Source organism: Tabrizicola sp., from assembly GCF_034366665.1.
In the GTDB taxonomy this organism is placed as follows: domain Bacteria; phylum Pseudomonadota; class Alphaproteobacteria; order Rhodobacterales; family Rhodobacteraceae; genus Tabrizicola.
On the sequence record NZ_JAXMMF010000096.1, the window covers coordinates 1 to 54326 of the forward strand.

The following is a 54326-nucleotide window of genomic DNA, read 5'->3' on the forward strand; positions in this document are numbered from 1 at the left end:
GAAGCCGGGGTCGGAAACCACGGGCCAGCGGGTCCAGACGTTGCCATGCATCATCTGGTAGGGGTTTTTGTGGAAACCGCCGCCGTTCACCGTGGCAAGCCCGATCGCGGTCAGGAAGCGCTGCTGCACCATCGAGACGCCCTCGGGCGCGTCAGGCCGGGCGGGGAACAGGAAGACGCCGGTCGGGAAGGTGATGTGGGTCGAGGGCGACAGCACCCGGCTGACATTCCGCAGTCGCGCGATGTAGTTGACCGAAACCGCATCGTCGTCGTCCAGCCGGAAATGCACCGAACTGCCCCGCCCCTTGTAGCCGGCAGCTTCCAGGACGAACTTGTGGAAAGCCTGGTCGCCGTGTCGATGGGACGAGAATTCGACCACCGCGCCGGGCAATTGCTCGGCCAGCCGGGTCAGCCGGTCCTTGAACCGGTCCGGCATCACGTCCGACGACATGAGGACCGTCTTGAACGCACGGTCGGTCTGGTGGATCAGGCTGGGCAGCGTCAGGTTCTCGAACAGGAAGAACCGGCGCGCCATGCGGGTTTCGTCGTAAAGCCGGGCAAGGGCAGCGCCTTCGTCATCGGGACGTTCGCGCGTGTCGGTGAACCCGTAGAAGGAAAAGCGGATATGGCCGTAGATGGGCCGATCTTCGAACACGCAGGCACCTTTCTGGTTTTGGACAAAAGGGGCAAAGCCCGGGGCCAAGTCAAGCGGGACAGGAGGCGCGAGGTCGGCCTTCTGGCGAGGCAAGCCAGCGATTGATGGCGGCGGCGCTCACTTCGACACTGCTGTCCGAGCATTGGATCTTGGACAGGGGAACCGGCCCGGACCGTGTCGAAAGCATGCTCCGGTGTTTGATGCTGGTGGGGCGACTGCCGTCATTGAAGGTGGGGTGGAGCGCGAGATCTCGACCTCGGCCTTGGTGGCCTCTGAAAGGGGAAGGGTCCGAACCCGCCGTCGGATAAGGTTGGGGACCGGATGACCAGGGCCACGGCGGCGCGGCCGAAGATCACGATTGCCGTGATCATCAAGCTTGTCGCAATAGGCTTTGCCCTTGCAAATCGGCCCTCAAGAGGGGTTCATGTGCATGAATGCACCAAAGGAGGTCGGAATGGAGAACTGGGACGAAATCCGCACGGCATTCCAGGTGGCGCGGCTGGGCACCGTCTCGGGCGCGGCAGAGGTCCTGGGGGTTCACCATGCGACCGTGATCCGCCATATCGACGCGCTGGAGAAACGCCTGGGCGTGAAGCTGTTCCAGCGCCATGCGCGGGGCTACACGCCGACGGAATCGGGCCGCGACCTTCTGGCGGTGGCGCAGACGACAGAAGAGCAGTTCGCCCACCTGGTCAGCCGGATCAAGGGCCAGGGCGAGACCGTCTCGGGCGAGCTGGTGGTGACGTCGATCTCGGGAATCGGGGATCTGCTGACGCCGGTGATGGTGGGGTTCCAGGACAAGTTCCCGGATGTGCGGGTGCGGTTTCTGACCGACATGCGGGTGTTCCGGCTGGACTATGGCGAGGCGCATATAGCAATCCGCGCGGGCAACGGACCCGAGGAGCCGGACAATGTCGTCCAGCCCCTGACGCGGATGAAGGCGGCGCTTTATGCCTCTCGCGCCTATGTGGACCGCTACGGTCGCCCGGCATCGGAGGCCGAGTTTGCCGGGCATCGATTTGTCTGCACCGATGCCGAGGTCACCCGCGCGCCTTTCCACCGCTGGCTGCGGGCAACGGTGCAACCCGACCAGATCGCCTATGCCGCGACAGAAGCCACAGCTCTGGAACAGGCGGTTCGGCACGGCGCGGGGATCGGCTTCATGATGAGCTTCCGCGCCTCGGAGGACCCGGATCTTATTGAAATCCTGCCCGCCCGCGCCGAGTGGGAGTCACAGTTGCGCATCGTGACCCATGTCGACCTGCACCGGACCCGCAAGGTACAGGCGTTCCTGGCGCATCTGAAGGACGCGGCGAAGGACTGGAAATCCTGCGCCTGATGCTGGGCGGCCAGATCCTGTCAGGCCTGTCGCAGCCCGCGCGCGGGCATCTGGCGATGCTGGCCTTCTCGGCGCTGGTCGCGGGGTCCTTCTCGCTGGGCGTGCTGGCCGCGCCGCACATCGACCCAGGGGCACTGTCGGTGGTCCGGTTCATCCTTGCGGGCGTGCTGGTCGGGACGGCGGCGGCGCTGACGACGGGATTGCCGCGCAGTGCCTGGGTGTCTCCCTGGCGCTACTTGGTGCTGGGCGGGCTTCTGGGCGCCTATTTCGTGCTGATGTTCGAGGGGCTGAAGACCGCGCCCCCGGTGTCGGCGGCGGCGGTGTTCACGCTGACGCCGGTGATGGCGGCCGGGTTCGGGTGGGTCTTCCTGCGGCAGCGCCTGACCGGGCGGATGGCGCTGGCACTGGCCATCGGAGGAGTCGGCGCGCTGTGGGTGATCTTCCGCGCCGATCTTGGGGCGCTGGCGCGGCTGGAGATCGGGCGGGGCGAAGTGATCTACTTCGTCGGCTGCGTCGCCCATGCGGCCTACGCTCCGCTGGTGCGCAAGCTGAACCGGGGCGAGCCGGCGGTGGTTTTCACCTTCGGGATGATGGTGGCGGGGACGGCTCTGCTGGCGCTTTACGCCTGGCCTGCGGTGCTGGCGACGGACTGGCCAGCGCTGCCGGGGATCGTCTGGGTGACGCTGGTCTATGTGGCGGTGGCGGCCAGCGCGATGACCTTCGTGCTGCTGCAATACGCCACCCTGCGGCTGCCTGCGGCGAAGGTGATGGCCTATACCTACCTGGTTCCCAGCTGGGTCGCCCTGTGGGAGCTGGTCCTGCACGGGGTCGTTCAGCCCGGCCTGGTGCTGGTCGGCGTGGCGCTGACGGTGCTGGCTCTGGCGCTGCTGTTGAAGGAATGAACTGGGCCGCTCGTCGATGACTTCGTCACTCCTCGCTTGCGACGAGGAGACGAAGTCGAACGAGGAGCGGTCAGGGAAGGAACGCCGCCAGCCCGTCGGAGAGGTAGCGGTCCGCCAGATCCAGCGTGCCTTGCGTATAGGCCGGACCGCCCAGCGCCAGCGCGGTGTCGCTGTCGGCGCGGGTGGCAAGCCAGGCGGTCAGCAGAACCCGGCGCAGAAAGATCAGCGCGGGAATCATCGCGCGGTCGTCTGGTCCCAAAGGGGCGATGCGGCTGTAGCCGTTGACCCAGGCCGCAATCAGTTCGGGCAGGCGCGGGTCAGTTTCGATGAAACTGAGGGCGGCGGCAAGGTCGTAGACCCACCAGCCAAAGCCGCAGTCGTCGAAGTCGATGGCGGTGAGGGTGTCGCCCGCAACCATCAGGTTGGCCAGCCGCAGGTCGGCGTGGATCAGCCCGAAGACCGTGGGCCCGGTGCCATAGGCCTGCAACTGTGCCGAAAGCGCGTCGGTGGCGCGGGCCATCAGCATCTCACCATCCCGGTCCAGACCCTGTGCCAGACGCCAGTGGCCCCAGTGCGGCTGTGGGCCAAGGATCGTCTCGACGTCCCAGCGCTTGCGGGTGAAGCCGGGCGGCGGGGTCCATTGGCGGGCGTGAAGGTGCAGCCGGGCGGTGATCTCTCCCAGCGGCGCGAACCAGCGGGCCAGATCGTCGCCGGGCTGAAGCTCTTGCCCCTCGATGGGGGCGAAGGCGACGATGTGGCGACCTTCGATCTCGGTCACCAGACCCTGCGCACCGGGGATCGGACGAGTGGTGGTCAGGCCGGGCAGGTCCTGCAAGGCAGTGAGCCAGGCCAGTTCCGCGGCAATCTCGGGCCCGGTGTGATAGCCCTGCCGATGCAGGCGCAGGATCAGGTCCCCCGCGCGCCACGTCTCGTTCTCCGAGCGGTTGAGCAGGGTCAGGGGCGTGTCATCGGACAGACCGTAGACTGCAAGCGCCCGGCGCAAGAGGTCAGACATCGCCGCCCCGGCGCAGCAGGTAGATGTCCATGATCCAGCCGTGTTCGGCCCGAAGCTTCGCCCGTGTCGCAATGATCTCGTCCGAGACCTCGGCCAGTGTGCCGTGGATCAGCGTCTCTTCCGGCATGCCGACATAGGCGCCCCACCAGATTTCGGTGTCGGAGGGCAGCACGGTGAAGGCCCCGCCCTTGTCCAGCATGACAGCAAGAGTGGTCGCCCCCACAGGCCAGCCGTGGTCGCGCAGCTGGCGGCCGGTCGTGATGGTGACGGGGGCGGCCAGAGTGTTCAGCGGGATGGCGTGGGCCGCCGTCAGGACCTGCAGGCTGGTGATGCCGGGGATCACCTTGACCTTGATCCCCGGCAGCCGCGCCGCAATCCGCAGGGTGCTGTCATACAGCGAGGGGTCGCCCCAGACCATCAGCGCCACATTCCGCGCCACATTCCGCGCCTGGGGCTGTCGGGCGGCAATGGTCTCGGCCCAGACCCGCGCGATGGCGTCGTGCCAGTCGTTCACGGCGCCAAGGTAGTCATCCTGGTCGGCGCGCACAGGCACGTCGTAGTCCGCGACGGGGACTGGCGCGGTCAGAACCTGGGACAGGATCTGACCGCGCAGGTCGGCAAGGTCGGATTTCGCCTCGCCCTTCCTTGGGATCAGGATCAGATCGGCCCCGTTCAAGGCTCGGATGGCCTGACCAGTGACGTGGTCGGGGTTCCCCGTGCCAATCCCGATCAGCCAGAGGGTGATCATGCGCTTGTCGCCAGGTTGCCGACCAGGATCAGGCCCGGCAGCGGGCTGCGATCCTCGGCCAGCGTCCGGGCGAGGTCGGCAACGGTGGAACGGTGAAGCACCTGTTCGGGTGTGCTGACGGCTTCCGCCAGCAGCGCCGGGGTGTCGGGCGGCAGGCCGTGGGCGATCAGCGCCTTTGCCAGCGCGGGAAAGGTGCGCTTGCCCATGTAGATGACGGTCGTGGCGCCCGGGTCGGCCAGCGCGGGCAGGTTCAGGCCGGGCGGCAGGTTGCCGGACGTATCGGCGGCAGTGATGAACTGGACGCGCTGCGCGTGCTGGCGGCGGGTCAGGGGGATGCCCGCTGCGGCAGCGGCAGCCGAGGCCGAGGTGACGCCGGGAATGATCTCGCAGGGGATGCCGGCGGCACGGACGGCAGTCAGTTCCTCCTCCAGCCGCCCGAAGATGCCGCTGTCGCCGGATTTCAGGCGGACGACATGGACCCCGGTCAGGGCATAGTCGACCAGCAACCGGCTGACATGGTCCTGCTTGGGCGAGGCCCTTCCGGCGCGTTTGCCGACGCCCACCAGATCCGCGCCAGGCTTTGCCAGCGCCAGGATCGGACCCGAGGAGAGGTCGTCGAAGAGGACGGCATCGGCGCGCTGCAGTGCCTTCACCGCCTTGACGGTCAGCAGGTCCGGGTCGCCGGGTCCGGCCGAAACGAATGTGACAAAGCCGGTCATCCCTGACCCCGAATTCTTCGAAGAATTCGGACCGGAGCCTTTGAAGGCTCCGAACCGGAGCTTTCGAAAACTCCGGGTGCGGGCGGGACAGGTCGGATCATGGGGCTGGCGCTATCAGGTGGAAGAAGGTGCCGGTCGATAGCCCGCCGCCCGGCTGGAGTCGAGTGCTGCCGGTTTCCTCGACCGGGGCTCCGGTGGCATCAGTGACGTTCGCCAGCTGTGCGTCGGGCTGGGAGAGGATGGTGGAGTAATGGAACTCGTGCCCCCGCAAGAGACTGCCTGCGGCATGACCGGGGATGGTCTGCGCCAGCGTCGCGCAGCGGTAGCCAAGGTGCATCTTCCGCTTCTCGAAACTGGTGACCAGGCCCAGCAGCCCCGCCATCCGGTGTCGGTTGCCGTCCTTGTCGACGATCGCCTCGCCCATCGCCATGTAGCCCCCACATTCGCCGTGGACGGGTTTCGTCTCGGCAAAGGCGCGCAGTCCATTGCGGAAACGGTCGGCCTGAGCCAGCGTCGCGCCGTGCAGTTCGGGGTAGCCGCCCGGCAGCCAGCAGACATCGGCCAAGGGGTCGGGGGCTTCATCCCCAAGTGGGGAAAAGGGCAGCACTTCGGCCCCGGCCGCGCGCCAGCCGTGCAGAAGATGCGGGTAAACGAAGCTGAACGCCGCGTCCCGCGCCAGGGCAATGCGCTGGCCGGGGGGGATGATCTTCTGCTCGGGTGCCGACTTGGCGCCTGTCGTGGCGGCGGCCAGAAGCGCATCCAGGTCCACCCCCTCGCGCATCAGCGCCGCGGCCTCGGCAATCAGGGCCTGCAGCGCGGGCTGCTCTTCGGCCTGCACCAGGCCCAGGTGCCGCTCGGGCATGGCAATGCCCGCGCGCTTGGGCAGGACGCCCAGCACGGTGATCCCCGCCTCGGCCATTCCCGTGCGCACCAGCGCCTCGTGCCGGGGCGAGGCGATGCGGTTCAGGATCACGCCTGCCACCGTCACTTCAGGCCGGAACCGCGCCAGGCCCAGCGCCACCGCCGCCGCCGTCTGCGCCTGACCGCTGGCGTCGATCACCAGAACCACCGGCCAGCCCATCCGCGCGGCAAGGTCGGCGCTGGCCCCGTTGCCCGTCGCCCCCGGGGCAGCCACGCCGTCGAAAAGGCCCATCGAGCCTTCGGCCAGCACCAGGTCCGCGCCTTCGGCCACCGCAAGCATCCCGTCCAGCATGGCCTCCGGCATCGCCCAGGTATCCAGGTTGAACGACCAGCGCCCCGAGGCCGCCCGATGGAACGCCGGATCGATGTAATCCGGCCCGTTCTTGAACGGCTGCACCTGCAGACCCCGTTCCCGCAGGGCAGCCAGAAGCCCCAGCATGACCGTGGTCTTGCCGGTACCACTTGCGGGTGCCGCGATAAGAAGCCCGGGAGTCTGAGGACTTAGACTCATCCGCCGGTCCCCGGAAAGCGTGGATGAGTGCCGACCGGCCGGTAGCGGCGATCATAGTCCCCGGCGTAAAGACGGCTTTCCTCGAACCCCTCCTGCGCCAGTGCCGGGCCAACCAGGATCAGGGCGGTACGCTCCACCTCTTCGGGGACCGAGGCCTTCAGCGTCGCAAGCGTTGCCCGGATGATCCGCTGATCTGGCCACGAGGCGCGCCAGACCACCGCCACCGGGCACTCCGCGCCATAATGCGGGATCAGGTCAGCGGTCAGCTTGTCGATCAGGTGGATCGACAGATGCAGCGCCAGCGTCGCCCCTGTGGCGGCAAAGGCGGGCAGAGTTTCCCGCGCCGGCATCTGCGTCGCCCGTCCCTCGGTCCGGGTCAGGACCACCGACTGCGCCAGGCCCGGCAGCGTCAGCTCCACCCCCAGGGCCGCCGCCGCCGCCGCAAAGGACGGAACCCCCGGCGTCACGTCATAGGGGATGCCAAGCTCCCGCAGCCGCCGCAGCTGCTCACCCATCGCCGACCAGACCGACAGGTCCCCGGAATGCAGCCGCGCGACGTCCTGTCCCGCCTCATGCGCCGCGACGATCTCGACCATGATCTCCTCCAGCGACAGGGGCGCGGTGTTCACCAGCCGCACACCCGGCGGGCAATGCGACAGCACCCCCTCGGGCACCAGCGACCCCGCGTAAAGACAGACGGGGGAGACCGCGATCAGGTCCCGCCCCCGCAGCGTCAGAAGATCCGGCGCACCCGGCCCCGCACCGATGAAATGGACGGTCATGCCGCACCTTTGCAGGGACGAACCCCTGCCCTTTCACATTTGCCCAAATATCCCCTGCGGAGCACGCCCGAGCCGGTTGCGCGCCCTTCGCGCGCAGAGGCGAGACAAAAGGCTTGCGCCGCAAGGCGCTCAATCTGATAGCCGTCCGTCACCCCAGGCCCTCCGCAATGGCCGCTGTCGCTGTCCCGTCCGCCGATACGGCCCGCGGCCCCCGCAGCCGCGCCCCCGGCCCTGCCGCCGCAAGCGCGGCGGCTTCGGCGATCGAGCCGGTGCCGAACAGCGCCGCCACCCGGTCGGACCGGGTCGGAGTCGGAACACCCCGCAGAAGCTCCGCCCCTATCGCGACGACCGGCAGGTCCAGCGACCGTCCCAATGCCTCCAGCCCCTGGGCCTTCGTCGCAAGCGTCGCCAGATGCGTAACACCCTCGGCGCCCCCGGCCTTGTGCAAGGCGTCCTGCAGGGCGGCAAGCGTCGCGCCGGACCGGAAGCCGAAACCCGCGACGATCATCGCGTCACGCTCCACTGCAGGATCGGCAGCGCCGATTTCCAGCCGCGCTTGCGGCCGATGGCGGCGGGCTCGGAAAGTTCGATCTTCAAAAGCGATCCGCCAAGTCGCGCGGACCAGTCCAGGACAAGCGCCTCGGTCTCCAGCGTGACGGCATTCATCACCAGCCGCGCGCCGGACGGGATCAAGTCCCAGACTGCAGTCAACACCGCCGCAGAAGCACCGCCGCCGATGAAGACCGCGTCGGGCGCAGCCAACCCGCCCAGCCCTTCGGGCGCACGCGCCTCGGTCAACCGGTGGCGATGCGACAGGCCGAAGCCCTCGACATTCCCGCGGGCACGAGCGGCGCGGGTGGGATCGGCCTCCAGCGCCTCGACCCGTGCCCCCCCGGCCAGCAGCCATTCGATACCGACCGAGCCAGAGCCTGCGCCGATGTCCCAAAGCACCTCGCCGGGGCGCGGGGCAAGGGCGGACAGGGTCAGCGCACGGACCGGGCGTTTGGTGATCTGGCCGTCGTGCTGGAACAGCTCGTCCGGCAGGCCACTGGCCCGCGGCAGCCCGGGATCGGTGGCCTCGATGGCCGCCGAGACCGGGGCCCCGATGGGGTCGGCCCCGACAGGCTTGGTCGGAAGGGCACGCGAAATCCGCTCCTGCGGTCCTCCCAGACGTTCCAGCACGGTCAGCCAGGCATTGGGATGGCCGTTCTCTGCCAGCCAGCGGGCCAGCTCAGCAGCCGCCGCACCGTCGCGCAGGGTGCAGATCACTCGAACGCCCCGGCCCAGGAGCGGGCGCAGGCGGGCGAAGGGCGCGGCATGAAGGCCAAGGCACAGCGTCTCCTCCAGCTTCCAGCCCATACGGTTCGCGGACAGCTGGAAGGTCGAGGGCGCGGGGTGGGACAGCCATTCTCCCGGGGAAAGATGCGTCATCAGGCTGCCGCCCGCGCCGAACCAGAACGGATCGCCCGAGGCGAGAACCACGGTCGGCTTGCCGCGATGCGCAAGCACGGGCGTCGGGTCGAAGGGCACGGGCCAGGGACGGCCCTTGCCCCCTGCTGCGATCAGGTCCAGATGCCGGGGGCCGCCGAAGATCACCTCGGCGGCGGCCAGCGCGGCGTGGCTTGCGGGCGACAGGCCCTCCGGTCCATCTTCGCCCAGGCCGATGATCGTCAGCCATGCATCGGATTTGGGATCACGCATGACACGGATACTTCTTCTGGGCGGCACAACCGAGGCGAACCTCGTGGCGCAGGCGCTTGCCAAGGCCGGTCTTGCGGCGGTCTATTCCTATGCCGGACGCACCGAGGCGCCGATGGGCCAGCCGATCCACATGCGGGTTGGCGGCTTCGGCGGGGTCGAGGGGCTGCAGGCCTACCTGAAGGCCGAAGGGGTCACTCATGTGATCGACGCGACCCACCCCTTCGCAGCGCAGATGAGCACGAACGCCGTCGCTGCCTGCAAGGCCGAAGGCGTGCCTCTCATCGCACTGGAACGCGCGCTCTGGGTGGCCGGTGAGGGCGACCGCTGGACCCATGTGCCGGACCTTCCGGCGGCCGTCGCAGCCCTTGCGGGGCCGCCGCAGCGCGTGTTCCTCGCCATCGGCCGCCAGCACATCGACGCCTTTGCGGCGCAACCGCAGCACAGCTACCTCCTCCGGCTGGTGGACCAACCGACCGGCCCCCTGCCCTTCCCGGCCGAGGTCGTCGTGGCGCGCGGTCCGTTCGATGTGGCGGGCGATACCGCCCTGATGCAAGAGCATGGGACCGAGGTCGTTGTCGCCAAGAACGCCGGTGGCAAGGGCGCCGTGGCCAAGATCGCCGCTGCCCGGGCGCTTGGTCTGCCGGTGGTGATGATCGACCGCCCCGTCCTTCCGCCCCGCGCGGTCGTCCACAGCGTCGCCGGGGTCATGGCCTGGCTCGGCGCCTAGGGCAACGCTCGTCGAGCACTTTGTGCACTCCTCGCTGCCGACCTCCGAGGAGGACACGAAGTGAACGACGAGGGTCATCCCGCGCTCCTGGGGGAATAGACGAAGCGTCCAACCCTGCGGGTGGCAGAGTTGCCGACGATGACCACGGTCCGCATGTCGGCCATCTCGGGCGTGGCCTCGCCCAGCGTGACGGTGGTCAGGCGTTGCTCGGGGGTACTGACGGCGCGGGCGAAGGTGATCAGGCGATCCGGTCCGCATTCTTCGCGCAGGGTTTGCAGGGCTTTCACGAAGCCCTCGGGGCGGCTGGCCGAACGGGGGTTGTAGAAGGCCATCGCGAAATCGGCGCGGGCGGCGTGGCGGAGGCGGGTCTCGATCACCTCCCAGGGCTTCAGATTGTCGCTGAGGTTGATGCAAGCGAAGTCGTGACCCAAAGGCGCACCCGCAGCGGCGGCGGCGGCAAGCATCGCGGTGATGCCGGGCAGGACGCGGATGTCCAGGGCCTGCCAGTCCGCGCGACCTTCCAGCGCCTCGAAGACGGCCGAGGCCATCGCAAAGACACCGGGGTCGCCGGAGGAGACGACGACGACCTTGTGCCCGGCGGCAGCCATCTCCAGCGCGGCGCGGGCGCGGTCCAACTCGACCCGGTTGTCGGAGGGGTGCAGCGTCAGGCCCGGCCGCGGGGCGACGCGGGCGACATAGGGGATGTAGCCGACCACGTCGGTCGCTTGGGAAAGTGCTTCGGTGACTTCGGGAGTGACCAGGCGATCATCCCCCGGCCCGAGGCCTGCGATGGCAAGCCAACCCGTCATTCGGGAAGCTCCGGGCGGCGACCGTGGCCGTGGACGAGGACGATGGCGAAGTAGGGGCAGTCGTTGGGATCGACATCGGCCAGCCGGGCGACCTTCTGCCCCGGCATCGTGCCGCGTTCCACGATCCATGCGGCGTGGAGGCGCCCCGTCCGCTCTAGCGCGCGTCGGACGCGGGGCAGGTTGCGGCCGGTCTTCATCACCACCAGGGCGTCGGCCTGTTCCATGTGGCGGACAAGGTCATCCTCGGGCAGGGTGCCCATGAGGACGGTGAGCACGTCATCGCCCCAGGTGATCGGGGTGTCCGTTGCGTTCCAGCAGCCGGTCATCCCAGTGATGCCGGGGATCACCTCGACCGGGACCCGGCCCTGCAGACGGGAATGGAGGTGCATGAAGCTGCCGTAGAAGAACGGGTCGCCTTCGCAGAGGACGACGACATCTTCCGTGGCAGCAAGGGTCGCCAGACGGTTGGCCCAGTCATCGTAGAAATGCGCCAGCGCGTCGATGTAGCCCGGGCTGTCGAACGGAAGCTCGGTGGTGACCGGGTATTCCATCGGGTATTCGATTGCCTGCGGGTTCAGCATGCCTTCCACGATCCGTCGCGCCTGCCCCGCGCGGCCTTCCTTGCGGAAATAGGCGATGTGTTTCGCCTGTCCGATGGTGCGGGCGGCCTTGAGGCTCATCAACTCCGGGTCGCCGGGGCCGAGGCCCGCACAGATGACGCGGCCCATGGTCATTCCTTCCGCGAGGCGAGGGCGTTGACCGCGGCCACCGTGATTGCCGATCCGCCGAGGCGGCCCTTGACGATGACCGATGGCACGGGGGGTGCCTCCATCAGCGCGTCCTTGGATTCCGCCGCGCCGACGAAGCCGACGGGGCAGCCGATGATGGCGGCGGGGCGGGGGCAGGCGGGGTCTTCCAGCATGTTCAGCAGGTGGAACAGCGCGGTGGGCGCGTTGCCGATGGCGACCACGGCCCCGGCGAGGTGGGGTCGCCAAAGTTCCACGGCAGCGGCAGAGCGGGTGTTCTGCATCCGGGCGGCGAGGGCGGGCACGTCCGGGTGCTGAAGCGTGCAGATGATGTCGTTGTTCGCGGGCAGGCGCTTCTTGGTGATCCCTTCGCTGACCATGCGGACGTCGCAGAGAATGGGCGCTCCGGCCTCAAGTGCTGCACGGGCGGCAATGGCCATGCCGGGGGAGAAGTGGATGTGGGTGGCGAGGTCAACCATTCCGGCGGCGTGGATCATGCGGACGGCGACGATCTCTTCCTCGGGCGTGAAGCGGGCGAGGTCTGCCTCGGCCCGGATCATGGCGAAGGACGCGAGGTAGATCGCGGCGCCGTCGGTTTCATAGATGTGGGGCATTCGGGGCCTTCAGGTGGTCGAGGATCGCTTGCGGGGTGAGGCCGCGCAGGCTGGGGGTGTCAGAGGCGGTGCCGTTCCGGATCAGGTCGTAGCCTGCGCCGGTGGCGGTGAGGGTGGTCGCGGCGGCGGATGGATGGGCGCAGCCCTTGGGGCAGCCGGAGAGGTGGAGGGTTTGAGTGGCCGCGAGATGCGGGGCAAGGTGTCTCGCAAGCTGTCGCGTGTCGCCAAGTGCCTGCGGGCAGGCGGGCGCGCCGGTGCAGGCGGTGATGCGGAGGATTGCGTCGGCGGGGTCGGTGATGAGGCCGGGGATAGTCGGCAGCGTGGTTGCGCCGACAAGGAGGAGCATCCTCCAGGGGGTCGGGCGGATTTCGTGGTTCAGGGCGGCGAGGGCGTGGAGCGTCTCGGCGCGCATCTGGCCGAAGGCGAGAGCGATGAGCGCCCCGGCGGGGTGGAGACCGGGTAGCGGGGTTGGGAGAGGTTGGGCGGGGGCGAGGGTGCAGTTGGGCGGGATGTGGCCCTTGGCGATCAGGGCGGCCATGCGGCCCCGGCCATTGGAGATGCCGCCGTGGGCGACAAACCATTCGGCGAGCGCGCTGACGTCCTGGGCGAGGTCGGTGACGGGCTGGCCAAGGGGGTGGCCTTCGGGGCGCAGGATCAGGCGGCCATCGGCGGTGCGTTCGACGCGGATGTCGGCGGAGGCCTGGGTCAGGACCAGGCAGGGGCCGGTGTCGAGGGCGAAGCCGAATTTGCCGGGGAGTTTGGGCATTTTTGCCAGCGCAGCGGTTAGGGTAGCTGCGAGCGCGGAGGTCTCGGCGTCGCGGAAGGGCGTGACGATGAGGTTGCGGAGGGACTCGGTTTCGATATCCGGGTCGATGAGGCATTGGGCGCGAAGGTCGTCGATGAGGCGCGGGTGGGAGGTCTCGGTCACGCCGCGCAGTTGCAGGTTGGCGCGGGCGGAGAGGTCGATGATGCCGTTGCCGTGGGTCTTTGCGGCTTTCGCGATGGCTTGGGCTTGTTGTGGGGTGAGGCGGCCCAAGGGGGGGCGGATGCGGGTGACGAGGCCGTCGCCGGATTGCATTGGGCGCAGGGCTCCTGGGCACCAGCCTTTGATCTCCCAGGCGGTCATGCGGTGCGCCCTTGGGTTGGGGCGGTTTTCGAAATGAGCGCTGACGCGCAAGCCTTTTGTCTCGCCTTTTGCGCGTGAAGAACGCGCAACGGCTCGGGTGAAGAGCCTCCGGCGGGGATATTTGGGGACAGATGAAAGGGCGTGGTCATGCGGCACCGTCCAGCCGCGCGGCGATGGAGTTGCGGCGGGTCTGCCAGAGGCCCGCGTCGCGGAGGCGGCGGAAGAGGTCTTCCATGGCTTGCAGGGCTTGGGGATTTTCCTTTGCGAGGAAGTCGCGGACCTCATCGCGGCCGAGCGTGGCGTCGTGGTAGAGGTCGAAGAGGTGCGGGGGCACGACCTGCGCGAGGTGCGCGAAGGCGGCCATGTGGTCGAGGGTTGCGGCGATCTCGGCGGCGCCCCGGTAGCCGTGGTTCATCATGCCTTCCGCCCACTGCGGGTTGGCGGCGCGGGCGCGGGTGACGCGGGCGATTTCCTCGGTCAGGGTTCTTGCGTGCGGGGTGTCGGGGCGGGTGGCGTCGAGGTGGTAGAGGGTGGGTTTGGCCCCGCCCAGTTTGGCCACGGCGGCGGCGAAACCGGCTTCGTGAGCGGCGTAGTCGGCGGCGATGAGGACGTCGGTTTCGGGAAGGTCCTGGGCGTGGACGAAGCTGTCGGCGCTCAGGACGCGCTGTTCGAGGGCGGCGCGGGCCTCATGGGACTGGCCGTCGGCGCCGATGGCCCAGCTGGAGGCGTTCAGCCAGGCTTCGCCTGCGGCTGCGCGGGCCTCGTCCGTGAAGGTGTCGGCGGCGGTGCCCATGCCGAGGCCGTAGAGGCCGGGTTTTGGGCCGAAGACGCGGGATTGCCGGGTGGTGTAGGGGTTGTCTTCGGGGGATTCATCTCTGTGGGACAGGGCTTCGGCCCCGGCCTCGAAAAGCTGGGCGAGGGTGGGGAAGACGTCGCGGAAGAGGCCGGAGACGCGGAGGGTGACGTCGATGCGGGGCCGTCCGAGGATTGCGAGCGGGAGGATTTCGAAGCCGGAGACCCTTGCGGAGCCGTCGTCCCATTTCGGGGCGAGGCCGGCGAGGTGGAGGGCCATAGCGAATTCCTCGCCCGCGGTGCGCATGGTGGCGCTGCCCCAGAGGTCGACGACAAGGCCGCGTGGGTAGTCGCCGTGGTCTTGCAGGTGGCGGCGGATCAGTTCCTCGGCCAGTTTGACGCCCTGGGCATGGGCGTTGCGCGAGGGGACGGCGCGGGGGTCGACGCTGTAGAGGTTGCGCCCGGTGGGCAGCACGTCGCTGCGGCCCCGGTTGGGGGAGCCTGCGGGGCCGGGGGGGACGCGGTGGCCGTTCAGGGCGGTGAGGAGGCCTTGGGTCTCGCCTTCGCCGTCGCCGAAGATGTGGAGGCCCTGGCCGAACTGGCTTTCCTTAAGGTCGCAGACGAAGCGGTCGATCCTCGTGATCGCTTCGGCGGGGGTGGCGTTGGGGGAGACGCCGAGGTCTTGCGCCACGCCCGAAGCTGCGGCCTCGTCGCGGATGCTGGAGATCAGGCGGGTGCGGCGGGCGGGGTCTAACCCGTCGGCCGTGGAGTATTCGTCGAGGAGGCGTTCGAGGCGCTGCAGCTCGGGGGGGACCACGCTTTGCGCCAGGGGGGGCGGCAGGTGGCCGAGGGTCACGGCGCCGATGCGGCGCTTGGCCTGGGCAGCCTCGCCGGGGTCGTTGACGATGAAGGGGTAGATGACTGGCAGGGGGCCGATCAGGGCCTCGGGCCAGCAGGTGTCACTGAGGGCGACGGATTTGCCGGGGAGCCATTCCAGCGTGCCGTGCGCGCCCATGTGGATCAGGGCGTGGAGGCCTTGGGACCGGAGCCAGAGGTAGAAGGCGACATAGGCGTGGCGCGGGGTGCGGGAGAGGTCGTGGTAGCTGTCGTCGCGGGTTTGGACGTCGCCGCGTTCGGGTTGCAGGGCGATGAGGGTGTGGCCCCGGCGAGTGGCGGGGAAGTGGAACGCGCCGTCGTGGAACGAGGGGTCGGTGGCGGGGTTGCCCCAGGCCTCGGTCAGGTCCTGGCGGAGGGGTTCGGGGAGGGTTGCGAGGGCGGCCTCATAGGCGGCGAGGGGCCAGGTGAGGGTTTCTGTCAGGGCCTCTGGCAGGGCTTGGCCTTCGGTGATGCGGTAGCCCTCGGTCGCAAGGGTTTCGAGGAGGCGGTCGGTGGACGCGAGGGCGTCGAGGCCGACGGCATGGGCCATCTGGTGCGCGCGGCCGGGGTAGGTGGAGAGGATGATCGCCAGTTGCCGGTCTGGCGCGGGGGTGGTGGCGAGGTGGTGCCAGTGGGTGATCCGGTCCACGACAGCGGCGATGCGGGCGTCGTCGGCGCGGTGGGCGAAGCGGGAGAACTGGAGCTCGGGGTGACGCTTGCCGGGGGATTTGTGGCTGATGAGGCCCGCGAAGAGGCGACCGTCGACCTCGGGCAGGACGACGTGCATGGCGAGGTCGGCGGGGGAGAGGCCACGGTCGGACGCCTGCCAGTCGCGGCGGCGGGCGGTGGAGAGGGCGACCTGGAAGACGGGGCATTGGGCCGCGTCGAAGGGGGTCGCGCCGGTGTCGGATTTGGCGGAGAAGGCGGTGGCGTTGATCACGACCACGGCCGGGGTTGCCGTGAGGTGGGCTGAGAGCCAGTCGGCGACGCCGGGGGCCTTCAGGCTGGGGGCGAAGGCTCCGTAGGCGGTGAAGCCTGCCGCGCGGAGGGCGAGGATAAGCGCGTCGACGGGGGCGGTGTCACCCGAGGTCAGGTAGCTGCGGTAGAAGGTGACGAGGACGGGGCCTTTGGACTGCTGGACGGTCGTGGAGAGACCCCGTCCCGGGTCAAGCCCGGGACGGGTATCCCCGGCATCAGGTGCAGGGATGACCCCCCGCTCGGGGTCGTAGAACCCCATCTGCGGCACGGTCTTGTCGCCGATGACCGGGGCGGCGTAGATGCCTGCTGCCAGCGCCAGTTGCGCCAGGGCGGCATGGGCGGCGACGGCTCCGCCTTCGTCGCAGAGCGCCTGCAGGCGGCGGAGGGTGGAGACGGGGAGCGTGGAAAGCTCGTCCAGGCGCGGGTCGGGGCGGCCGTCGGCGGGGAGGATGGCCAGCGCGATGCCCTTGCGGCGGGCGAGGTCCTGCAGGGTGGCAAGGCCGTAGGGCCAGTAGGCCTCGCCGCCGATCAGTCTCACGAGGATGGCCTTGGCGGCAGAGAGGGTGCGTTCGACGTAGGTGTCGACGGAGACCGGGTGTTTCAGCGCGATGATGTTGGCGAGCCGCACGGTAGGGTGGGCAGTATTGCCCACCCTACGCATACGCTCATAGCCAGCGGTAAAGGCGCCGAGGTCGCTGTCGGAGAAGCTGAGCACCACCAGGTCGGCCGGGTCCTGCCCGACGTCGAACGGAGTTTCCGTTTCCTCCAGCCCGTGGCTTTCGCGGAAGACGACGTGCATGTCAGTCCGCCCCGCGCGTGGTAGGCGATGTCCCCTCACCCCGGCCCTCTCCCCCGAAGGGAGAGGGGGGCGCTTCGTGCCCGGGTGTGGGAAGGGAGTGGCTCACGTCGGTCAGGCCCCCAGGACCTTGCGGATGGCGGACTCGTTGATGTCGTCATGCTCGGCGATGACCACCAACTGCGAGAGGCGCGGTTGGGTGCCCCAGGGGCGGTCGTATTGCATGCGGACCCGCGCGCCGACAGCCTGGACCAGCATCCGCATCGGTTTGCCCGCGACGGCGATGTGGCCTTTGACGCGGAGGATCTTCTGTTCGGTTGCAAGGCGCTGGATGGCGGCGGACAGGGCCTCGGGGTCGGTGACTTCGGGCAGGTCGACGACGATGGTGTCGAAGTCGTCGTGTTCGTGGTCGTCATGCCCGTCGTGGTGCGAGGGGCGGGCGGCCAGGTCATCCTCGGCTTTGGCGTTCAGGCCCAGGATCACGCGGGGGTCGATGACGCCTTCGGTCATCGACAGCATCGGGACAGTGCGGGTCATCTCGGCGGTGATGATGTCGCGGGCGGTTGCAAGGCCGGCTTCTCCGGCGAGGTCGGCCTTCGACAGAAGGATCAGGTCGGCGCAGAGGATCTGGTCTTCGAAGACTTCGGAGAGCGGGGTCTCATGGTCCAGGGAAGGATCGGCGGCGCGTTGGGCGTCGACGGCGGCGACATCGGGCGCGAAGCGGCCAGCGGCGACGGCCTCGGCGTCGGCCAGGGCGATGACGCCGTCGACGGTGATGCGGGAGCGGATCGCGGGCCAGTCGAAGGCTTTCAGGAGCGGTTTCGGCAGGGCGAGGCCGGAGGTTTCGATCAGGATGTGGTCGGGGCGGACGGGCATGGCCATCAGCGCTTCGATGGTCGGGATGAAGTCGTCGGCGACGGTGCAGCATATGCAGCCGTTGGCGAGTTCGACGATGTTCTCGACCGGGCAATTGTCATCGGCGCAGGACTTCAGGATGTCGCCATCGACGCCCACGGTGCCGAACTCGTTGACGAGGATAGCGAGGCGCTTGCCTTGCGGGTTCTGCATCAGGTGGCGGATCAGGGTGGTTTTCCCCGCGCCAAGGAAGCCGGTGATCACGGTCACGGGGATTTTGGTCAGATCGGTCATTCGGCGGCCTCTGGCAGGGGATGCGGGGGGATGCGGGCGATGGATTGCTTGCGAAAGACGGTGGGGCGGTCGCGCCAGGGGACGATGCCGTCCTGCGTGGCGGCGTATTTCGCGGCGCCTTCAAGGATCGCGGGGACGTCGTCCAGCGTGAGGCGGCCGTAGACGTAGGACCAGGCGCCGGGCTTTGACAGCGAAATGGCGCAGCCGGTGTTGCAGGCGGACAGGCACTCGACGCCGATGATCCGCACCCCGTCCGGCGCAGGTTCGGCGGTCAGGGCGGCGTGCAGTTGGGCACCCGGCCGCGGATCGCCCTCGGGGACCGGTTCACCGGCCTTGCAGGTCGTGCAGACATATAGCGTGGTGCCCATCGCGCCCGTCCTTGTGGCTTTGGGGGCATGGGCCAGAGAGGACGGTTCCCCGCCCTCACCCGGTCGCGGAACACCCCGTCCGCCGGTTACGTCCTTGCGCTGGCAGGTCTCCCGGCTTGCGGATACGGGGCCCGACTTGCGTCAGATCCCCACGGCCCCCCGCCTTCCCGGCACGCGCCAGTGGCATTGGAGACCTCTCCGGTCACGGTCGCGGGGGCGGCTGCTTAGGGTCGTTTCCGACCTGTCGCATTCCCTCTTCGCCTGTCATAAACAGGAACCAGCGCCAGCCCACCTGAGGCAAGCACCCCCCCCTTGTCAAGGACACGACCGACCATGACCGACACCGATGCGACACCTGCTGTCGATGACCTTGCCCGGCACGCCCAGAAGATGGCGAAGAAGAAGGCCGCGCGGGACAAGATCATGGCGGGCAAGGAGGGCGAGAAGGGGTTGATCATCGTCCACACCGGGGCGGGGAAGGGGAAGTCTTCATCCGGCTTCGGGATGATCCTGCGCTGCGTGGCGCATGGGATGCCGTCAGCGGTGGTGCAGTTCATCAAGGGGGCCTGGGACACCGGCGAGCGACGGTTGATTACCACCCACTTCAGCGACCTCTGCCAGTTCCATGCGATGGGCGAGGGCTTCACCTGGGAGACGCAGGACAAGGCGCGGGATATTGCCGCTGCGCAGGCGGGGTGGGAGAAGGCGAAGGAATTGATCCGGAACCCGGAGATCAGAATGGTGTTGTTGGATGAGATCAACATCGCGCTGCGCTACGACTACCTGGATATCGGCGAGGTGCTGGAGTTTCTGAAGTCCGAGAAGCCGCCCTTGACTCATGTGGTGCTGACGGGGCGGAATGCGAAGGACGAGCTGATCGAGGCGGCGGATCTGGTGACCGAGATGACGCTGGTCAAGCACCCGTTCCGGTCCGGGATCAAGGCGCAGCCGGGGGTGGAGTTCTGACCCTGTCCACGGTGGACAAAACCGGTTGCCGCAATAGTATCAATGGGTTGATCGCGGGCGTTAAGGATTTGGCAATAACTTGGCAGGAGGCGGGATGATGCGGAAAACGGGTGTGGCGCTGGTGGTGCTGATGATGGGGCTTATTGTCTCGGGCTGTGCGCCATTGATCATTGGCGGAGCCGGGGCGGTGGTCGCGGACGAGGTCGTGGAGCAGGACAAGGGCGGCGACGGGCTGTTCTGAGGCGGGCTTCCGCCGGGATGCCGGGGACGGGCCAGACCTGCGGGTTGGAAGCCGGTCTGAAGCCCGACCTACGGGGGCCGACGCTTCGCCTTGCGCCGGTCAGCTGCCGATCTTGCGGGGCGGACTGCTGAGGGACCAGGCCAGGTGCAGCAGGATGGCGAGGTCCGCCTCTGACAGGTTATCCAGGCGGAGGACCGTCCAGCCCTGCGCGCCCCATTTGTTCGGGACCGGAGACAGCGCGTCAGGCAGAAGGCTGCACCAGTGGTCCTGCCCGTCGCGGTCCAGCCTGAGGTTTGCGGTCTGGCCGTCGGGGGCCAGGCTGGCAAAGATCGTCCTTGCCTTGAAAGCGCGGCGGTCGAAATGCTGGACTTCGACCGTTCCGGGCAGGCCGAGCGCGAGTCGGGCAAGAGTGTCGGCGGTCATGCGGCGACGCTTTCCTGCGGGGGCCTGCGGCGCAGGGTGACATGCAGGGCATGGGCCCCGATGGCGCGGTCCGTGAGGGTGAAGCCGCGGGCCTTGAGGTCGATGCCGGGCAACAGGGGTTCGCCCTGGCCAAGAAGGATTGGCGAGAACGACAGTTGCAGATCGTCGATCAGGTCCGCCAGCAGATATTGCCGGATGGTGGCGACGCCGCCCGCAATCTGCACATTGCGACGACCGGCGGCATTGCGGGCCTGATCGAGGGCGTCGTGTATGCCACCCGTCACGAAGTGGAAGGTGGTGCCGCCCTCCAACCGGATCGGGTCGCGAGGGTGGTGTGTCAGGATGAAGGTCGGGGCGTGCCAGGGTGGGTTCGGCCCCCACCAGCCTTTCCAGCCGTCATCCGTCCAGGGGCCACGCTGGGGGCCGAACATGTGGCGACCCATGATGAACGCGCCGCTGCCGTCTAGCGCCTTGGCCGCGTGTTCGGCGTCCACCTGATGTGCCGCATCCGTGGCCCCGCGCATCGGCGGGAAGTTTTTCTGACTGAAGAACCATTGGTGCAGGTCCAGCCCGCCAAGACCGAGCGGGTGGTCGGGGCCTTGTGCCGGCCCGGCGGCGAACCCGTCGAGCGAGACGGAAAAGGCGGAGACGACGACTCTGGTCATGGCGCGCGTCCTTCTGTATGCACTTTGCAATCAGTTATGGATAGCAAAACTGGTTGCATGTTGCAATCGGTAAGTGGGGTTTGGTGATGAAACTGGGACGTTCAGGCTGCCCGATCAACCTGGCGGTTGAGGCGATTGGTGATCCCTGGAGCCTGATCGTCCTGCGGGACATCATGTTCGGTGACCAGCGGCACTATCGCGAGCTGCTGGCGAAGTCGGACGAAGGGATCGCCTCGAACATCCTGGCGGACCGGCTGAAGCGGCTGGTGGACACAGGACTGCTTACGGCCACCAGCGATCCCGCGCACAAGCAGCGGCTGATCTACAGCCTGACCGAGGCGGCAATCCAGCTGGTGCCGGTTCTGGTGCATCTTGCGGCCTGGGGCCGGGCGCATCGTCCGGCGACGCCGGAGTTGTCGGTGCGGGCCGAAATGCTGGAACAGGGCGGGCCGGAGCTTTGGGCGCTGTTGATGGACGAACTGCGCGGCCGTCACCTGGGTGTCCCCTGCCCGGCTCGGTCAATTCTGGGTGAGTTGCAGGCGGCCTATGAGGCCCGGCGCACTGCCGGAGTTGTTTGAGCGGGCGGTGGGCCGATCGCCCACCCTACGCTGGGGTGGCTGGCGTGGCAGGCGGTAGGGAGTGGCGCGCTGTAGCGCACCCTACGGGGTGTCGGGGTGAACCCCGACCTACGCGTGCGGCAGGATCACTCCACCTGCCGCGCTTCGCTGACCAGCATGATCGGGATGCCGTCGCGGATCGGGAAGGCCAGGTGGGCAGCCTTGGAGATCAGCTCTTGCCGTTCGGCATCATAGGTCAGGACAGCGTTGGTCACGGGGCACACCAGCGCCTCGAGCATGCGGCGGTCGGCGGGTTCGCTCATTGCAAGGTCTCTTCCTCGCCACTGCCGCGCAGGGCGAATTCGATCAGGGTCACCATCGTTTCGCGGCGGGTGACAAGGGTGGGGGCCTCAAGAAGGGCCTGCTTGTCCTCGGGCGTGAAGGGGCACAGCATGGACAGCGAGTTGATCAGAAGCTCCACCTCGGCCTCGCGCAGGCTGTTCCAGTCGGTCGAGAGGTCAAGCTTGGTGAAGTAGCGGCCAAGAAGCGCCATGAACTCTTCGCGCCGGAAGCCGGGGTCGTCTTCGGTGGGGCCAAGGTCGCGGGCGAAGGGGGCCCAGTCGACCACGCAGCGGCGGTAGGGGGTGAAGCCCTGAACCTCTTCCTTGACGCGGAAGCGCGAGGCACCGGAGAGGGTGACCATGTAGCGGCCATCCTCCGTCTCGGAGAATCCGGTCAGGCGACCCGCGCAGCCGATGGCTTGCAGTCGCTTTTCTCCGGCCCGTTTTTCGCTTTGGGGCGTCTCGCGGGGCTGGATCATGCCGATCAGGCGGTGCTTGGTCTTCATGCAATCCTCGATCATCGCCAGGTAGCGCGGTTCGAAGATGTGCAGGGGAAGGCGCGCCCGGGGGAGCATGAGCGCCCCGGGCAGTGGGAAGACCGGAATGGTGTCCGGAAGGTCGGCTGCGCTGATCATGGTCATGTACCTAGCCCGCCCCCCGGGTCAGGCAAATATCATCGACGAGAGCTTGCGGCGACCGGCCAGGACGATGGGGTCCTGCGGCTTCAGCGCCTCGAAGATGGTGAAGAGCTGGGTCTTGGCGGCACCGTCGTTCCATTCGCGGTCACGGCGGAAAAGTTCGAGAAGCTGGTCGACGGCGTCCTGCGGGTTCCCGGCGGCCAGGAGGGCTGCGGCAAGGTCGTAGCGGGCCTGGTGATCGTCGGGGTTGGCGTCAACGGCGGCGCGAAGCTCGGCCTCCGGGCCCGCGTTGGCGGCTTGTCTCGCCAGTTCCAGCTGGGCCCGGACAGCGTCCAGTTCCTTGGACTTGGCGATGGCGGCAGGGGCGGCGGTGATGAAGGCTTCGGCCTGGTCGAGGTTGCCCAGCGCCAGGTGCGCGCGGACAAGGCCACCATAGGCAGCGGCGTTTTCCGGCTCTTCCTCCAGGATCGCGGCGAAGGTCTCGGCGGCATCGACGGCCGCACCTTCGGTCAGCATGTCCTCGGCCGCCTGGATGGCTTCGGCCAGGCCGCCGTCCCCGGCCAGGGCCGAGACACGGTCGACAAAGGCCTTCAGTTCCGAGGCGGGCACGGCGCCCTGGAAGCCGTCGACGGGCTGGCCCTGCCAGAAGGCGTAGACGGTGGGGATGGACTGGATGCGCAGCTGGGCGGCGATGCGCTGGTTCTGGTCGACGTCGACCTTGACCATCTTCACCTTGCCACCCGCCGCCTTGACCGCCGTTTCCAGCATGGGGCCAAGCGTCTTGCAGGGACCGCACCAGGTGGCCCAGAAGTCGACGATGATCGGCACCTCGCGGCTGGCCTCGATCACGTCGGCCAGGAAGGTGGCTTCGGTCGCGTCCTTGATCAGGTTCGCGTCGGCAAGTGGTTTTTCGCCCAGACCCAGCATTTGGACCTCCGGATGGATGTTTGCCCTTATATGGCCGCTGGGGCGGAAAAGGCCAAGGGGTCAGCCCCAGTCGCAAGTGGCGATGTGGTCGTTGACCATGCCCGACGCCTGCATGAAGGCGTAGGTGATGGTCGGACCGACAAAGTTGAAGTCCTCGGCCTTCAGCGCCTTTGACATGGCTTGCGACTGCGCGGTCTGGCCGGGGACCTGGGCCAGAGTGGCGGGCCGGGGGCCGGACGGCGGTGCGAAGGACCACAAAAAGGGCGAGAACCCCTGGCGCGCTTCGATCCGAAGGAAGGCTTGCGCGCCACGAATCGTGCCCTCGATCTTGCCGCGGTGGCGGATGATGCCGGGGTCTTGCAGCAGGCGGAGGATGTCGCTTTCTCCCCAGGTGGCGATCAGCGCGGGGTCGAAGCCCTGGAATGCGGCGCGGAAGTGGTCGCGCTTGCGCAAGATGGTGATCCAGGAAAGCCCGGCCTGGAAGCTTTCCAGAATCAGCAGTTCGAACAGACGGCGGGGGTCACGTTCGGGGCGGCCCCATTCGTGGTCGTGGTAGGCGACGTACAGCGGATCTGTGCCGCACCACGGGCAACGCGTCGAATTGTCGGCATTTTGCATGTCGAAAGCCCTTCCCGCAACGGTGGGGACAATTGGAACAAAATAGGAATGTTGACCTTCCGTTTACCCATCCCGGCCTAGGGTGTCGAGCGTGAAGTCATCGGACGGGGGCAGGACATGAGCTATATGAAAGGGCCGAGGGTGTCGAAGTTCGACCGCGACCCGTTGGTCGCCAGCCCCTTGAACGCGGCGATTTCGGCTCAGGACCGTGAGACCTTGTCGATGGTCGCCTCGGCGCTGAAGGACGGGCGGATGCGGCTGGCCTTCCAGCCGGTGGTCTATGCGGCAGACCCGACGATCATCGGCTTCTTCGAAGGTTTCATCCGGCTTCTGAACCTGCGCGATCAGGTGATCCCGGCGCGTGACTTCATGCCGACTGTCGAACAGCGCCAATTGGGACGCGAGATTGACTGCGCCTCGTTGCAGCTTGGCCTTCTGGCGATGCAGCGCAATCCGCAGATCCGGGTGTCGATCAACATGTCGGCGCGGTCGGTGGGCTACCGGCCCTGGTCCGACATCCTGCGCCGCGCCCTGCAGGAAGCGCCGCGCCTGGGCAAGAACCTGATCCTTGAGATCAACGAAGCCTCGGCCATGCAGGTGCCTGACGTGCTGAAGCCCTTCATGTCCGAAATGCGCGAGCATGGCATCGTGTTCGCGCTGGACGACTTCGGCGCCGGGATGACTTCGCTGCGGACTCTGCAAGAGCTGTCGTTCGAGATCGCGAAGATCGATGGCAGCCTGATCAAACACATCGACCGGACGCCAGAGGGTCAAGGCGCGACCCGCGCGGCCATCGCGATGGCGCAAGAGCTGGGAATGTACGTCGTCGCCGAATCGGTCGAGACCGAGGGTGAGGCGAAATGGCTGCGTGAGGCGGGCGTGGGATGCCTGCAAGGGTACCTTTTCGGCCCGCCGACCGTGACGCCGGACTTTCGCGCCTTCCGCCACGGGCGACCCAATCTCAAGGCCTCGTGACCCGCCGCAGATCCGACCGCCAGCGTCCGTTTGCGACAAGCCGGGCAGGAATCGGTCCTGCGGCTCCATCGTTCTTGCACTTGCAGCAAGATGCCCTTAGGGCATGGGGTGATGCGGCGCGAGCCCCTCGTGCCGTGGCGCACCCCTCGGGCGCTAGTGGGAGAGGAACCAGATGACCAATGTCGTAATCGTGTCGGCGGGCCGCACCGCCGTGGGCAGCTTCAACGGCGCTTTTGCCAATACTCCGGCGCATGACCTGGGTGCTGCGGTGATCGAAGCTGTCGTGGCGCGCGCCGGGATCGACAAGGCCGAAGTCGAAGAGACGATCCTGGGTCAGGTGCTGACCGCCGGCCAGGGCCAGAACCCCGCGCGTCAGGCGCATATCAAGGCGGGCCTTGCGAAAGAGGCAAGCGCCTGGTCGCTGAACCAGGTCTGCGGCTCGGGCCTTCGCGCCGTGGCGCTGGGCGCGCAGCATGTGCAGCTGGGTGACGCCAAGATCATCGTCGCGGGCGGGCAGGAATCGATGTCGCTGTCGCCCCACGTCGCGCATCTGCGCGCCGGGCAGAAGATGGGCGACATGAACTTCATTGACTCGATGATCAAGGACGGTCTGTGGGACGCCTTCAACGGCTATCACATGGGCCAGACGGCGGAGAACGTCGCCAACCAGTGGCAGATTTCCCGCGACATGCAGGACGAATTCGCGCTGGCGAGCCAGTTGAAGGCCGAAGCGGCGCAGAAGGCTGGCAAGTTCAAGGACGAGATCGTCGGTTTCACCGTGAAGACCCGCAAGGGCGACATCCTGGTGGATCAGGACGAATACATCCGCCACGGCGCGACGCTGGAAAGCATGCAGAAGCTGCGCCCGGCCTTCGTGAAGGACGGCTCGGTCACGGCGGCCAACGCCTCGGGTCTGAACGATGGCGCGGCGGCGGTGGTGCTGATGACGGCCGAAGAGGCCGCGAAGCGCGGGCTTACCCCGCTGGCCCGGATCGCGTCCTACGCGACCGCCGGGCTTGACCCGTCGATCATGGGCGTCGGCCCCATCCATGCCTCGCGCAAGGCGCTGACGAAGGCGGGCTGGAAGGTCGGCGACCTGGACCTCGTCGAAGCGAACGAGGCTTTCGCGGCCCAGGCCTGCGCGGTGAACAAGGATATGGGTTGGGACCCGGCGATCGTGAACGTGAACGGCGGAGCGATCGCCATCGGCCACCCGATCGGCGCCTCGGGCGCGCGGATCCTGAACACGCTGCTGTTCGAGATGGGCCGTCGCGGCGCGAACAAGGGTCTGGCGACGCTGTGCATCGGCGGCGGCATGGGTGTCGCCATGTGCCTGGAACGCGCCTGATCACTTCAACCGGAAGTTTGAAGCGGGCGCGCAATAATCTTGCGCGCCCGCTTTCGTTTCGGTAACAGGATTTCAAGGAATACCACAGTATGCCGGGAGGAGGCAAAATGGCACGGGTTGCATTGGTCACGGGCGGGTCGCGGGGAATTGGGGCGGCGATCTCGGTCGCGTTGAAGGCGGCGGGCTACACGGTTGCGGCGAACTATGCCGGCAACGACGAGGCGGCGGCGGCCTTCACCAAGGAGACGGGCATCCCGACCTACAAGTGGTCCGTGGCGGACTATGACGCCTGCGCGGCGGGCATCAAACAGGTCGAGGCTGACCTGGGGCCGGTGGACGTGCTGGTGAACAACGCGGGCATCACGCGGGATGCGATGTTCCACAAGATGACTCCGGGCCAGTGGAAAGAGGTTATCGACACCAACCTCACCGGCCTGTTCAACATGACCCACCCCTTGTGGTCGGGGATGCGGGACCGAAAGTTCGGGCGGGTGGTCAACATCAGCTCGATCAATGGCCAGAAGGGTCAGGCCGGGCAGGCCAACTATTCGGCGGCCAAGTCGGGGGATCTGGGGTTCACCAAGGCCCTGGCGCAGGAAGGCGCGCGGGCCGGGATCACCGTGAACGCGATCTGCCCGGGCTACATCGGCACGGAAATGGTGCGCGCCATCGACGAGAAGGTGCTGAACGAACGCATCATCCCGCAGATCCCGGTGGGCCGCCTGGGCGAGCCTGAGGAGATCGCGCGGATCGTGGTGTTCCTGGCCTCCGAGGATGCGGGGTTCATCACCGGATCCACGATCAGCGCGAACGGCGGGCAGTTCTTCGTCTGACGCCGGACGCCTCCTCGTGCGGCTGCGCCTTCTCGTCGGAGGGCCACCTGCGAGGAGCGACGAAGTCGAACGACGAGCGTTGCGGGGCCGTCCTTCGGGGCGGCCTTTTCCTTTTGCGGTCGGGCAGTTATGCATGCCAGGCTGCAGGAGGGGACGCCGGTGACCAAAAGCAAGGCAACGCTGATCGGCTTTACCGCCGTGCTGATGTGGTCGCTTCTGGCGCTGTTCACCATCGGCAGTGCCCCCGTGCCGCCCTTGCTGTTGAACGCGATCTGCTTCGGGATCGGCGGGCTGATCGGGCTGGTCTGGACGGCGCGCCAAGGGTTCGGGGTGCTGCGCAGCGTAAGCTGGAAGGTCTATGCCTTTGGGACCATTGGTCTTTTCGGATATCACTTCCTTTATTTCACCGCCTTCCGCCTGTCACCCACCGCCGAGACCGGGCTGATCGCCTATCTCTGGCCGCTGTTCATCGTGCTTCTGTCGGGCCTGCTGCCGGGCGAGCGGCTGCGGGCACCGCATGTGATCGGGGCGCTGATCGCCTTTGCCGGGGCGGCGGTGATCGTGCTGGGGCGGGGAGACGAAGGGAGCGGCTCGGCCCTGGGGCTGGGGCTGGCCTTCATCTGTGCGGTGACCTGGGCGGGATATTCGGTCCTGTCGCGTCGGCTGGGCGAGGTGCCGACCGAAAGCGTGACGGTGTTCTGCCTGGCAACGGCAGCTTTGTCCGTGGCCGCGCATCTGGCACTGGAGGAGACGATCTGGCCGGAAACCCCACTGGGCTGGGCTGCCGTGCTTGCGCTCGGGATCGGGCCGGTGGGCGCGGCCTTCTTCACCTGGGACATCGGCATGAAGCGCGGCGATATCCAGCTTTTGGGCGTGGCAAGCTATGCAGCCCCGCTGTTGTCGACCTTGGCCCTGGTGGCCGCCGGGATCACAAAGCCGACCTGGACAATCGCCCTGGCGGCGGTGTTGATCGCGGGCGGTGCGGCGCTGGCCGCGAAAGCCAGCGCCAAAAAGGATCAGTGAGCGCTGAGGCGGGTGATTTCCTCCTTGAGCTTCAGCTTCTGCTTCTTCAGTTCGGCGATCTTCAGATCATCCACCCCGGGGGCGCGCTGGGCCTTTTCGACCATTTCGGCCAGATTTTCGTGCTTCCTGCGCAGTTCCACCAGATGGGATTGGATCGTCATGGTCGTCCTCCTTGGTTGTTGCCCCTTGAGTGCACCACGAAACCCGAGTCGTGTCATCCCTTGTTACAGACCTGTGACAGAATGATGCGTCCAATTCAGCGGAATTGCGCGAGGAGGTCGGCCCCATCCCGCAACACGGCATTCGCCGCGGGGGTATAGCTTTCGCGGTCGCCGTCGTGGGCGGCCCCGGCGTGGATGACGAAGGGCGCAAGCAGGCGGAAGGGTGCGCGGCCACCCTTGCGGGCCTGGACGATGACGCGCAGGGCCGCGCGGCCTTCGCGTGCGGCAAGCGGCAGCACGGCGGCAGAGCCGAGTTTGGGGGCCAGGGCCGCAAGGACCTCGGGCAGGCCGTCGGTGCCGCAGATCAGGGTCAGCCAGCCGCCGGGGCGCAGGCGGCGGGTGGCCGCGGCGACCCAGGCGGACAGGGGGGTTTCCACCTGCATCGCGGTGGCGCGGGCGGCGACGGGCGAGGGGCTGCCCCCGGCGTGGTAGTAGGGCGGGTTGGCGATGACGTGGTCGAAGTCGCGGCGCAGGGGCACGGGGATGCGCGCAAGGTCGCCTTCGTGCACTTCCAGAGGGATGCCGTTCCGGGCCGCATTGCGGCGGGCAAGGTCGGCGTAGGCGGGTTGCAGCTCCAGCCCCGCAATGGCCAGGCCCGGCACGCGCTGGCCGAGACACAGCGCCGCAGCCCCTGCCCCGCAGCCAAGATCAAGGACGGACTGTCCGGGTTCGGCCGGACAGGCGGCGGCCAGCAAGACGGGATCGGTCGCGGCGCGGTAGCCCTTGAGAGGTTGCAGCAAACGCAAGCGACCACACAGAAACTTGTCGCCCGAGAGGTCTTCCTCGGCGAACATCAGGGGTCTACCGGGATGTCGTTGTCGCGCAGGATCGCGGCGGCGCGGAAGTGGTCGCGGTCGGCCACCATCAACCGGCGCGGCAGGATGCCCAGGTTGCCGTCCAGGATGCTCATGTGGACGTCCAGCGGAAACGTCGCTATACCCTCGCCCTCAAGAAGGACGGTGGCGAAGGCGATCATTGTGGGGTCGTTGGTGCGCAGAAGTTCCTTCATGGATTTCAGTTAATCCCGCCCTTCGCGCGGGGCAAGGGCGGCAGGCAGCATGGACGGTGCGGGCGAGACGGCGGTGGACAAGGCGATGGCGCCGCAGGACCGGCTGAGCGCCGAGTTGGCCGAGGATATGGCCGCGGTGAACGTGCTGATCCGCGAACGGATGGCCAGCGAACACGCCCCCCGCATCCCCGAGGTCACGGCGCATCTGGTCGAAGCCGGGGGCAAGCGGTTGCGGCCGCTGCTGACCTTGGCGGCCGCCCGGATGCTGGGCTATGCCGGGCAGGACCACGTCAAACTGGCGGCCACGGTGGAGTTCATCCACACCGCCACGCTTCTGCACGACGACGTGGTCGACGAGAGCCACCGCAGGCGCGGGCGTCCGACGGCGAACCTCTTGTGGGACAACAAGTCCTCGGTCCTGGTGGGGGATTACCTCTTTGCCCGCAGCTTCCAGCTGATGGTCGAGACGGGAAGCCTGCGTGTCCTCGACATCCTGGCCGACGCCTCTGCCACCATTGCCGAGGGTGAGGTTTTGCAGCTGACGGCGGCTCAGGACCTGGCGACGGACGAGCGGATTTATCTGCAGGTGATCCGCGGCAAGACAGCGGCCCTGTTCGCCGCAGCGACCGAAGTCGGCGGCGTGATCGCGGGCGCAGGCGAAACGCAGATCGCGGCGCTGCGCGACTATGGCGACGCGCTGGGAATTGCGTTCCAGATTGTTGACGACATTCTGGATTATGGCGGATCGACTGCGGTGATCGGCAAGAATACCGGCGACGACTTCCGGGAAAGGAAGCTGACGCTTCCCTTGATCAAGGCCGTGGCGAAGGCCAGTCCGGAGGACCGAGCGTTCTGGACACGCGTGATCGAAAAGGGCGACCAACGCGAGGGCGACCTGGCACAGGCTTTGGTGATTCTTCAGCGGCATGACGCAATATCCGCCTGCCGGACCGATGCGCTGGCCTGGGCGGCCAAGGCCAAGGCGGCGCTGAACAGCCTGCCCGAGCATCGGTTGCGGGACATTCTTTCCCAGCTTGCAGATTTCGTTGTCAGTCGCGTGGCCTGACCGAATGGAAAGACTTGATCCGTGAAATGACCGAATTAGGATCATTTTTTGGACAAAGTTCCTGAATAATCGGGATGCTGTGGGGATGGGCTTATTGTCCGTCTCGGCTGCCGGGGCAGCCAGGGTTGGCAGGCGGTGCGGTTTGGGTCTGGATGCAGCAGTCTGGCAAGGCAACCTTGGGCTCTTCAGGCCTTGGTAACCTGACCCGGGCAACAATGATGAAGCCTCGGGGGATGTCCGGGGCGCGGGGTACGGAACATGAATTTCTTCGCCTGGCTCTTTGGACGGTCGAAATCGAAGCGTGCCGCGCGCTTCGACGGCAACGAGGCTGAACAGATCGAGGCGACGAAAGCCGCAATCCAGTCCGTCGCGCAAGGCAACGGGCCTGCTGCCGGGCGTTTCCCCAAGCTTGCGGGCGGCGCCCCCGAAGTGCTGACCCAGACCCCCAACAGTGCCGTGGTGGCCAAGGAAGGCCCCACCCCCGCCGTCAACATCTGGGAGATGGAGGAAGAGGCGGCTCCTTCGGCTCCGGTCCCGACCCCCGCGCGCGAGATTGCGGCCGACGCCGGTGCGCGGCGGCGCGCGACGCGGACCAAGACCCGCGTCCTGGGGTTCGAGCCGCAGCCTGCAGCCGTGGTGCCGCTGTTCGACGAAGGCCGCATGGACGATTCGATCGAGCCTGGCGACAAGGCCGGTGTCGTCATGTATCCGACCGGCTGGCTGGTGGTGATGTCGGGTCCGGGCCGCGGGGCCGCATTTCCGGTGATGCGGGGTATCTCGCAGATCGGGCGGGGGGCGGACCAGACCATCTCGCTGGACTTCGGTGACATGGCGATCTCGCGCCAGAACCACGCGGCCATCGCCTATGATCCGGCGACGCACCAGTTCCATCTGGGGCATGGCGGCAAGTCGAACCTGGTGCGCTTGAACGGCAAGCCGCTGCTTACCACCTCGGTGGTGGGGGACCGGGACGTGATCCAGATCGGTGAGACGACCCTGATGTTGAAAGTATTGTGTACGCCCGACTTCAACTGGTCGGCGGTCGAGTCCGAGGGAGACGGTAATGATATGGCGATCGCGTGAGCCACGCTATGATGTGGCGTCGGGCATCAGCCAGGGCGCGCGCGATTATCAGGAAGACGCGATAACGTCGGATTTTCCGGTCGGCGCCGAGGCCGGTTTTGTCGTTCTTGCCGATGGGATGGGCGGCCACGCAGCGGGCGATGTCGCGTCAAAGATCATCCTGACGGAAGTCTTCAGCGAGCTGAAGTTCCACTTCGCCGATGTCGTGTCCTTCGAGGCGCGGGCACCGGAAATCCTGCGCAATGTGGCGGATCTTGCGAACGAGACCCTGCGCCAGCACACCCGCAGCCACCCCGAGACCGAGGGGATGGGTGCGACGCTGGTCGTTCCGGCGCTGGTGGAAAACCGGCTGTGGTGGATCTCGATCGGGGATTCGCCGCTGTTCCTGTTTCGCAACGGGCGGCTGACGCAGCTGAACGAAGACCACTCGATGGCACCTCAGATCGACTTCATGGTGAAGTCCGGCCTGATGGACCCGCAGGTCGCGGCCAACCATCCGGACCGCAACTGCCTGATTTCGGTACTGATGGGCACGCGGATTCCGAAGATCGACTGCCCGACCAAGCCGTTCGAGCTGAAGCAGGGCGACATCGTCGTCTGCGCCTCGGACGGGTTGCAGTTCCTGACCAATGCGCAGATCGAGAAGGTCCTGAACAAGGCTCGAAAGACCCGGTCCACCGAAATCGCCGAGCGGCTTCTGGAAGAGATCACCCGGTTGGATGATCCCGATCAGGACAACATCAGCTTTACCGTGATCAAGGTGAACGACGCCTCGGTCCGCGCGCCGCAGGATCGGCCCAAAGGCCCGTCGACCGCCGTGGCACGGCCCAGACGGCTGACGACGGTTGCGCCGGATCATGTGCGCCTGCCCGGTCAGCAACCCGGGCCGAAGGCGGGGGCAACGCCCGTGCCAACCCCGGTTGCGGCCCCCCTGCCCTCGGCAGGCCCGGTGGCCGCCCCGCTGCCGGAAGCCAAGGCCGCACGCGCGCCCCGCCCGGTCATCGAGGCGGTGCAAGAAAGCAACCACGACCAGTCGGTTGAGGATTTGTCCCCTGTACGGTTGCGGCCACGGCGAGTCACCGTCATAAAGTAAGTCATGGCAGATCCCGACGGAGAACTGACAGTCGCCCAGCGGCTTGGCCGCGCACTTGATCGCGGGCTCCTTCCAGCCGGCGGTCCGGCGGAGGCTGCAGAGCGTCTGATCGAACGGTTGGAGCGTCCGGCGCGGATCGCTTTGCTTGGGCTGCCCGGATCAGGCAAGTCGTCAATCCTGAACCTGCTTGTGGGGTCGGCCGTCGTCCCCGAAACGCTTCGCCTTCCGACCATCATCGTCCAGCACGGCGACGTGTCGCGGATGCTGTGCACGCTGACCGACGGTACCACGAAGATCGTTCCGGGCGCTGACCTGGCCGAGGTGCTCCCGCTGGCCCCCGCGCTGGTGACGCTGGAGATGGACCTTCCCGCCCTGCGCATCATCAGCCTGCTGGAAGTGTCCGCCGGCCCGATGGAGGCTGAACAGAAGCGGGCCGCGACCTGGGCCAGCAAGCGCGCCGACATCGTGATCTGGTGCACGACCTCGTACCTTCCCAAAGAGCAGGCGGTCTGGGAAAGCCTGCCCGACGCGGTGAAGGACAACAGTTTCATGTTCCTGACCAAGGTTGACCTTTTGGGCAGCCGGGATGCGGCGCAGGCGATGCATGACCGGGTCGAGCTGCGGGCCAGCGAAGAGTTCAGGCAGATCCTCTCGATCTCGGCCAAGCAGGCCCGCGCAGCGATGCCTGTGGGTGGTCAGGTGAACCGTGAGCTGTTCCGCGACAGTGGCGCCTCGGCGGTGATCACCGCGATCAAGACCCGGGTGCAGTCGGGCCGCCGGGCCGACATGGACACGGCCGAACTGTTGCTGGCACGGCATGTCGAGGCCAGCGAACTGGTCGCCAAGCGCTTCGCCGAGCCTGAGGAAGAGGCCCCGCAGGCCTGGACCCCGCCACCCGAACCTGCGCCTGAAATTGCAGCCAAGCCGGAGGCCGCACCCGAAGCCGCCGTCCCGGTGCCGGACGTGGAGCCGGTGCCGGAACCTTTGGCAGTGGTCGCAGAACCCGAAGCCGAACCCGAGCCCGAATCCGAGCCTGCCCAAGAACCAGACCCTGTCCCCGAACCCGTGGCCAAGCCGGATACGTCCACGCCAGCCGCTGCGGTTGACCCCGCGCCGGTGACTGACGTCTCCGCGACGCCCGAGCCAGAGCCAGAGCAACCGGGAACGCGGCGGCGCTTTGCCGATCGGATCAAGCGTGTGGCGACGGACGGCGATGCGGCAGCCACCCCCTCGGTGCCCTTGCGCACGACCTGGAAGTCGAAAGCCGAAACCGAAGCGCCGCCCCCCGCGCCCGAGGCAGAGCCTGCACGTGATGCTCGCCGCCCGCGCGCCGCTGCCGCGACACCGGTGCCGGAAGAGCCGACGCCGCCCGTCGTGGAAGAGGCGGCCCCCATCGCCGAGACGCCCGAGCCTGTCGAAGAGGCTGCGGTCGTCGATGTCTCAGGGTTGGAGCCGGCAGCGGAAGAAGCCCTGGAAGACCCCGCACCTCGCGAGCGGCCAACTCTGCGCGACCGCCCCGGCCGGGCGGTCACCCCGCGACCGGAACCCGCCGAGGCGGCACGGGCTGCACGGCCTCAGCTGTTCGGCGGTCGTCGTCCCGGGATGACCGGCAGCGATGTCCCGATGACCGACCTGTCATCCTTGCGCGCCACGCCCGAAGAGATGGAATCGGCAATCGAGGAGAACCCCTTCAAGGTCGAGGATGTCGCCGAAGCCGATGAGGCCGCCACCGACCTGCCCGAACCGATGGATGCGGCCCCGCCGGAAGAGCCGGCCCCCGCCATGCGCGCCGAGCGGCCCGCTGACCGGCCACGCCTTTTCGACCGCGAGCCCCGCGCCCGCCCCGTGGCTGCAGTCGAGCCTTCGGCCGCACCGCCGCGCACCACACCGATCACGCGGTCACCCCGGGCAGTGGCCACAGCGCCATCGGCTGCTCCGGCTGCCGTTGCAGAAGATCAGTTCTCGCCCGCGGCCATCATGCGCCGCGAACCGCGGACACCGGACGCGCCCCCGCCCCGCCGGGAGCGGCCCCGGATCGCGCCACGCGCCATGCCGGTTGCGACGGCTCCGACAAGCACTGCGTCGGTGCCTTCGTCCGAGCAGGCGCTGGTGGATGAGGCCGTCGGTCTGATCGTCGTGCGGTCGACCGGGCTTGCCGGCGTGGTCGATCCGGAGGGCAAGGTTCCGGTCGACTTGATTCTTGAACATGCCCGCGAAACCAGCGAACAGTTGCAAAGCGTGGTGTCGCGCGGACGGTCCGACGAGATGCGCCGGATCAGCAGTGACGTGGGAGAGGTCATGGACCTTATCATGTTGATGCAATTGGAAAAAGGGCACGCTCCCGCCGACGATGCGCTGACCCTACTTCTACAACTTAAGCGCGAATTGGAAACATTACGCGCGGTGTGACACCATTGTGAGCGTAGAATCGTCAAGAATGTGCCCAATTGGGACCACTTTCCAAACTTATGACATGATTGCGGGGCCTTGAGTCTATGTGCTTGCCAATCGGACGGATCAAGCCCGCAGGTATGAGGTGATCATGGGACTGGGTGCGGTAGCAGAGAACCAGGATGAGCTGGACAGCGTCGCTGTGCAGGAGGCCGATATTGCGCTGAAGCGCAATTTTCCGGGCCTCACGCGCATTGCCGACGCCATCACGCAGTTCGAGGACGTGCTGCGCGATTTCGTGACGATGGCCGACCCCGACACCTCGAAAAAGGTGACGCGGATCATGAGCCAGGTTCGCGAGGTCGAGCCTTCGGTGACCGTCATCGGCCAGATCAAGGCCGGTAAGACCTCGCTTCTGAACGCGATGATCGGTGCGCCGAACCTGTTGCCGACGGACGTGAACCCCTGGACTTCGGTGGTGACGTCGCTCCACATCAACACGCCCTCGCCCGAGCTGAACGTGAAGGCGAAGTTCAAGTTCTTCGACAATGCCGAATGGGAAAAGCTGGTGTCTAACGGCGGCCGGATCGGCCAGCTGGCGGCCCGCGCCGGGGCGGATGACGAGCTGGAAAAGCTGCGCCTGCAGGTCGTGCAGATGCGCGAGAAGGCCCAGGCCCGGCTGGGCCGCAAGTTCGAGATGCTTCTGGGCACCGAGCACCGCTATGGCACCGTGGACGACGCGCTTTTGCGCCGCTACGTCTGCGTTGGCGACGAGGAAACCGGTGGGGCCGAACAGGGCCGTTTCACCGATATCACCAAGTCGGCCGATCTTTACATCGAGCGTGAGGACTTCCCGGTCCAGCTTTGCGTCCGCGACACGCCCGGCGTAAACGACACGTTCATGATGCGCGAGCAGATCACGATCAACGCCGTGCGCGACAGCCGGTCCTGTATCGTCGTCCTCTCGGCGCACCAGGCGCTGACCACGATGGACATGGCGCTGATCCGCCTGATCGCCCACCGCCAGAGCCGCGAGATCATCATCTTCGTCAACCGGATCGACGAACTGCCCGACCCGGCGAACCAGGTCCCGGAAATCCACCGCGCGATCCTGGAAACGCTGGAGAAGAACAACGCTCCGCCGGACATCGACATCATCTATGGCTCGGCCCATTGGGCCAACGCGGTCTTGGAAGGCAAGATCGACGAGATGCACGAGGACTCGACCGAGTCCGCGATCAACTGGACCCGTGCCGCCTTTGCCGACAAGATGGACGCCTGGTCGGCCGAGCAGCTGGTCTGGCATGCCTCGGGCGTGCCGGCGCTGCTGGATGCACTGGGACAGCGGATGTACGAAGGCCCGGTCCGCGAGGCGCTACAGAAGTCGTCCCGCCAGGCGCTGAACCTGGCCCAGTCGCTGGACGTGGTGGATCAGGTCCGCATCCTGGAATCCGACGGCCAGTTGAACCGGACGATGACCACCGACCAACTGGACAGCGAATTGCGCCGGATCGAACTGGCCGCGATCGAGAAACTGACCGCGCTGACCAACAACGTCTGCAAGGATTTCACCCACCGGATCGACCAAAGCTATGAACGCTTCCTGGACCGCGCGACGAACAGCCTGATCGAGCATCTGCAGACCAATGGCGAGGATGCGACCTGGCACTACAGCCCGCTGGGGCTACGGATGCTGCTGTCCTCCAGCTACCAGGTCGTGCTGAAGAAGATGCACGCCATCGCGGCCGAGGTGAACAACGAGACGGCAGTCAAGATCGCCGACCTGTACGGCAAGACCTTTTCGATCACCGTGGAAGGCTTCAAGATCGAGACCCCCGTTGTCAGCTACATCCCGCCGCCGATCAACCTGGGCCAGACCATCGCGCTGGACCTGCAGGTCAGCTGGTGGAAAGGCTGGTGGCAGCGCCGTCGTGGCTACAAGGCCTTTGCTCAGGACTTCAACAAGCTGATCCGGGCCGAGACCGACCCGATCATCAATGACCTCAAGACCATCCAGATCGGCCTCTTCCGCGAACGGACCCAGGCCACGCTGAAGGACTTCCTGCAGGAACAGCGCGAACTTCTGATGAGCGCTCTGGCATCTTCCGAAATTTCGATGGATGAGATGAAAGAGTTGTTCGGCGTGAACGCCTGGGAAGACCGGCAGGAATGCCTGGCGTCGATCATGGACGAGCTTGCAATTTACGCCGACTGATCGGTCGTGGGTACGAAAGGACCTGTGGAATGCCGCTGACCCGTAAGCCCCGTATCGCCATCATGGGCGAATTCAGCTCGGGAAAGAGCACGCTTTGCAACGTGCTGATGGGGGCAAAGCCGCTGCTGGAGAAGGTGACGGCGACGCAGCTACCGCCGGTCTGGCTGTCCTACGGGCCAGACGATGCCTATACGATGGGCCTAGATGGCCACGCCTATGACCTGGACCTGTCCGAACTGGAGCAGGTCAGCCTGGAGACGACGGAACACATCCGCATCTTCATGAAAAGCGACATCCTGCGCTACTGCGACCTGGTCGACATGCCCGGCATTTCGGACCCGTCGATGTCGTCGGAAGTGTGGGAGCGGATGGCTTACCTTGCCGACGCGGTTCTGTGGTGCACCCACGCCACGCAGGCCTGGCGGCAGTCGGAATCGGGCGTCTGGTCGACCTTCCCGCAGGAAATGCGGCAGAACAGCCTGCTTCTGGTCACCCGCTTCGACAAGATCGTAGGCGACAGCGACAAGTCCAAGGTGCTGAAGCGCGTCAAGCAGGAAACCGACGGCCTGTTCGCCGAGGTCTACCCGGTGTCTCTGCTGCAAGCGATGCGCGCCGGCGACGACGAGGCGAAGTGGCTGGACAGTGGCGTCGATGCCTTCTCGAAGGCGCTGTTCGATATCATCCACCGCATCATCGACGAAGGTCACCCGGAAAAGGGCGACGAAGGCAAGCCGATGATCCGCCCCGATCCTGCGGACGAGACCGAGGTAGGCCAAAGCCTGATCGCCCAGACGTTCGAGCGTCTGATGGCAGTCCGCAACACTCCGGTCGTGAAAGTCCTGCCGCGGCGCGTCGCGTCGGGGGAGCGCCTGCTGCGGACCGAACGGCCGACGGACGAATCCGGCCCGACGATGGTGTCCTTTTCGGATCAGATCATGGGGGCCACCGAGGCCCCGGCTCTGGGCCGGCTGAAGGGCCTTTAAGCCGGAAAGGATGCGGCCTTGGGCGTGAACGAAAGCCTTGGCGCGGTGGTGAAGGCATTTCCGCAGGCCCGCCTGGTGGCCTTTGCGGACCTGTCGTCCCGCATGATCCTGTCCAGCACCGGCCCCTTGTCGACCACGCAGGAATATCTGGACCGGCTGTGCGACCAGGCCCGCACCAGCTTTGACGACCCGCTGTTCTCGCTGTCGGTCGAGGCCTTCGGCGAGCCCAATGCCGCGGTGGTCATGGGACCCGATACGGTGCGCGTGTTCCTGCGGTCCGACGTCGAACCCGCCGATGCCTTGTGCTGCATCTGTGATCACTCCATTGACCTTCCCGCGTTTGTAGCGAAAATCCGTACCACGCTTGAAAGCATCACTCATGCTGGGTGACGAGGGCCGGACAAACCGTTGAACAGGGGCACGCTTCCCATCCTTGCGCGTCTGCACAGCCTGCAGACGGCCGCCCGCTTCGTGCCGGGCGGAGGCCGCGTTATTTCCGAGGCTACCGATCGCAATCCCGTGGCCCAGCTTCTGCGCGTCCTGAACGAGACGATGCTGGCCCGGTCCTTGCGCTTTGTCTCGGCGGCAGGCCCCAGCCTGACGCTGGATGTCGCGGGCCGCCGCGTGCTGCGGGTGACCGATGCCGAAGGGCTGTTGGGCGCTGACGTCTGTCTGGCGACCGACGTGCTTGAGGATGAGCACAAGGATGACCTGATCAAGCTGTTCCAGGGCGTTGCCCTTGTGCGCGAGGACCTGCATGTCATCTCGGGCCCGGTCGGTCGCGGCGGCGAAGAGGTCAGCGTCGGCCTGCCGGTCGCGCTGCTGGCGGATCTGCTGCTGGTCGACCTGAACGTCACCGAACCGGACGAAGATCCTGTCGAAGTGCCCGAGGAAGTGGTCCCGCCCACGCCTGCGGAAATCGCGGCGGGGGAGACCGGCCTGTCTGGTTTCGCGGCGGCGGTGGGGCCGGCGCTGATCGCCTGGCTGATCGACGGCGGGGCGGAAGATGGCCGGACCGACGGCCCCGAAGAGATGGTCTCGCATCTGCAGGGCTTTCTGGCCGACGAACGGGACTCGCTTGAGCGGCAGTTCGACAGCCTCTCCGCCGCCCCGGGCGATGCCATCTGCATGATCCTGGGCGCCATGCTGGTCGAGGGCCACAGCATCGTCGGCGCGCGCATCGGGCCGTCGATCCTCCTCGGCGTTATTGAGGGCGATGCGACCACCGCGACTTTGGGCGCCTGGCGGGCTGCGCTGCGCTAACGGGCGGCGACTGTGGCGGGAATGTGAAAACTCGCTAAAAGCCAATAGGTTAAGCGTATGTAAAGCCTGCGACTGCTATTCAGAACTCTGGGTGTATGGCTTGGGTGATGTGGATGGCTGCGCAGGGTAATGCGGCGCCAGTCATCATCAAGCGGAAGAAAGTAGTCAGTGGCGGGGGCCACCACGGCGGGGCATGGAAAGTGGCCTACGCTGACTTCGTGACCGCCATGATGGCGTTCTTCCTCTTGATGTGGCTGCTGAACGCGACGACGGAAAAACAACGCAAGGGGATCTCGGATTACTTCAATCCGACGATCCCGGTGAACCGCATCTCGGGCGGCGGCGACGGGGCCTTTGGCGGCAACAGCGTCTTTGCGGAAGAGACGATGGCCCATACTGGCACCGGTGCGATGGATCGCAAGACATCGGCCAGTTCTGCCGACGCGGCGGGCGACGAGGCTGGCAAAGGTGCGGCGGGCGAAGGCAAGGCCCAGTCCGAGCTTGAGGATGTGGAAAAGGCGCTGCTGGCCCGTGGCGGCGAAAGCAACACGATGGAGCGGCTCTTGCGCCACGTCATCACCAAGGTCACGGACGAGGGCCTGGTGATCGAGATTTTCGATCTGCCCGATGCGCCTTTGTTCGATCCCGACACGGCCAAGCCGACCCGGGTCGCAATCGCCCTCGCCGAGGTCCTGGCCGAGGTCCTGAGCCTGACCACCAACGAGATTGCGGTTTCGGGCCATGTGCAGGCCCATCCGGTAACGCTGATCGACAACCCGGTCTGGGACCTGTCGACCGATCGCGCGCAAAGCACGCGAGAGGTGCTTGAGGCAGCGGGCATCGACGCCGCGCGGATGCAGCGGGTCACAGGGTATGCCGACCGCAAGCCGGCCGTCGCCGACCCGTCGGTCGAACGCAACAACCGGATCGAGGTGACGCTTCTGCGACGCGACCGATAATTCCTAGACTTTTATCCATTAGGGGCATGTTAAGACGCCGTGCTGCAGGGTCGATCCACCAGGAATCGAAGCTGCAGAAAGGCGCTTTCCCATGACGATATCCTCCTCGCTCAGCGCGGGTGTGGCCGGGCTGAACGCGAATGCCACGCGGTTGGCCTCGATTTCCGACAACATCGCGAATTCGGGCACCTACGGCTACAAGCGTTCTTCCACCGATTTCACCAGCATGGTCATCACCGGCTCACGGGGGTCCGGCACCTATTCCGCTGGCGGCGTCCGGGCGTCGACGATCCGGCTGATCGACGAACGCGGCGATCTGGTGGGCACCGGCAATCCGCTGGACCTGGCCATCGCCGGGCGCGGGATGCTGCCGGTGATCAATGAGGTGTCGCTGGGCAATGCCCTGTCCGACACCCCGCTTCTGATGACGCGCACGGGCAGCTTCCGCACGGATGCGGACGGCGTCCTGAAGACCGACTCGGGCCTGGTCCTCTTGGGTTGGGCGGCAAATGCCGACGGGACGATCCCGTCGAACCCGCGCGACACGCTTTCGGGCCTGGTGCCGATCGTGATCAACACCAACCAGACGGCGGGGGACCCGACCACCACGATGAACCTGGGGGTCAACCTGCCTGCGACCTATACCGAGGCCGGATCGACCGCCACGCCACCGCCCCTGTCGGTGGAATACTTCGGCAACCTCGGCACCTCGGAATCGCTGGAAGTGACCTTCATTCCGACCGTGCCGGCCACGGGGTCGTCGAACCAGTGGACGATGCAGATCCGCGACAGTGCGGGCGGCGGCAACCTGATCGGGGAATACAGCCTGGTCTTCGACGACAGCCGTGGCGCGGGCGGAACTCTGGCTTCGGTCACCGTGATCTCGGGCGGGGCCTACAACCCTGCAGACGGGACCCTGGCGCTGACCGTCGCGGGCGGCCCCCTGACCGTGGGCATCGGTCGCGCCGGTGATCCGAACGGTCTGACGCAGCTGTCCGACAACTTTGCACCGGTGTCGATCACCAAGAACGGCTCTCCGGTCGGCAACCTGACCACGGTCGAGGTTGACGAAAAGGGCTATGTGAACGCCACTTATGACACCGGCTTTACCCGGCGGCTGTTCCAGATCCCTCTTGTGGACGTGCCGAACCCCAACGGCCTTCTGTCGCTGTCGAACCAGACCTACCAGGTCTCGCCCGATTCCGGCTCGTTCTTCCTGTGGGATGCGGGCTCGGGGCCGACGGGGTCGATCCAGGGCTATTCGCGCGAGGGGTCGAAGACCGATGTCGCGGCAGAACTGACCAACCTGATCCAGACCCAGCGCGCCTATTCGTCCAACGCCAAGGTGATCCAGACGGTGGACGAGATGCTGCAGGAAACCACGAACATCAAACGGTGATAGGCGATGAGCATCACCTCCGCCCTTGCCGGAGCCTTGTCGGGCCTCTCGGCCACCTCGCGCCAGGCGGAAATCCTGTCGTCGAACGTGGCCAACGCCACGACGCCCGGCTATGCCCGCCGTCAGGTGGGCCTCGGGGCGGCGGTGCTGGCCGGGCACGGGCAAGGCGTGCAGGTCCTGGGCGTCACCCGCGACGTCGACCGGCATCTTCTTGGGGAACGCCGCGTCGCCCAGGCCGGCGGGGGCGACCGTGATGTCCGGGCCGAGTTTCTGCAGCGCGTCGAACAGACGCTGGGCACGGCCGACAACCCCTCATCCTTGGCAGCCCGGCTTGCCGCCTTTGACCAGGCCCTGGTCGAATCCGCCGGGCGACCCGAATCGCAGGCCCGCCTGAACAGCGTTGCCACCACGGCCAAGGCGTTGATCTCCGGTCTTGCCGCCGCCACGACCGACATCCAGAACGCCCGCGCCAGCGCCGACCGTCGTATCGGCGAAGAGGTGGGCAAGCTGAACTCGACGCTGCAGCAGTTGCACGAGCTGAACGTGAACCTCCGCTCTTTCACTGGGGCCGGGCGCGATGTCTCGGCGCTTCTGGATGAACGGCAGCGGCTGGTCGACCAGATCTCGGCCATCGTTCCGGTGCGAGAGATCCCGCGCGACCTGAACCAGATTGCCCTCTTCACCGTCGGGGGCGCCCCTCTGCTGGAAGGCTCGGCGGCCGTGATCGGCTTTACGCCGGTCCATACGATCACCCCCGAGATGACCCAGGCGCTTGGCGGGCTGTCGGGGATCAGCATAAACGGGCGGCCCTATGACACGGCCGGGTCGGCCAGCCCGATCCTGGGCGGGACCCTGGGGGCGCTGTTCTCGGTCCGCGACGAGCTTGCCGTCGGCGCGCAGGGGAAGCTGGACGCCGCCGCCCGCGACCTGGTGGAGCGTTTTGCGGGTCTGGACCCGACCCTTGCCCCCGGTGCCGCGGGCCTGTTCACCGATGGGGGCGGCGCGTTCGATCCGCTGGACGAAGCGGGCCTCGCCGGTCGGCTGCGCCTGAATCCTGCCGCCGATCCGGCCCAGGGGGGGGCGCTCTTCCGGTTGCGCGACGGTTTGGGGGCCGCAACCGAAGGCCCACCGGGCAACGGCACGCTTCTGACTGCGCTGCACTCGGCGCTGACCGGGGCCCGCCCACTGGCCTCGACCGGCTTTATCGCGGGCAATCGCAGCTTCGCGGTCCTGACCTCGGACATCCTGTCGGACGCCTCGGCCATGCGGCTTTCCGCACAATCCGAGCAAAGCTTCTCGGCCGCCCGGCTGACCGCGCTGACCGACCTTGAAGCGCAGAACGGCATCGATACCGACCAGGAGATGCAGGAACTTCTGGTGCTTGAGAAGAACTACGCCGCCAACGCCAAGGTGATCCAGGCGGTGGCCGACATGATCGACACCCTCATAAGGCTTGACGGATGACCCGGATCTCGGTGGGCGATGCAAGTCTGACAAACATCCTGGCGCGCCAGGGGGCCGACCTGCGCGGGCAGGTGCAGCGCGCCGCGCAAGAGGTGGCCACAGGCAAGCACGCGGATATCGGCAAGGTGATGCGCGGCGATGTGGCGCCGCTTCTGGCCGTGGACGCCAGCCTTGCCCGCCTTGCGGCCTACAAGACCAACACCACCGACGCGGCCTTCCAGACCGCCGCACAGCAGTCCGCCATCGCGGGCCTGTCGCAACTGGCTGCGGGGATCACCACGACCCTGATGGCATCGCGCGATTTTCCAACTCCGGCCCAGGTCAACGCCACCGCTGCCGACGCCCGGGGGCGGCTGGCATCGGTCGTTGGGCTGATCAACACGCAAGCCTCTGGACGCGCTGTCTTTTCCGGCGTGGCGACCGACACGCTTCCGCTCAGCGGGGCCGAGGACCTGCTGGTCGCGCTGGAAACGGCGGCGGCGGGGTCCACGACCGCGGGTCAAGTCGAGGCTGCGGTGAACGGCTGGTTTGCCGATCCCTTGGGGTTCGGTGCGTTTTATCAGGGCGACGCGTCGCTCTCGGCGGCTCCGATCGCCCCCGGCGAGGCGGCGGACCTGTCCACCACGGCGATGGACCCGGCGATCCGCGACACGCTGGCGGGCTTTGCGATGGCTGCGCTGATCGACCGCGGGACCCTGGCCGGAAACGCCGAAGAGCGGGCGCGGCTGGCCCAGATTGCCGGGCAGACCCTGCACCGGACCGAAGATGCTCGCATCACCCTTGCTGCCCGCATCGGGACCGTCGAAGCGCAGATCGAGACCGCCCGCACCCGCAATGCGGCAGAGGAGACCTCGCTTGGCATCCTGCGGTCGGACATCGGCTCGGCCGACCCCTACGAAGCGGCGACCCGGCTGGAGAACGTCCGGGCGCAGCTTGAATCCCTGTATCTTGTCACCGCCCGCGTCTCGCGGCTTAGCCTTACGGAGTATCTGCGATGATCCGCTTCCTTCTGGCGCTGATCCTGACCGTCAGCGCCGCCGGTGCCGAGTCGATCCGCATCAAGGACCTGGTCGAGTTCGACGGCGTGCGCGGCAACGACCTGGTGGGCTATGGCCTGGTGGTGGGCCTGAACGGCACCGGCGACGGTCTCAGGAACGCCCCCTTTACCGAAGAGATCATGGCGAACCTGCTGGAACGGCTGGGGGCCAACGTGACCGGCGAGGAGTTCCGCCCCAAGAACGTGGCGGCAGTCTTCGTCACCGGGCAGCTGCCGCCCTTTGCCCGGGCGGGTGGGCGGATCGACGTGACTGTGTCGGCCATCGGGGACGCGAAAAGCCTGCTTGGCGGAACGCTGGTGATGACGCCATTGAACGGGGCGGACGGGCAGATCTATGCCGTGGCGCAGGGCACGATCATTGCCGGCGGTGTCGTGGCCGAGGGCGATGCGGCGCGGGTGACGCAGGGCGTGCCTACGGCCGGGGTCATCCCCTCGGGCGCGCGGGTGGAGCGGGAGGTGGAGTTCGACTTTGCAAGCCTGCCCAGCCTGCGCCTGGCACTGAAATCGGCGGACTTCACCACAGCCGCCCGGATCGAACAGGCGGTTAACGCGGAATTCGGGGCGCGGGTCGCGCTGATGGAGGATTCCGGGACAGTGGCGGTCGACATCGGGGCGACGGGCATGCAGTCGCCTGCGCATGTGCTGGCGCGGCTGGAAGGCATCCTGGTGGAGCCCGAGACACGGGCGCGGGTGGTCGTGGACCAGCGGTCCGGAACGATCGTGATGGGGGCCGACGTCCGGATCAGCCGCGTCGCCGTCGCGCAGGGCAACCTGACTTTACGGGTCGAGGAAAGCCCGCTGGTGTCCCAGCCGAACCCCTTTGCCGAGGGTGAGACCGTGGTGGTGCCGCGGTCGAACGCCTCGATCGCCAAGGACGGGACCGGACTGGCCGAGGTGCGGGGCGGGACCGACCTGGCCGAGGTGGTGGCGGGCCTGAACGCCTTGGGCGTGGCACCGCACGACATGATCGACATCCTGAAAAGCATCAATGCGGCGGGCGCGCTGCATGCAGAGTTCGTCGTGAACTGACCTTGGTCACCCTGCGTTGACGATTTTGGAGTGCTGTTGGTGACAGGGTTTCTGGATCTGCCCGGTTTGGGCCGGTAGCGACCTCTGCCCACCAGGAACTTGGTTGAACAGTCGCACGCGCCAAGGGCCACAAGGCTCCCCCAGCGAGGAGGCAACGAAGTGCCCCGACGAGCGGTCGGTGCAGGGTGAGGCGCACCGCAGTTGACCCTTCGGGGCCGCAAGCGTAATCCGGGGGCTGATCCAGCAAAGAGCATCCCCCTTGGCAATCCATCTGCACCAATCCGACCTTCCCGACGGCCTGGCCCTTGGCCCTGTCGTCGCCATCGACACCGAGACGATGGGCCTCGACCCTCGGCGCGACCGGCTGTGCGTGGTGCAGCTGTCAGACGGGTCAGGCGACGCGCATCTGGTGCAGATCGCCAAGGGCCAGACCCGCGCGCCGAATCTGGAACGGCTGCTGGCGGACCCCGGCACGTTGAAGCTGTTCCACTACGGCCGCTTCGACATTGCGGTGATGAAGAAGGCCTTCGGCGTGACGACCGCGCCGGTGTGGTGCACCAAGATCGCCTCGAAGCTGATCCGCACCTTCACTGACCGGCATGGGCTGAAATACCTGCTGGCGGACCTGATTGGCGTGGATGTGTCGAAGCAGCAGCAGACCAGCGACTGGGGCTCGGTCACCCTGACAGACGCGCAAAAGGAATATGCGGCGTCGGACGTGCTGTACCTTCACGCGCTCAAGGCGGAACTTGAGGCCCGGCTGATCCGCGAGGACCGTCTGGACCTGGCGCAGCGGCTGTTCGCCTTCCTGCCGACACGGGCCGAGCTGGACCTGATGGGCTGGGAAGATACCAATGACATCTTCCTCCACTGACCTTCTGGCCACCGGCCGCCGGGTGATCCGCCGCGAGGCGGGGGCGCTGGACACTCTGGCCGATGTCCTGGACGACAGCTTTGCCAAGGCCGTCGGCCTTCTGATGGCCGCAAAGGGGCGGGTCATCGTGTCGGGCATGGGGAAATCGGGCCATATCGCGCGAAAGATCGCCGCGACCTTCGCCAGCACCGGGACGCCCGCGCATTTCGTCCACCCGGCAGAGGCCAGCCACGGCGACCTCGGCATGGTGGCTGCGGGCGACGTGCTGATCGTGCTGTCGAACTCGGGCGAGACGCCGGAACTGGCCGATATCCTGGCCCATGCCAAGCGCTTCGGCATCCCGATGATCGGGATCACCAGCCGGGACGGGTCAACCCTGATGCGGCAGGCGACTGTCGGCCTCTTGCTACCCGAGGTGCCGGAAGCCTGCGAAAAGGGGATCGTGCCCACGACCTCGACCACCATGACGCTGGCCTTGGGCGACGCGCTGGCCATCGCATTGATGGAGCACCGTGCCTTCACCCCCGAACATTTCCGCATGTTCCACCCCGGTGGCAAGCTTGGGGCGCGGCTTTTGAAGGTCAGCGACCTGATGCACGCGGACCCGCCGCTGGTCGCCGCCGACCTGCCGATGGGCGAGACTCTGCTGGAGATCACGAAGCGCGGTTATGGCGTCGTGGGCGTGACCGACGCGCAGGGGGACCTGGCCGGTATCATCACCGACGGAGACCTGCGGCGGCATCTGGATGGGCTGATGCTGCATGTCGCGGGCGAAGTCATGACGCCAAACCCGCGCACAATCGGCCCCGAGGCGCTGGCGGGTGAGGCCTTGGCCCTGATGAATGACCGCAAGATCACCTGCCTGCTGGTGACGGCAGCCGACAGCCGCAGCCCGATCGGCATCCTGCATGTCCACGACTGCCTGCGGGCGGGCGTCGCCTGAAATGGCGCGGATCGACCGGCATACGCGTGTGGTGGGCTGGCTGAAGGTGGTCTTGCCATTGGCCGCGCTGGCCATCCTGTCGACGCTGTTCCTTGTCGCCCGGCGGATCGATCCCGAAGCCGCCCTGCCCTATGCCGAAGTCGACGTCGAGGACTTGGCGCGCGAGCCGCGGATGACCGCTCCGACCTATGCCGGGACTACCGAGGATGGCTCGGCGCTGACGCTGTCCGCCGACGAGGCGCGACCGGCGGCCGAGGGCCAATCCGCCCAGGCGGCGGGGCTTCGGCTGGACCTTGCCACTCCGGATGGCGGGCGGACCGAACTGGTTGCGGCCGAGGCGCGGATGGACGACACCACCCGCCAGATGGTGCTGTCGGGCGGGGTCACGCTGACGACCTCGACCGGGTATCGGCTGGAAACCGCGGAAATCGTCGCCAAGCTGGACCGGACCGGGCTGGAAAGTCGGGTGCCAGTCACGGCGACGGGACCGGCGGGCGAGATCACGGCCGACAGTATGGTGCTTGGTCAGGACAACCGCACCCCGGGGGCGTATGTTCTGGTTTTCAACGGCAGCGTCCGGCTGGTATACCAACCGGGCGGCTGACCCGGCTGCAGAGGTTCGACGCATGGCATTCCGGTTTGGTTATCTGGTCCTGACCCTGGCGCTGACAGCGCAGGTTGCCGAAGCACAGCAGAAGATCGCCTTTGGCGAGCTGAACCAGGACACAACGCTGCCGGTTCAGGTGGCGGCCGACCAGCTCGCGGTGAACAACGCCGACGGGACTGCGGTCTTCAGCGGCAACGTCGTCGTCACGCAAGGCGAGATGAAGCTTGCCGCGGGCGAAGTGAAGGTCACCTACGGGACCACGCAAAGCGATATCGAAAGCCTGATCGCCTCGGGCGGGGTGACGGTCACAAACCTTGGCGACGCGGCCGAGGCGCAGGAAGCGGTCTATACCATCGACAGCGGGGTGATCGTGCTGTCTGGGGATGTGCTGCTGACGCAAGGGGGATCGGCGATGGCGGGGCAGAAGCTGTCGATCAACCTCAAGGACGGGACCGGGGTGATGGAGGGGCGCGTGACCACGACCTTCCAGCCGGCGGGCGACTGATGGCGCGACCAGAGCTGACAGTGACCGATGGCCAGGCGGGGTTGCAGATCCGCAGCTTGCGCAAAAGCTACAAGAAGCGGCCGGTGATCCGCGACGTCAGCATGGACCTGCACCGCGGCGAAGTGGTGGCTTTGCTGGGCCCGAACGGATCGGGCAAGACGACGTGCTTTTATTCCATCGCTGGCCTCGTGATGCCCGAGGGCGGGCAGGTGCTGATTGACGGCAAGGATGTGACCGCGCTGCCGATGTACCGCCGCGCGCGGCTGGGGATCGGCTATCTGCCGCAGGAAGTCAGCATTTTCAGGGGCTTGTCCGTTGAAGACAACATCCTGGCCGTGCTGGAGATCGTGCAGCCTGACCGCCACAAGCGACGCGAGCGGCTGGAAGAGTTGCTGTCCGAATTCTCGATCACCCACCTGCGGCGGACGCCCGCCCTGGCGCTGTCGGGCGGTGAACGCAGGCGGGTCGAGATCGCGCGGTGCCTGGCGGCGGACCCAAAGTATCTGTTGCTGGACGAACCCTTCGCGGGGGTCGATCCCATCGCAGTGGGGGAAATTCGCCACCTGGTGCATGACCTGAAAAGCCGCGGCATCGGGGTCCTGATCACCGACCACAATGTGCGTGAGACGCTGGAGATCGTGGATCGCGCCTATATCCTGCACGATGGCAAGGTCCTGATGAGCGGGACGACAGACGAGGTCGTGCGCGACGAAACCGTGCGCCGCGTCTACCTGGGCGAGAACTTCCGCATCGTCTGAACCATCGCATCGATTCGGTTGACAACCGGGGGCGGGGCTGCGCCAAATACCCGCAATGCGTGCGTCATTTGCCTCTGGTTTGACCCGTCCCGCCGCGAAGTCTTCAGTCGGCGGTCCTTGCGTGACGCAACGTTTCTTCCATCTCTTGTGTAGGGGATCGGTGCGACCGGGATGACCCGGCTCGCACTGGAATGCATGTGAAAGGAGAGGTCATGCGCTATCAGATCAGTGGGAAACAGATCGACGTCGGTGAGGCTCTTCAGACCCATGTGAAGGCGGAAATGGGCGAGGTGGTCGAGAAGTACGCCCAGCGCCCGACCGAATGTATCGTGGTTTTCTCGCGGGTTGCGCATGAATTCGTCTGCGAGGCGGTGATCCATCTGTCCACCGGCCTGACCGCACAGGCCAAGGGCCATGCCTCGGAAATCTACGCGGCTTTCGAGTCCTGCCGCGAAAAGCTGGACAAGCAGCTGCGGCGCTACAAGCGGCGGATCCGCAACCACCACTCCAACCGTCCGGGGCCTGTTGAATTCGGCGGGGCGTCCTCGTATATCCTCGCCGGAACCGAGGACGCCGAGGAAGCTGAGCCCGACAGCCTGCAGCCCGTGGTCATCGCCGAGATGGAGACGAAGATTCCTTCGATCACCGTGGGCGAGGCCGTGATGCAGATGGAACTGGCGGGGCAGAAGATGCTGGTGTTCAGGAACGAAGGACATGGGGGCGTGAATGTCGTGTACCGTCGGGAGGACGGGAACATCGGCTGGATCGATCCTCGAAACGCAAAGTAACGCGCCCGGACTGGCGCAGGAACAACGCCCCCTCATGGAACTATCCAAGCTACTTGTGCCAGGCGCCGTTCGGGTTGTCGGGCAGTTCACCTCAAAGAAGCGGCTGTTTCAGGAGCTGGGCGAGATCGCGGCGCAGGCTTACGGCCTGAGCGGGGCGGCGGCCATCGACGGGCTGCAGGAACGCGAGTCGCTGGGACCGACCGGCGTGGGGCATGGCATCGCCCTGCCCCATGCCCGGCTGGAAGACCTGAAGGGCATCATCGGGGTCTTCCTGCGGCTGGAAAAGCCCTTGGACTATGACAGCGTCGACCGGCAGCCGGTGGACCTGGTCTTCGGCCTTTTCGCCCCCAAGGATTCCGGCGTGGATCATCTGAAGGCGCTGGCCCTGGTCAGCCGAACCATGCGCGACCCGTCGGTGGTGACCAAGCTGCGGGCGAACTCGGACCCGGCGAAGCTGTACGCGATCCTGACAGAAAGCCGCGCGCCGCAGGCGGCCTGACACGCCCACGCGTGGCGCGAGTACTGGAGTCAATGAAATCACTGTCTTGGTTGCGGGCATTCCGGTCGGCTTGACCAACCGCTCGTCGATGACTTCGTCACTCCTCGCTGGCGTCCGCCTTCCGACGAGGAGACGAAGTCGAACGAGGAGGCGTCACTTGCGCCAGCGGGCGAAGCCAAAGCCCATGTAGTCGCGCTGGTAGGCCTCGGCGGCGGCGGTTTCCAGCGTTTCGTCCCAGATGGAAAGCAACTCCGCCTCGGCTGGATCGGGCGCGATGACCAGAGGGGTGACGCCGCCCTCGGCCGCAAGAATGGCAAGGCCTTCCGCCAGGCTGTCCTCTCGCAACAGATGGTCGAGCGGCTGAAAGCAGGCAAAGCCCTGCACCAGCGCGGTCTGGCTGGCCAGGCTGGGGTCGACACGGGCCCCGGTCTGACCCCCGACAGCAAGACGGCAGTAGGTCAGGAAAATCCGGAAGGCGGCACGTTCGGCCTCGACGCTGACGAAAGGCTCACCGGGCGGCTGCAACTCGGCCAGGAAGCCGTTGATCAGGATGCGGCGCAGGTCCTGCGCTTCGCCCATCATGATCTTGCGGCGGAAGGCGACATGGGCGCGGAGCAGCGGATGGCGAAGCACCGTGAAGCTGCGATGCCCCGCATGCTTGCGCTTCCACTGGCGCAGCGACTTCTGCTCGAACCCCTCGGTCACATCGCCCAGGCGGGCGAACCAGTCGCGGATCGCGGTGTCGGGGCCAGAGCGGATCGGGAAGAACAGAAGGCCCGCCTCGGACGCCAGCGCGGTGGGCACCCCGGCGGCGCGGCGCGGTTCGAAGCTGGGGGTTCTTCCCAGGTTGAAGACATCTACCGCCGCGATCGCCTCGGCCAGTGCTTCGGGGTTTTCCAGTTTGTCTTCCAGGGGTCCAGGGTTCTGCTTTTTCAGCGTGTCGTCCAGCGACTTCAGCCGCGCCTCGATGCCCAGGAAGGCGGCAAGGCCGTTCATCACGTCCAGTGATCCAAGGTCGTCGTAATCCAGGTAGAAGGCCGTCTGCCCCGTGGTCTGCAAGGCATTCAGAAGCAGGAGCTGGAAGGCCTGGATGTCCTGGACGTGCTTCAGAAACTCCGGCACGTCGAAGCGGACCTTGGCGGTCTTCAGCCGCTTGGGGTTGGTCAGCTTCCACTGGTCGGTGGCCTGGGCAATCTTCCAGGACACGTAGCTTTCCAAGGGGTTGCGGGTCAGGATGATCTTGGCGCAAGCGGGATCGGGCAGTACGTCATCCAGGATACGCAGGTCGTGGTCGTGGAAAAAGCGGAAGCCGGGCAGGCCCTCGGTGTTTTCGCGCAGCTTGCGCAGCAGGGGGCGCGGGTCGCGGTCACGCTCTTCCATCGTGATGCCGAAAAGCTCGGTCCGGTCCTTCTTGCCCAGGATGTAGCGGTTGAAGACCTCGCCGTGGCTGTGGACGCCGGGCAGCGCGTTCAGGTTCGCCTCGAGCAGGTTCGACCCGGTGCGCATTTCGGCGAAGACGACGAAAGAGTGAAAGCGGCTCATCTGACGACGCGGGGCCGGGCGAAGGGGGGCGCGGGCAGCGCAAGCTCGGCGTCCGAGGGGAAGTCGCCCATCAGGACCGGGGCCATGCCCTGATTGCGCAGGTCCTGCAGGAAGCTGCCGAAGCCGTGCAGGTCCAAAAGCTGCGGCAGGTCGGTCATGCGGTGGGCACCGCGGGGGTTCAGCAGATCGACCAGCTGCTCCAGCGGTTCGGCCGGGTTCTCGATGAACTCGGCCAGCGACAAGATGCGGGTGCGGGCCTTGGTTTCGGGACCCTTCAAGAGGTGGATGAAGTCGCTTTCGACTTTCTGCAGGCGGGCAGCTTCGGTGCGAACTTCGGCGGCGCTGCGACCGGACTGCCAAAGCGGGATGGCGAAGGCACCCGAGATCAGGAAGATCGAGGCGTTGGGGTCCGAGGCGATGACGGGGGCGATCTCTTGCTCGTCCCCGGGGCCGAACTGGAAGCACTGGGTTTCGCCGCGGGTGTTCCAGATCAGGTTCGCAAGGAAGCTGCGCGGGTTGTAGTCGCGCAAGGTAGGGCTGTCCGAAAGGCCGCCCTTGAAGACGGTTTCGCCGTCCGCGAACTGCACCCGGTCGAAGGCGAAGAGATGGCCGTGGACCCGGGCCTCCAGCGCGCGGGCAAGCCAGGGCTGGAAGTCGGGGAACAGGGGGGCAAAGCCACAGAAGACGCCGTAGGGCGCGGCGGACTGCGTGCCGCCACGGGCGCGGATCGGGAAGCGGCTTTGCATGTAAAGACCCGGGCGGCCGTTGACGCGGCGCTCGACCGCCTTGGCGAAGAGGCGGTTGATCTTGCCGGGGCTGGGTTCGGTCGCGTGGGCGCGGTCCCCGTCGGGGGTAAGGAAGGTGCGGTAGAGGAGGTCTGCCTGGTGCCAGGCCTTGCGGGCAATGAAAGCGTCGGCCTGACGCAGCAGGTGCAGGTGGTCGTCGTAGAAGATGTAGGGCCGGCCCTGGTAGTCGAACTTGGACAGCGTCAGCGAGCGGCTTTCGATGCGGGTCGAAACTTGGCGGACCAGGCTTTGAAAATAGCTTTCGTCGGGTATCCACATGCGCTTGAAGTAGCGGTCGATCCGGGCGCGGTCCTTGTGTTGCAGGATCGCTTGCAGCGTGGGGCGGGTCAGGCACCACCACTGGCTGCCAAGGTGGGGGACAAGCCCCTGCGGCAAGCGACGGCGAAACCGAAACAAGCGTTGCAGGCTGACGTAACCGTCAAAAAGGCGGCGCTGGCTTTTCCATTTGAAGGGGAAGCGCAGGGTGAAGCGTTCCTCGTTCAGCCCGCCGATGGTCCAGCCGACATCCGCCGTGGTGACGCTTTCGATGAAATCGGTGTCAGGGTGCCGGGCAAGGTGGGCCTGCAAGGCGCGGACCGGCTTGATCGGCAGGCAAGACCCCGAGGCCAGAAGGACATGGCTGACCTGGGGGAAGTCCGCCAGCATCCGGGTCGCAGCGTCCTGGGTGGCCTGGACGATGCCGAAAGTGCCCCAGTCGCAGGGCAGGCGGGGGGTGAAGCGGATGTCGGGCAGGTCCTGCAGCGCGGCGCGAAGGCCGTCGAACTGGGCTTGCGGCGTGCGGGCGTCGACGTGGATGACCACCGGGCAGCCGTGATCGGACCAGTGCCGGGCCAGTTGCGCAGCGCGGTCCAGCGCGGCGTGGCACAGCATGACGACACCCATTTTGACGTCAGGAGGGGTCACGCCCAGTTTCCTTTCGACATCAGGCCCAGGATCTCCAGTTGTCGCCAGTTGACATACTTCTCGCTCCAATTGCACCAGAGATCGCGTTCGCGGCTGATCCCTTCGCGGTAGGCGCGGTATTCGGCGCTTTGGGCGTAATGTTCGCCGCGCGCCAGTTCCTCGGCGGCCTTGGCAGCGAAGGTGTCCAGGAACTTGGCGTGGAGGAGGACGCCGGACGGTTTCTCGCCGCCCTGGTCGTCGTAGACCAGGTTCAGCCGCCGGGGCAGCAGCATGTGGGTCGAAGAGACGTAGGCGTAAGAGCGGTCCCATTTGACCAGCGGGGTCTTGTTCATCGCAGGGGCGCGTTTCGGGCGGTCGGTGAAGAACAGGCGCGCGCGGGGGCCGCCCTGGATCCAGAGATTGCGATACAGCGGATTGCGGCTGATGACGTAGTTGCCGCTGTCGAAGTATTGGGCGATCTCGAAGGGGTTCTGGCCCTCGCGGTAGGGCTGTTCGTGCATCGCGCCCTTGGGGTACATGTCCAGCATCATGGCGCCAAAGCTGGGGGCCTCGGCGCTGTCCAGCCAGTCGGTCAGGGCGCCAAGGGGGCGGGTTTCGCAGAACGGGTAGACGAGGAATTCGTCCACGTCGACCGTGACGCACCAGCGGCCATGCCCGTGGCGGCGCAGAAGATGCATCATCCAGTCCATGCCGAAGCGCGACTGCTTGTAGCCGGCGGTCGCGGACCAGACGGAGACGTCGGGCTGGTCGGCCAGGTATTCGCGCGTGCCGTCGTCCGAGCCGTTGTCGACGATCAGGAAGTGGTCGACGCCAAGACGGCGGTAGTAGGTCAGGAAATACGGCAGCCGCACGCGTTCGTTGCGAACGGTCGAGAAGAGAAGGATGGGCTGGGCAGGCAGGCTGGCAGTGCGGTCAGCGACCGGGGTCAGCTGGCGACGGCGGCGGAAGGCGCGCACCAGCAGATATTGGCGCCGCGTCCGAAGCCGCAAAAGCGTGGTCAGGCCCATCGCCTGCCTCGCGGCCCGGAGTGTGGTTCCGTCA

At 66.8% G+C, this 54326-nt stretch carries 58 protein-coding genes and 1 riboswitch (1 of these 59 running past the window's edge); of the genes, 30 read left to right on the forward strand and 28 right to left on the reverse strand.

The features are described from left to right. Nucleotides 1–654, reverse strand: a 654-nt coding sequence (locus tag U1E69_RS12570) for a glycosyltransferase (RefSeq protein ID WP_322244710.1), incomplete at its 3' end; no start/stop codon positions are given. A 454-nt stretch (nucleotides 655–1108) separates the two neighbouring features. Here U1E69_RS12570 and U1E69_RS12575 point away from each other — a divergent pair. Beyond that, nucleotides 1109–1993, forward strand: coding sequence for a LysR family transcriptional regulator (locus U1E69_RS12575; RefSeq protein WP_322244711.1), 885 nt, complete (start codon nucleotides 1109–1111; stop codon nucleotides 1991–1993). Further along, entirely contained in the window at nucleotides 1993–2895 is a 903-nt protein-coding gene (locus tag U1E69_RS12580; RefSeq protein WP_322244712.1) for a DMT family transporter, read from the forward strand. The genes U1E69_RS12575 and U1E69_RS12580 overlap by 1 nt, the downstream gene beginning before the upstream one ends. Before the next feature lie 70 nt (nucleotides 2896–2965). On the opposite strand, the gene U1E69_RS12585 is transcribed toward U1E69_RS12580, so the two are convergent. The 7 genes from U1E69_RS12585 to cbiE all read right to left on the reverse strand — a co-directional run bounded on the left by U1E69_RS12585 (nucleotide 2966) and on the right by cbiE (nucleotide 9292). Further along, a complete protein-coding gene (locus tag U1E69_RS12585; RefSeq protein ID WP_322244713.1) occupies nucleotides 2966–3910 on the reverse strand; it encodes a phosphotransferase enzyme family protein in 945 nt (314 codons plus the stop codon). Then, nucleotides 3903–4658, reverse strand: coding sequence for a precorrin-6A synthase (deacetylating) (gene cobF, locus U1E69_RS12590; RefSeq protein WP_322244714.1), 756 nt, complete (start codon nucleotides 4656–4658; stop codon nucleotides 3903–3905). The genes U1E69_RS12585 and cobF overlap by 8 nt, the downstream gene beginning before the upstream one ends. After that, nucleotides 4655–5377 (reverse strand): uroporphyrinogen-III C-methyltransferase, encoded by a 723-nt coding sequence (gene cobA, locus U1E69_RS12595; RefSeq protein ID WP_322244715.1) that lies wholly within the window; start codon nucleotides 5375–5377, stop codon nucleotides 4655–4657. Before cobA ends, cobF begins: the two co-directional genes overlap by 4 nt. Nucleotides 5378–5474: 97 nt before the next feature. Then, nucleotides 5475–6809 (reverse strand): cobyrinate a,c-diamide synthase, encoded by a 1335-nt coding sequence (locus U1E69_RS12600; RefSeq protein ID WP_322244716.1) that lies wholly within the window; start codon nucleotides 6807–6809, stop codon nucleotides 5475–5477. Beyond that, nucleotides 6806–7591, reverse strand: a complete 786-nt coding sequence (cobM, locus tag U1E69_RS12605) for a precorrin-4 C(11)-methyltransferase (RefSeq protein WP_322244717.1) — start codon at nucleotides 7589–7591, stop codon at nucleotides 6806–6808. Before cobM ends, U1E69_RS12600 begins: the two co-directional genes overlap by 4 nt. A gap of 148 nt (nucleotides 7592–7739) precedes the next feature. Beyond that, nucleotides 7740–8099, reverse strand: coding sequence for a cobalamin biosynthesis protein (locus tag U1E69_RS12610; protein WP_322244718.1), 360 nt, complete (start codon nucleotides 8097–8099; stop codon nucleotides 7740–7742). Beyond that, nucleotides 8096–9292, reverse strand: a complete 1197-nt coding sequence (gene cbiE, locus U1E69_RS12615) for a precorrin-6y C5,15-methyltransferase (decarboxylating) subunit CbiE (protein ID WP_322244719.1) — start codon at nucleotides 9290–9292, stop codon at nucleotides 8096–8098. The genes U1E69_RS12610 and cbiE overlap by 4 nt, the downstream gene beginning before the upstream one ends. On the opposite strand from cbiE, the gene U1E69_RS12620 reads away from it, so the two are divergent. Beyond that, nucleotides 9291–10019, forward strand: a complete 729-nt coding sequence (locus tag U1E69_RS12620) for a cobalt-precorrin-6A reductase (protein ID WP_322244720.1) — start codon at nucleotides 9291–9293, stop codon at nucleotides 10017–10019. The two genes, cbiE and U1E69_RS12620, sit on opposite strands and share 2 nt — an antisense overlap. Before the next feature lie 74 nt (nucleotides 10020–10093). Here the strand turns inward: U1E69_RS12620 and cobJ are convergent, their stop codons facing one another. The 7 genes from cobJ to U1E69_RS12655 form a co-directional block, all read right to left on the reverse strand. Beyond that, nucleotides 10094–10828 (reverse strand): precorrin-3B C(17)-methyltransferase, encoded by a 735-nt coding sequence (gene cobJ, locus U1E69_RS12625; RefSeq protein ID WP_322244721.1) that lies wholly within the window; start codon nucleotides 10826–10828, stop codon nucleotides 10094–10096. Beyond that, a complete protein-coding gene (locus U1E69_RS12630) occupies nucleotides 10825–11556 on the reverse strand; it encodes a precorrin-2 C(20)-methyltransferase (protein WP_322244832.1) in 732 nt (243 codons plus the stop codon). Before U1E69_RS12630 ends, cobJ begins: the two co-directional genes overlap by 4 nt. 2 nt (nucleotides 11557–11558) lie before the next feature. After that, on the reverse strand, nucleotides 11559–12188 hold the full coding sequence (locus U1E69_RS12635) for a precorrin-8X methylmutase (protein WP_322244722.1): 630 nt from the start codon (nucleotides 12186–12188) through the stop codon (nucleotides 11559–11561). Then, on the reverse strand, nucleotides 12172–13314 hold the full coding sequence (gene cobG / locus U1E69_RS12640) for a precorrin-3B synthase (protein WP_322244723.1): 1143 nt from the start codon (nucleotides 13312–13314) through the stop codon (nucleotides 12172–12174). The genes U1E69_RS12635 and cobG overlap by 17 nt, the downstream gene beginning before the upstream one ends. 145 nt (nucleotides 13315–13459) lie before the next feature. After that, entirely contained in the window at nucleotides 13460–16759 is a 3300-nt protein-coding gene (cobN, locus tag U1E69_RS12645; protein WP_322244724.1) for a cobaltochelatase subunit CobN, read from the reverse strand. A 111-nt stretch (nucleotides 16760–16870) separates the two neighbouring features. After that, nucleotides 16871–17905 (reverse strand): cobalamin biosynthesis protein CobW, encoded by a 1035-nt coding sequence (gene cobW, locus U1E69_RS12650; RefSeq protein WP_322244725.1) that lies wholly within the window; start codon nucleotides 17903–17905, stop codon nucleotides 16871–16873. Next, complete coding sequence (locus U1E69_RS12655; RefSeq protein WP_322244726.1) at nucleotides 17902–18273, reverse strand: DUF1636 domain-containing protein; 372 nt, start codon at nucleotides 18271–18273, stop codon at nucleotides 17902–17904. The genes cobW and U1E69_RS12655 overlap by 4 nt, the downstream gene beginning before the upstream one ends. A gap of 83 nt (nucleotides 18274–18356) precedes the next feature. After that, nucleotides 18357–18570, reverse strand: a riboswitch (cobalamin riboswitch). Nucleotides 18571–18606: 36 nt separating this feature from the next. Between U1E69_RS12655 and cobO the strand changes: the two genes are divergently transcribed. Both cobO and U1E69_RS12665 read left to right on the forward strand, forming a co-directional pair. Continuing rightward, nucleotides 18607–19239 (forward strand): cob(I)yrinic acid a,c-diamide adenosyltransferase, encoded by a 633-nt coding sequence (gene cobO / locus U1E69_RS12660; protein ID WP_322244727.1) that lies wholly within the window; start codon nucleotides 18607–18609, stop codon nucleotides 19237–19239. 97 nt (nucleotides 19240–19336) lie between these two features. Beyond that, on the forward strand, nucleotides 19337–19480 hold the full coding sequence (locus U1E69_RS12665; protein ID WP_322244728.1) for a hypothetical protein: 144 nt from the start codon (nucleotides 19337–19339) through the stop codon (nucleotides 19478–19480). Nucleotides 19481–19579: 99 nt separating this feature from the next. On the opposite strand, the gene U1E69_RS12670 is transcribed toward U1E69_RS12665, so the two are convergent. After that, the gene (locus U1E69_RS12670; protein WP_322244729.1) at nucleotides 19580–19903 is read right to left on the reverse strand and encodes an MmcQ/YjbR family DNA-binding protein; all 324 of its coding nucleotides are present in this window, start codon (nucleotides 19901–19903) and stop codon (nucleotides 19580–19582) included. After that, nucleotides 19900–20568, reverse strand: a complete 669-nt coding sequence (locus U1E69_RS12675) for a dihydrofolate reductase family protein (protein WP_322244730.1) — start codon at nucleotides 20566–20568, stop codon at nucleotides 19900–19902. The genes U1E69_RS12670 and U1E69_RS12675 overlap by 4 nt, the downstream gene beginning before the upstream one ends. An 86-nt stretch (nucleotides 20569–20654) precedes the next feature. On the opposite strand from U1E69_RS12675, the gene U1E69_RS12680 reads away from it, so the two are divergent. Then, nucleotides 20655–21146, forward strand: a complete 492-nt coding sequence (locus U1E69_RS12680; RefSeq protein ID WP_322244731.1) for a helix-turn-helix domain-containing protein — start codon at nucleotides 20655–20657, stop codon at nucleotides 21144–21146. A 125-nt stretch (nucleotides 21147–21271) separates the two neighbouring features. Here the strand turns inward: U1E69_RS12680 and U1E69_RS12685 are convergent, their stop codons facing one another. From U1E69_RS12685 to U1E69_RS12700, 4 genes are read right to left on the reverse strand one after another with little or no spacing between them, the layout of a single operon-like run. Further along, nucleotides 21272–21448, reverse strand: coding sequence for a Trm112 family protein (locus U1E69_RS12685; RefSeq protein ID WP_322244732.1), 177 nt, complete (start codon nucleotides 21446–21448; stop codon nucleotides 21272–21274). Then, the gene (locus U1E69_RS12690) at nucleotides 21445–22101 is read right to left on the reverse strand and encodes an LON peptidase substrate-binding domain-containing protein (protein WP_322244733.1); all 657 of its coding nucleotides are present in this window, start codon (nucleotides 22099–22101) and stop codon (nucleotides 21445–21447) included. The genes U1E69_RS12685 and U1E69_RS12690 overlap by 4 nt, the downstream gene beginning before the upstream one ends. A gap of 27 nt (nucleotides 22102–22128) precedes the next feature. Then, complete coding sequence (trxA, locus tag U1E69_RS12695) at nucleotides 22129–23031, reverse strand: thioredoxin (RefSeq protein WP_322244734.1); 903 nt, start codon at nucleotides 23029–23031, stop codon at nucleotides 22129–22131. Between the two features lie 60 nt (nucleotides 23032–23091). Further along, nucleotides 23092–23649: a DNA-3-methyladenine glycosylase I gene (locus tag U1E69_RS12700; protein ID WP_322244735.1), complete on the reverse strand. Its 558-nt coding sequence runs from the start codon at nucleotides 23647–23649 to the stop codon at nucleotides 23092–23094. A 117-nt stretch (nucleotides 23650–23766) separates the two neighbouring features. On the opposite strand from U1E69_RS12700, the gene U1E69_RS12705 reads away from it, so the two are divergent. The 4 genes from U1E69_RS12705 (at nucleotide 23767) to U1E69_RS12720 (ending at nucleotide 27828) form a co-directional block, all read left to right on the forward strand. Further along, nucleotides 23767–24624, forward strand: coding sequence for an EAL domain-containing protein (locus U1E69_RS12705; protein WP_322244736.1), 858 nt, complete (start codon nucleotides 23767–23769; stop codon nucleotides 24622–24624). 172 nt (nucleotides 24625–24796) lie between these two features. After that, nucleotides 24797–25972: an acetyl-CoA C-acetyltransferase gene (locus U1E69_RS12710; protein WP_322244737.1), complete on the forward strand. Its 1176-nt coding sequence runs from the start codon at nucleotides 24797–24799 to the stop codon at nucleotides 25970–25972. Between the two features lie 107 nt (nucleotides 25973–26079). Next, nucleotides 26080–26805 (forward strand): beta-ketoacyl-ACP reductase, encoded by a 726-nt coding sequence (locus U1E69_RS12715; protein WP_322244738.1) that lies wholly within the window; start codon nucleotides 26080–26082, stop codon nucleotides 26803–26805. A gap of 159 nt (nucleotides 26806–26964) precedes the next feature. After that, entirely contained in the window at nucleotides 26965–27828 is an 864-nt protein-coding gene (locus tag U1E69_RS12720; protein ID WP_322244739.1) for a DMT family transporter, read from the forward strand. Here U1E69_RS12720 and U1E69_RS12725 read toward each other — a convergent pair. From U1E69_RS12725 to U1E69_RS12735, 3 genes are all read right to left on the reverse strand, one after another. After that, a complete protein-coding gene (locus U1E69_RS12725) occupies nucleotides 27822–27989 on the reverse strand; it encodes a YdcH family protein (protein ID WP_322244740.1) in 168 nt (55 codons plus the stop codon). The two genes, U1E69_RS12720 and U1E69_RS12725, sit on opposite strands and share 7 nt — an antisense overlap. Nucleotides 27990–28084: 95 nt before the next feature. Next, entirely contained in the window at nucleotides 28085–28843 is a 759-nt protein-coding gene (locus U1E69_RS12730; RefSeq protein WP_322244741.1) for a tRNA1(Val) (adenine(37)-N6)-methyltransferase, read from the reverse strand. Next, nucleotides 28843–29058 carry a DUF2007 domain-containing protein gene (locus U1E69_RS12735; protein WP_322244742.1) on the reverse strand — a complete coding sequence of 72 codons (216 nt, stop codon included), beginning with the start codon at nucleotides 29056–29058 and terminating at the stop codon, nucleotides 28843–28845. Before U1E69_RS12735 ends, U1E69_RS12730 begins: the two co-directional genes overlap by 1 nt. A gap of 49 nt (nucleotides 29059–29107) precedes the next feature. On the opposite strand from U1E69_RS12735, the gene U1E69_RS12740 reads away from it, so the two are divergent. The 20 genes from U1E69_RS12740 to U1E69_RS12835 all read left to right on the forward strand — a co-directional run bounded on the left by U1E69_RS12740 (nucleotide 29108) and on the right by U1E69_RS12835 (nucleotide 50034). Next, on the forward strand, nucleotides 29108–30124 hold the full coding sequence (locus U1E69_RS12740; RefSeq protein ID WP_322244743.1) for a polyprenyl synthetase family protein: 1017 nt from the start codon (nucleotides 29108–29110) through the stop codon (nucleotides 30122–30124). Between the two features lie 258 nt (nucleotides 30125–30382). Next, nucleotides 30383–31207, forward strand: a complete 825-nt coding sequence (locus U1E69_RS12745; protein WP_322244744.1) for an FHA domain-containing protein — start codon at nucleotides 30383–30385, stop codon at nucleotides 31205–31207. Then, nucleotides 31188–32300 (forward strand): PP2C family protein-serine/threonine phosphatase, encoded by a 1113-nt coding sequence (locus U1E69_RS12750; protein ID WP_322244745.1) that lies wholly within the window; start codon nucleotides 31188–31190, stop codon nucleotides 32298–32300. Before U1E69_RS12745 ends, U1E69_RS12750 begins: the two co-directional genes overlap by 20 nt. 3 nt (nucleotides 32301–32303) lie before the next feature. Beyond that, on the forward strand, nucleotides 32304–34709 hold the full coding sequence (locus U1E69_RS12755; RefSeq protein ID WP_322244746.1) for a GTPase domain-containing protein: 2406 nt from the start codon (nucleotides 32304–32306) through the stop codon (nucleotides 34707–34709). A gap of 133 nt (nucleotides 34710–34842) precedes the next feature. Further along, a complete protein-coding gene (locus U1E69_RS12760; RefSeq protein ID WP_322244833.1) occupies nucleotides 34843–36906 on the forward strand; it encodes a dynamin family protein in 2064 nt (687 codons plus the stop codon). A gap of 29 nt (nucleotides 36907–36935) precedes the next feature. Further along, nucleotides 36936–37889, forward strand: a complete 954-nt coding sequence (locus U1E69_RS12765; protein WP_322244747.1) for a dynamin family protein — start codon at nucleotides 36936–36938, stop codon at nucleotides 37887–37889. Between the two features lie 18 nt (nucleotides 37890–37907). Continuing rightward, nucleotides 37908–38279 carry a hypothetical protein gene (locus tag U1E69_RS12770; RefSeq protein ID WP_322244748.1) on the forward strand — a complete coding sequence of 124 codons (372 nt, stop codon included), beginning with the start codon at nucleotides 37908–37910 and terminating at the stop codon, nucleotides 38277–38279. An 18-nt stretch (nucleotides 38280–38297) separates the two neighbouring features. Beyond that, nucleotides 38298–39152: a hypothetical protein gene (locus tag U1E69_RS12775; RefSeq protein WP_322244749.1), complete on the forward strand. Its 855-nt coding sequence runs from the start codon at nucleotides 38298–38300 to the stop codon at nucleotides 39150–39152. A gap of 113 nt (nucleotides 39153–39265) precedes the next feature. Further along, nucleotides 39266–40111, forward strand: coding sequence for a flagellar motor protein MotB (locus U1E69_RS12780; protein ID WP_322244750.1), 846 nt, complete (start codon nucleotides 39266–39268; stop codon nucleotides 40109–40111). Between the two features lie 91 nt (nucleotides 40112–40202). Further along, nucleotides 40203–41510: a flagellar hook-basal body complex protein gene (locus tag U1E69_RS12785; RefSeq protein WP_322244751.1), complete on the forward strand. Its 1308-nt coding sequence runs from the start codon at nucleotides 40203–40205 to the stop codon at nucleotides 41508–41510. Between the two features lie 6 nt (nucleotides 41511–41516). Beyond that, nucleotides 41517–42974, forward strand: a complete 1458-nt coding sequence (gene flgK, locus U1E69_RS12790; RefSeq protein WP_322244752.1) for a flagellar hook-associated protein FlgK — start codon at nucleotides 41517–41519, stop codon at nucleotides 42972–42974. Next, nucleotides 42971–43972: a flagellin gene (locus U1E69_RS12795; protein ID WP_322244753.1), complete on the forward strand. Its 1002-nt coding sequence runs from the start codon at nucleotides 42971–42973 to the stop codon at nucleotides 43970–43972. The genes flgK and U1E69_RS12795 overlap by 4 nt, the downstream gene beginning before the upstream one ends. Continuing rightward, on the forward strand, nucleotides 43969–45060 hold the full coding sequence (locus U1E69_RS12800; protein ID WP_322244754.1) for a flagellar basal body P-ring protein FlgI: 1092 nt from the start codon (nucleotides 43969–43971) through the stop codon (nucleotides 45058–45060). The genes U1E69_RS12795 and U1E69_RS12800 overlap by 4 nt, the downstream gene beginning before the upstream one ends. 259 nt (nucleotides 45061–45319) lie before the next feature. Continuing rightward, nucleotides 45320–45934, forward strand: coding sequence for a ribonuclease D (locus U1E69_RS12805; RefSeq protein WP_322244755.1), 615 nt, complete (start codon nucleotides 45320–45322; stop codon nucleotides 45932–45934). Then, the gene (locus tag U1E69_RS12810; protein WP_322244756.1) at nucleotides 45915–46877 is read left to right on the forward strand and encodes a KpsF/GutQ family sugar-phosphate isomerase; all 963 of its coding nucleotides are present in this window, start codon (nucleotides 45915–45917) and stop codon (nucleotides 46875–46877) included. The genes U1E69_RS12805 and U1E69_RS12810 overlap by 20 nt, the downstream gene beginning before the upstream one ends. 1 nt (nucleotide 46878) lies before the next feature. After that, a complete protein-coding gene (lptC, locus tag U1E69_RS12815; RefSeq protein ID WP_322244757.1) occupies nucleotides 46879–47481 on the forward strand; it encodes an LPS export ABC transporter periplasmic protein LptC in 603 nt (200 codons plus the stop codon). Nucleotides 47482–47503: 22 nt separating this feature from the next. Further along, nucleotides 47504–47989, forward strand: coding sequence for an LptA/OstA family protein (locus tag U1E69_RS12820; RefSeq protein WP_322244758.1), 486 nt, complete (start codon nucleotides 47504–47506; stop codon nucleotides 47987–47989). Continuing rightward, on the forward strand, nucleotides 47989–48747 hold the full coding sequence (lptB, locus tag U1E69_RS12825) for an LPS export ABC transporter ATP-binding protein (protein ID WP_322244759.1): 759 nt from the start codon (nucleotides 47989–47991) through the stop codon (nucleotides 48745–48747). The genes U1E69_RS12820 and lptB overlap by 1 nt, the downstream gene beginning before the upstream one ends. Before the next feature lie 212 nt (nucleotides 48748–48959). Next, on the forward strand, nucleotides 48960–49535 hold the full coding sequence (gene hpf, locus U1E69_RS12830) for a ribosome hibernation-promoting factor, HPF/YfiA family (RefSeq protein ID WP_322244760.1): 576 nt from the start codon (nucleotides 48960–48962) through the stop codon (nucleotides 49533–49535). A 34-nt stretch (nucleotides 49536–49569) separates the two neighbouring features. Continuing rightward, nucleotides 49570–50034 carry a PTS sugar transporter subunit IIA gene (locus tag U1E69_RS12835; protein ID WP_322244761.1) on the forward strand — a complete coding sequence of 155 codons (465 nt, stop codon included), beginning with the start codon at nucleotides 49570–49572 and terminating at the stop codon, nucleotides 50032–50034. Between the two features lie 153 nt (nucleotides 50035–50187). Here the strand turns inward: U1E69_RS12835 and U1E69_RS12840 are convergent, their stop codons facing one another. The 4 genes in view from U1E69_RS12840 to U1E69_RS12855 are tightly spaced (at most 31 nt apart) and all read right to left on the reverse strand, a layout consistent with a single transcriptional unit that may run on beyond the window. Then, nucleotides 50188–51576 (reverse strand): nodulation protein NodH, encoded by a 1389-nt coding sequence (locus tag U1E69_RS12840; protein WP_322244762.1) that lies wholly within the window; start codon nucleotides 51574–51576, stop codon nucleotides 50188–50190. Further along, on the reverse strand, nucleotides 51573–53252 hold the full coding sequence (locus tag U1E69_RS12845) for a beta-1,6-N-acetylglucosaminyltransferase (RefSeq protein WP_322244834.1): 1680 nt from the start codon (nucleotides 53250–53252) through the stop codon (nucleotides 51573–51575). Before U1E69_RS12845 ends, U1E69_RS12840 begins: the two co-directional genes overlap by 4 nt. A 29-nt stretch (nucleotides 53253–53281) precedes the next feature. Beyond that, complete coding sequence (locus U1E69_RS12850; RefSeq protein ID WP_322244763.1) at nucleotides 53282–54292, reverse strand: glycosyltransferase family 2 protein; 1011 nt, start codon at nucleotides 54290–54292, stop codon at nucleotides 53282–53284. 31 nt (nucleotides 54293–54323) lie between these two features. Next, on the reverse strand, nucleotides 54324–54326 hold the 3' end of the coding sequence (locus U1E69_RS12855; RefSeq protein WP_322244764.1) for a glycosyltransferase family 2 protein. Its footprint extends 1020 nt past the window's final position; only the last 3 of its 1023 coding nucleotides appear in the window; the start codon falls outside the window, past its right edge; its stop codon occupies nucleotides 54324–54326.

Excerpts from the sequence above, each read along its gene's own strand:
- U1E69_RS12795 (WP_322244753.1), top strand. The coding sequence starts at position 42,971 with ATGACCCGGATCTCGGTGGGCGATGCAAGTCTGACAAACATCCTGGCG.
- U1E69_RS12610 (WP_322244718.1), bottom strand. The coding sequence starts at position 8,099 with ATGATCGTCGCGGGTTTCGGCTTCCGGTCCGGCGCGACGCTTGCCGCC.
- U1E69_RS12710 (WP_322244737.1), top strand. The coding sequence starts at position 24,797 with ATGACCAATGTCGTAATCGTGTCGGCGGGCCGCACCGCCGTGGGCAGC.
- lptB (WP_322244759.1), top strand. The coding sequence starts at position 47,989 with ATGGCGCGACCAGAGCTGACAGTGACCGATGGCCAGGCGGGGTTGCAG.
- U1E69_RS12850 (WP_322244763.1), bottom strand. The coding sequence starts at position 54,292 with ATGGGCCTGACCACGCTTTTGCGGCTTCGGACGCGGCGCCAATATCTG.
- U1E69_RS12725 (WP_322244740.1), bottom strand. The coding sequence starts at position 27,989 with ATGACGATCCAATCCCATCTGGTGGAACTGCGCAGGAAGCACGAAAAT.
- U1E69_RS12630 (WP_322244832.1), bottom strand. The coding sequence starts at position 11,556 with ATGGGCCGCGTCATCTGTGCGGGCCTCGGCCCCGGCGACCCGGAGTTG.
- U1E69_RS12700 (WP_322244735.1), bottom strand. The coding sequence starts at position 23,649 with ATGCAAAATGCCGACAATTCGACGCGTTGCCCGTGGTGCGGCACAGAT.
- U1E69_RS12670 (WP_322244729.1), bottom strand. The coding sequence starts at position 19,903 with ATGACCGCCGACACTCTTGCCCGACTCGCGCTCGGCCTGCCCGGAACG.
- U1E69_RS12575 (WP_322244711.1), top strand. The coding sequence starts at position 1,109 with ATGGAGAACTGGGACGAAATCCGCACGGCATTCCAGGTGGCGCGGCTG.
- flgK (WP_322244752.1), top strand. The coding sequence starts at position 41,517 with ATGAGCATCACCTCCGCCCTTGCCGGAGCCTTGTCGGGCCTCTCGGCC.
- U1E69_RS12580 (WP_322244712.1), top strand. The coding sequence starts at position 1,993 with ATGCTGGGCGGCCAGATCCTGTCAGGCCTGTCGCAGCCCGCGCGCGGG.
- cobO (WP_322244727.1), top strand. The coding sequence starts at position 18,607 with ATGACCGACACCGATGCGACACCTGCTGTCGATGACCTTGCCCGGCAC.
- cobG (WP_322244723.1), bottom strand. The coding sequence starts at position 13,314 with ATGACCGCCTGGGAGATCAAAGGCTGGTGCCCAGGAGCCCTGCGCCCA.
- cobN (WP_322244724.1), bottom strand. The coding sequence starts at position 16,759 with ATGCACGTCGTCTTCCGCGAAAGCCACGGGCTGGAGGAAACGGAAACT.
- U1E69_RS12840 (WP_322244762.1), bottom strand. The coding sequence starts at position 51,576 with ATGAGCCGCTTTCACTCTTTCGTCGTCTTCGCCGAAATGCGCACCGGG.
- U1E69_RS12845 (WP_322244834.1), bottom strand. The coding sequence starts at position 53,252 with ATGCTGTGCCACGCCGCGCTGGACCGCGCTGCGCAACTGGCCCGGCAC.
- U1E69_RS12730 (WP_322244741.1), bottom strand. The coding sequence starts at position 28,843 with ATGTTCGCCGAGGAAGACCTCTCGGGCGACAAGTTTCTGTGTGGTCGC.
- U1E69_RS12760 (WP_322244833.1), top strand. The coding sequence starts at position 34,843 with ATGGGACTGGGTGCGGTAGCAGAGAACCAGGATGAGCTGGACAGCGTC.
- U1E69_RS12800 (WP_322244754.1), top strand. The coding sequence starts at position 43,969 with ATGATCCGCTTCCTTCTGGCGCTGATCCTGACCGTCAGCGCCGCCGGT.
- U1E69_RS12585 (WP_322244713.1), bottom strand. The coding sequence starts at position 3,910 with ATGTCTGACCTCTTGCGCCGGGCGCTTGCAGTCTACGGTCTGTCCGAT.
- U1E69_RS12745 (WP_322244744.1), top strand. The coding sequence starts at position 30,383 with ATGAATTTCTTCGCCTGGCTCTTTGGACGGTCGAAATCGAAGCGTGCC.
- cobF (WP_322244714.1), bottom strand. The coding sequence starts at position 4,658 with ATGATCACCCTCTGGCTGATCGGGATTGGCACGGGGAACCCCGACCAC.
- U1E69_RS12755 (WP_322244746.1), top strand. The coding sequence starts at position 32,304 with ATGGCAGATCCCGACGGAGAACTGACAGTCGCCCAGCGGCTTGGCCGC.
- trxA (WP_322244734.1), bottom strand. The coding sequence starts at position 23,031 with ATGCTGGGTCTGGGCGAAAAACCACTTGCCGACGCGAACCTGATCAAG.
- U1E69_RS12810 (WP_322244756.1), top strand. The coding sequence starts at position 45,915 with ATGACATCTTCCTCCACTGACCTTCTGGCCACCGGCCGCCGGGTGATC.
- U1E69_RS12820 (WP_322244758.1), top strand. The coding sequence starts at position 47,504 with ATGGCATTCCGGTTTGGTTATCTGGTCCTGACCCTGGCGCTGACAGCG.
- cobJ (WP_322244721.1), bottom strand. The coding sequence starts at position 10,828 with ATGACGGGTTGGCTTGCCATCGCAGGCCTCGGGCCGGGGGATGATCGC.
- U1E69_RS12780 (WP_322244750.1), top strand. The coding sequence starts at position 39,266 with ATGGCTGCGCAGGGTAATGCGGCGCCAGTCATCATCAAGCGGAAGAAA.
- U1E69_RS12680 (WP_322244731.1), top strand. The coding sequence starts at position 20,655 with ATGAAACTGGGACGTTCAGGCTGCCCGATCAACCTGGCGGTTGAGGCG.
- cobW (WP_322244725.1), bottom strand. The coding sequence starts at position 17,905 with ATGACCGATCTGACCAAAATCCCCGTGACCGTGATCACCGGCTTCCTT.
- cobA (WP_322244715.1), bottom strand. The coding sequence starts at position 5,377 with ATGACCGGCTTTGTCACATTCGTTTCGGCCGGACCCGGCGACCCGGAC.
- U1E69_RS12705 (WP_322244736.1), top strand. The coding sequence starts at position 23,767 with ATGAGCTATATGAAAGGGCCGAGGGTGTCGAAGTTCGACCGCGACCCG.
- U1E69_RS12600 (WP_322244716.1), bottom strand. The coding sequence starts at position 6,809 with ATGAGTCTAAGTCCTCAGACTCCCGGGCTTCTTATCGCGGCACCCGCA.
- hpf (WP_322244760.1), top strand. The coding sequence starts at position 48,960 with ATGCGCTATCAGATCAGTGGGAAACAGATCGACGTCGGTGAGGCTCTT.
- U1E69_RS12765 (WP_322244747.1), top strand. The coding sequence starts at position 36,936 with ATGCCGCTGACCCGTAAGCCCCGTATCGCCATCATGGGCGAATTCAGC.
- U1E69_RS12740 (WP_322244743.1), top strand. The coding sequence starts at position 29,108 with ATGGACGGTGCGGGCGAGACGGCGGTGGACAAGGCGATGGCGCCGCAG.
- U1E69_RS12750 (WP_322244745.1), top strand. The coding sequence starts at position 31,188 with ATGATATGGCGATCGCGTGAGCCACGCTATGATGTGGCGTCGGGCATC.
- U1E69_RS12735 (WP_322244742.1), bottom strand. The coding sequence starts at position 29,058 with ATGAAGGAACTTCTGCGCACCAACGACCCCACAATGATCGCCTTCGCC.
- U1E69_RS12620 (WP_322244720.1), top strand. The coding sequence starts at position 9,291 with ATGACACGGATACTTCTTCTGGGCGGCACAACCGAGGCGAACCTCGTG.
- lptC (WP_322244757.1), top strand. The coding sequence starts at position 46,879 with ATGGCGCGGATCGACCGGCATACGCGTGTGGTGGGCTGGCTGAAGGTG.
- U1E69_RS12655 (WP_322244726.1), bottom strand. The coding sequence starts at position 18,273 with ATGGGCACCACGCTATATGTCTGCACGACCTGCAAGGCCGGTGAACCG.
- U1E69_RS12675 (WP_322244730.1), bottom strand. The coding sequence starts at position 20,568 with ATGACCAGAGTCGTCGTCTCCGCCTTTTCCGTCTCGCTCGACGGGTTC.
- cbiE (WP_322244719.1), bottom strand. The coding sequence starts at position 9,292 with ATGCGTGATCCCAAATCCGATGCATGGCTGACGATCATCGGCCTGGGC.
- cobM (WP_322244717.1), bottom strand. The coding sequence starts at position 7,591 with ATGACCGTCCATTTCATCGGTGCGGGGCCGGGTGCGCCGGATCTTCTG.
- U1E69_RS12635 (WP_322244722.1), bottom strand. The coding sequence starts at position 12,188 with ATGCCCCACATCTATGAAACCGACGGCGCCGCGATCTACCTCGCGTCC.
- U1E69_RS12690 (WP_322244733.1), bottom strand. The coding sequence starts at position 22,101 with ATGATCAGCGCAGCCGACCTTCCGGACACCATTCCGGTCTTCCCACTG.
- U1E69_RS12835 (WP_322244761.1), top strand. The coding sequence starts at position 49,570 with ATGGAACTATCCAAGCTACTTGTGCCAGGCGCCGTTCGGGTTGTCGGG.
- U1E69_RS12685 (WP_322244732.1), bottom strand. The coding sequence starts at position 21,448 with ATGAGCGAACCCGCCGACCGCCGCATGCTCGAGGCGCTGGTGTGCCCC.
- U1E69_RS12665 (WP_322244728.1), top strand. The coding sequence starts at position 19,337 with ATGCGGAAAACGGGTGTGGCGCTGGTGGTGCTGATGATGGGGCTTATT.
- U1E69_RS12785 (WP_322244751.1), top strand. The coding sequence starts at position 40,203 with ATGACGATATCCTCCTCGCTCAGCGCGGGTGTGGCCGGGCTGAACGCG.
- U1E69_RS12715 (WP_322244738.1), top strand. The coding sequence starts at position 26,080 with ATGGCACGGGTTGCATTGGTCACGGGCGGGTCGCGGGGAATTGGGGCG.